This window comes from Roseivirga pacifica, from assembly GCF_900111145.1.
Classification (GTDB): domain Bacteria; phylum Bacteroidota; class Bacteroidia; order Cytophagales; family Cyclobacteriaceae; genus Roseivirga; species Roseivirga pacifica.
In genome coordinates, this window is sequence record NZ_FOIR01000002.1 from 634,387 (window position 1) to 692,057 (window position 57,671).

At 38.6% G+C, this 57,671-nt stretch carries 42 protein-coding genes (1 of these 42 running past the window's edge); 28 read left to right on the forward strand and 14 right to left on the reverse strand.

Going from position 1 to position 57,671, the window contains the following annotated elements:
- Positions 1 to 5: 5 nt before the first annotated feature.
- From BMW98_RS11560 to BMW98_RS11570, 3 genes are all read right to left on the reverse strand, one after another.
- Entirely contained in the window at positions 6 to 608 is a 603-nt protein-coding gene (locus BMW98_RS11560) for a tetratricopeptide repeat protein (protein WP_090258743.1), read from the reverse strand.
- A gap of 265 nt (positions 609 to 873) precedes the next feature.
- Positions 874 to 2,055, reverse strand: a complete 1,182-nt coding sequence (locus BMW98_RS11565; RefSeq protein WP_121505266.1) for an LVIVD repeat-containing protein — start codon at positions 2,053 to 2,055, stop codon at positions 874 to 876.
- A 111-nt stretch (positions 2,056 to 2,166) separates the two neighbouring features.
- Positions 2,167 to 2,979, reverse strand: a complete 813-nt coding sequence (locus BMW98_RS11570; RefSeq protein WP_090258745.1) for a 2,3,4,5-tetrahydropyridine-2,6-dicarboxylate N-succinyltransferase — start codon at positions 2,977 to 2,979, stop codon at positions 2,167 to 2,169.
- 39 nt (positions 2,980 to 3,018) lie between these two features.
- Between BMW98_RS11570 and BMW98_RS11575 the strand changes: the two genes are divergently transcribed.
- The 8 genes from BMW98_RS11575 (at position 3,019) to mnmE (ending at position 11,775) form a co-directional block, all read left to right on the forward strand.
- The gene (locus BMW98_RS11575) at positions 3,019 to 4,137 is read left to right on the forward strand and encodes a glycosyltransferase family protein (RefSeq protein WP_090258746.1); all 1,119 of its coding nucleotides are present in this window, start codon (positions 3,019 to 3,021) and stop codon (positions 4,135 to 4,137) included.
- Between the two features lie 141 nt (positions 4,138 to 4,278).
- The gene (locus tag BMW98_RS11580; RefSeq protein WP_090258747.1) at positions 4,279 to 4,938 is read left to right on the forward strand and encodes a metal-dependent transcriptional regulator; all 660 of its coding nucleotides are present in this window, start codon (positions 4,279 to 4,281) and stop codon (positions 4,936 to 4,938) included.
- Positions 4,935 to 5,852: a metal ABC transporter solute-binding protein, Zn/Mn family gene (locus tag BMW98_RS11585; protein ID WP_090258748.1), complete on the forward strand. Its 918-nt coding sequence runs from the start codon at positions 4,935 to 4,937 to the stop codon at positions 5,850 to 5,852. The genes BMW98_RS11580 and BMW98_RS11585 overlap by 4 nt, the downstream gene beginning before the upstream one ends.
- Positions 5,853 to 5,971: 119 nt before the next feature.
- Positions 5,972 to 6,763, forward strand: coding sequence for a metal ABC transporter ATP-binding protein (locus BMW98_RS11590; RefSeq protein ID WP_090258749.1), 792 nt, complete (start codon positions 5,972 to 5,974; stop codon positions 6,761 to 6,763).
- Position 6,764: 1 nt separating this feature from the next.
- Positions 6,765 to 8,051 (forward strand): metal ABC transporter permease, encoded by a 1,287-nt coding sequence (locus BMW98_RS11595; RefSeq protein WP_090258750.1) that lies wholly within the window; start codon positions 6,765 to 6,767, stop codon positions 8,049 to 8,051.
- Between the two features lie 145 nt (positions 8,052 to 8,196).
- Positions 8,197 to 9,063, forward strand: a complete 867-nt coding sequence (locus BMW98_RS11600) for a metal ABC transporter permease (RefSeq protein ID WP_090258751.1) — start codon at positions 8,197 to 8,199, stop codon at positions 9,061 to 9,063.
- A gap of 260 nt (positions 9,064 to 9,323) precedes the next feature.
- The gene (locus BMW98_RS11605; protein ID WP_139177524.1) at positions 9,324 to 9,959 is read left to right on the forward strand and encodes a hypothetical protein; all 636 of its coding nucleotides are present in this window, start codon (positions 9,324 to 9,326) and stop codon (positions 9,957 to 9,959) included.
- 436 nt (positions 9,960 to 10,395) lie between these two features.
- Positions 10,396 to 11,775, forward strand: coding sequence for a tRNA uridine-5-carboxymethylaminomethyl(34) synthesis GTPase MnmE (gene mnmE, locus BMW98_RS11610; protein WP_090258753.1), 1,380 nt, complete (start codon positions 10,396 to 10,398; stop codon positions 11,773 to 11,775).
- A gap of 80 nt (positions 11,776 to 11,855) precedes the next feature.
- On the opposite strand, the gene BMW98_RS11615 is transcribed toward mnmE, so the two are convergent.
- The 9 genes from BMW98_RS11615 to BMW98_RS11655 all read right to left on the reverse strand — a co-directional run bounded on the left by BMW98_RS11615 (position 11,856) and on the right by BMW98_RS11655 (position 27,054).
- Positions 11,856 to 12,755, reverse strand: a complete 900-nt coding sequence (locus BMW98_RS11615) for a glycerophosphodiester phosphodiesterase family protein (protein ID WP_090258754.1) — start codon at positions 12,753 to 12,755, stop codon at positions 11,856 to 11,858.
- A gap of 59 nt (positions 12,756 to 12,814) precedes the next feature.
- On the reverse strand, positions 12,815 to 14,560 hold the full coding sequence (locus tag BMW98_RS11620; protein WP_162844735.1) for an outer membrane protein assembly factor BamB family protein: 1,746 nt from the start codon (positions 14,558 to 14,560) through the stop codon (positions 12,815 to 12,817).
- Between the two features lie 45 nt (positions 14,561 to 14,605).
- On the reverse strand, positions 14,606 to 16,369 hold the full coding sequence (locus BMW98_RS11625; RefSeq protein ID WP_090258756.1) for a PKD domain-containing protein: 1,764 nt from the start codon (positions 16,367 to 16,369) through the stop codon (positions 14,606 to 14,608).
- Positions 16,370 to 16,372: 3 nt separating this feature from the next.
- Complete coding sequence (locus BMW98_RS11630; protein ID WP_162844734.1) at positions 16,373 to 17,959, reverse strand: RagB/SusD family nutrient uptake outer membrane protein; 1,587 nt, start codon at positions 17,957 to 17,959, stop codon at positions 16,373 to 16,375.
- Positions 17,960 to 17,967: 8 nt separating this feature from the next.
- Positions 17,968 to 21,240 carry a SusC/RagA family TonB-linked outer membrane protein gene (locus BMW98_RS11635; RefSeq protein ID WP_090258758.1) on the reverse strand — a complete coding sequence of 1,091 codons (3,273 nt, stop codon included), beginning with the start codon at positions 21,238 to 21,240 and terminating at the stop codon, positions 17,968 to 17,970.
- Positions 21,241 to 21,308: 68 nt separating this feature from the next.
- Positions 21,309 to 22,250, reverse strand: a complete 942-nt coding sequence (locus tag BMW98_RS11640; protein ID WP_090258759.1) for a FecR family protein — start codon at positions 22,248 to 22,250, stop codon at positions 21,309 to 21,311.
- Positions 22,251 to 22,367: 117 nt separating this feature from the next.
- Positions 22,368 to 22,967, reverse strand: coding sequence for an RNA polymerase sigma factor (locus tag BMW98_RS11645; protein WP_090258760.1), 600 nt, complete (start codon positions 22,965 to 22,967; stop codon positions 22,368 to 22,370).
- A gap of 126 nt (positions 22,968 to 23,093) precedes the next feature.
- On the reverse strand, positions 23,094 to 25,700 hold the full coding sequence (locus BMW98_RS11650; RefSeq protein WP_090258761.1) for a glycerophosphodiester phosphodiesterase family protein: 2,607 nt from the start codon (positions 25,698 to 25,700) through the stop codon (positions 23,094 to 23,096).
- Between the two features lie 7 nt (positions 25,701 to 25,707).
- Complete coding sequence (locus BMW98_RS11655) at positions 25,708 to 27,054, reverse strand: hypothetical protein (RefSeq protein ID WP_139177525.1); 1,347 nt, start codon at positions 27,052 to 27,054, stop codon at positions 25,708 to 25,710.
- A 1,253-nt stretch (positions 27,055 to 28,307) separates the two neighbouring features.
- Here BMW98_RS11655 and BMW98_RS11660 point away from each other — a divergent pair.
- The 7 genes from BMW98_RS11660 to BMW98_RS11690 all read left to right on the forward strand — a co-directional run bounded on the left by BMW98_RS11660 (position 28,308) and on the right by BMW98_RS11690 (position 33,055).
- Complete coding sequence (locus BMW98_RS11660) at positions 28,308 to 28,658, forward strand: helix-turn-helix domain-containing protein (RefSeq protein WP_090258763.1); 351 nt, start codon at positions 28,308 to 28,310, stop codon at positions 28,656 to 28,658.
- Complete coding sequence (locus tag BMW98_RS11665; protein ID WP_090258764.1) at positions 28,658 to 29,245, forward strand: phage integrase SAM-like domain-containing protein; 588 nt, start codon at positions 28,658 to 28,660, stop codon at positions 29,243 to 29,245. The genes BMW98_RS11660 and BMW98_RS11665 overlap by 1 nt, the downstream gene beginning before the upstream one ends.
- Positions 29,246 to 29,256: 11 nt before the next feature.
- Positions 29,257 to 29,748 (forward strand): site-specific integrase, encoded by a 492-nt coding sequence (locus tag BMW98_RS11670; protein WP_162844733.1) that lies wholly within the window; start codon positions 29,257 to 29,259, stop codon positions 29,746 to 29,748.
- On the forward strand, positions 29,745 to 30,023 hold the full coding sequence (locus BMW98_RS11675) for a hypothetical protein (protein ID WP_090258766.1): 279 nt from the start codon (positions 29,745 to 29,747) through the stop codon (positions 30,021 to 30,023). Before BMW98_RS11670 ends, BMW98_RS11675 begins: the two co-directional genes overlap by 4 nt.
- 29 nt (positions 30,024 to 30,052) lie before the next feature.
- Positions 30,053 to 30,961, forward strand: coding sequence for a hypothetical protein (locus BMW98_RS11680; protein WP_090258767.1), 909 nt, complete (start codon positions 30,053 to 30,055; stop codon positions 30,959 to 30,961).
- Between the two features lie 139 nt (positions 30,962 to 31,100).
- On the forward strand, positions 31,101 to 31,382 hold the full coding sequence (locus BMW98_RS20705) for a helix-turn-helix domain-containing protein (protein WP_090258768.1): 282 nt from the start codon (positions 31,101 to 31,103) through the stop codon (positions 31,380 to 31,382).
- Positions 31,383 to 31,702: 320 nt separating this feature from the next.
- Positions 31,703 to 33,055 (forward strand): DUF3987 domain-containing protein, encoded by a 1,353-nt coding sequence (locus BMW98_RS11690; RefSeq protein WP_090258769.1) that lies wholly within the window; start codon positions 31,703 to 31,705, stop codon positions 33,053 to 33,055.
- A 142-nt stretch (positions 33,056 to 33,197) separates the two neighbouring features.
- On the opposite strand, the gene BMW98_RS11695 is transcribed toward BMW98_RS11690, so the two are convergent.
- Positions 33,198 to 33,704 carry an Lrp/AsnC family transcriptional regulator gene (locus BMW98_RS11695; protein WP_090258770.1) on the reverse strand — a complete coding sequence of 169 codons (507 nt, stop codon included), beginning with the start codon at positions 33,702 to 33,704 and terminating at the stop codon, positions 33,198 to 33,200.
- Between the two features lie 950 nt (positions 33,705 to 34,654).
- Between BMW98_RS11695 and BMW98_RS11700 the strand changes: the two genes are divergently transcribed.
- The 13 genes from BMW98_RS11700 (at position 34,655) to BMW98_RS11760 (ending at position 56,068) form a co-directional block, all read left to right on the forward strand.
- Complete coding sequence (locus BMW98_RS11700; RefSeq protein WP_090258771.1) at positions 34,655 to 36,043, forward strand: phospholipase D-like domain-containing protein; 1,389 nt, start codon at positions 34,655 to 34,657, stop codon at positions 36,041 to 36,043.
- A complete protein-coding gene (locus BMW98_RS11705) occupies positions 36,036 to 36,848 on the forward strand; it encodes a vWA domain-containing protein (protein ID WP_090258772.1) in 813 nt (270 codons plus the stop codon). Before BMW98_RS11700 ends, BMW98_RS11705 begins: the two co-directional genes overlap by 8 nt.
- On the forward strand, positions 36,848 to 37,630 hold the full coding sequence (locus tag BMW98_RS11710; protein WP_090258773.1) for a hypothetical protein: 783 nt from the start codon (positions 36,848 to 36,850) through the stop codon (positions 37,628 to 37,630). The genes BMW98_RS11705 and BMW98_RS11710 overlap by 1 nt, the downstream gene beginning before the upstream one ends.
- A complete protein-coding gene (locus tag BMW98_RS11715; protein ID WP_090258774.1) occupies positions 37,623 to 39,695 on the forward strand; it encodes a protein kinase family protein in 2,073 nt (690 codons plus the stop codon). The genes BMW98_RS11710 and BMW98_RS11715 overlap by 8 nt, the downstream gene beginning before the upstream one ends.
- The gene (locus BMW98_RS11720; RefSeq protein WP_090258775.1) at positions 39,679 to 40,935 is read left to right on the forward strand and encodes a DUF4407 domain-containing protein; all 1,257 of its coding nucleotides are present in this window, start codon (positions 39,679 to 39,681) and stop codon (positions 40,933 to 40,935) included. Before BMW98_RS11715 ends, BMW98_RS11720 begins: the two co-directional genes overlap by 17 nt.
- A gap of 146 nt (positions 40,936 to 41,081) precedes the next feature.
- Complete coding sequence (locus BMW98_RS11725) at positions 41,082 to 43,034, forward strand: site-specific DNA-methyltransferase (RefSeq protein ID WP_090258776.1); 1,953 nt, start codon at positions 41,082 to 41,084, stop codon at positions 43,032 to 43,034.
- 1 nt (position 43,035) lies between these two features.
- The gene (locus tag BMW98_RS11730) at positions 43,036 to 45,813 is read left to right on the forward strand and encodes a helicase domain-containing protein (protein WP_090258777.1); all 2,778 of its coding nucleotides are present in this window, start codon (positions 43,036 to 43,038) and stop codon (positions 45,811 to 45,813) included.
- 23 nt (positions 45,814 to 45,836) lie between these two features.
- Positions 45,837 to 49,007: a type III restriction-modification system endonuclease gene (locus tag BMW98_RS11735; protein ID WP_090258778.1), complete on the forward strand. Its 3,171-nt coding sequence runs from the start codon at positions 45,837 to 45,839 to the stop codon at positions 49,005 to 49,007.
- Between the two features lie 9 nt (positions 49,008 to 49,016).
- Complete coding sequence (locus BMW98_RS11740) at positions 49,017 to 50,960, forward strand: DUF262 domain-containing protein (RefSeq protein WP_090258779.1); 1,944 nt, start codon at positions 49,017 to 49,019, stop codon at positions 50,958 to 50,960.
- A gap of 12 nt (positions 50,961 to 50,972) precedes the next feature.
- The gene (locus BMW98_RS11745; protein WP_090258780.1) at positions 50,973 to 54,200 is read left to right on the forward strand and encodes a helicase-related protein; all 3,228 of its coding nucleotides are present in this window, start codon (positions 50,973 to 50,975) and stop codon (positions 54,198 to 54,200) included.
- Entirely contained in the window at positions 54,200 to 54,847 is a 648-nt protein-coding gene (locus BMW98_RS11750) for a DUF4391 domain-containing protein (RefSeq protein ID WP_090258781.1), read from the forward strand. The genes BMW98_RS11745 and BMW98_RS11750 overlap by 1 nt, the downstream gene beginning before the upstream one ends.
- Positions 54,848 to 55,361: 514 nt before the next feature.
- Positions 55,362 to 55,616 (forward strand): hypothetical protein, encoded by a 255-nt coding sequence (locus BMW98_RS11755; protein ID WP_090258782.1) that lies wholly within the window; start codon positions 55,362 to 55,364, stop codon positions 55,614 to 55,616.
- A gap of 68 nt (positions 55,617 to 55,684) precedes the next feature.
- Positions 55,685 to 56,068, forward strand: a complete 384-nt coding sequence (locus tag BMW98_RS11760) for a hypothetical protein (RefSeq protein WP_090258783.1) — start codon at positions 55,685 to 55,687, stop codon at positions 56,066 to 56,068.
- 257 nt (positions 56,069 to 56,325) lie between these two features.
- Here BMW98_RS11760 and BMW98_RS11765 read toward each other — a convergent pair whose 3' ends face one another.
- Positions 56,326 to 57,671, reverse strand: the 3' portion of a protein-coding gene (locus BMW98_RS11765) for a M13 family metallopeptidase (protein WP_090258784.1). Its footprint extends 667 nt past the window's final position; only the last 1,346 of its 2,013 coding nucleotides appear in the window; its start codon lies beyond the right edge, outside the window — the gene reads right to left on this strand; the stop codon is at positions 56,326 to 56,328.

Consider the following 57,671-nt stretch of genomic DNA (forward strand, 5'->3'; position numbering starts at 1 on the left):
AAAAGTTACTGGCAGTATTTGCTAAAAGCACTTGCAGCCTCAGCAGAACCAAGTTCTTTTGCACGATTAAAGTCGTTGCAGGCACTTCTCTTCTGTCCCAAATTGATACGCAATGCTCCTCTGAACAAGTAAGCTTCCTCATTCTTATTGCTGATATCAATGGCCACATTGTAATTCTTAACAGCATCTTTAAACTCGCCCTGCTTATGCAAAGAGCGGCCTTTTAGCAAATAAGCTGTTCCTTGTTTGCTATCAACACGAATCACTTTATCGAAGAAGTTAATAGCCTGATCGTACTGCTCATTGTTGTACCAGTACTTACCCATGCTAAGGTTAGCATTCACATTATCAGCATCAATATTCAACACCGATTCAAAATCTGTTTTGGCTTTTTCAACTTGGCCAAGTTCCTCGTAAGCCCTACCTCTATTGTAAAGCGATTTAATATCTTTTGGCTTGGTTGAGAGATACTCATTGTAAGCGGCAATGGCTTCTTGGTACTTGCCGTCAATGTATAGTTTATCTGCTTCTCTGGTGGTATCGGCACCGCATCCTACTAGTGCCAACACAAGTAAGGCGAAAAACAGTTTAGAAATCTTATTAAGCATAGTTTTAATAGGTATAGGAATAGGCCGCAAAGGTATTGTTTAATTTGGTTTAAGGAAAAAAAGAAAGAGGCCTCCGCCTCTTTCCTCAGGGTAACGTGAAAGATGTTACCCATCAACACACACACGTGTCTTAAATATGGTCAAAAACTCAAAACAACAATTCTTATTATTCAAGCTACAGGCCAAAAACATTAACACCTGTAAATCAATAACTTAACTTAATTGACTATTCAAAAACGCTCCCATTTCGGGAATATCTCTCTCACTATTGCTTTTGTAGAATGATCAGGCCTCCGGTGCTACCGTTCGCAACAAAAACCAAATCTTTTTCAATTGCCACGTAATTACATGAGCCATCGTATTTGTAATTCTGCAGCATGCTAAGATCATTTTCGTCAAGAATAATTAGCCCATCGCTTCCATTGGCTAGGTAAACCAGGCCATCTAGTACTTTTACTGAATTCGCTAAACCATTACCTGTAGCCTTATAACTACCAACAATCGTTTTGTTTACGAGGTCTACTTTCACCAAACCATCGGCACCCATGGCCAAGTAAGCATAGTCACCAACTACCTCAACCCCGTTTTTACCCAATGGCGTTACATCGTAAGGAATCGTAAAGGTTTCAAAATCGAAAGAATCATCAAGCTTGTAAATATCTACACTGGAAGAACCATCTCCATTACCGCGTAAAAACACACCTCTATCATTGTCATAATCAAAGTGCTTGGCGTTGCTAACAGATCTGGTATGGAACACCTCGTCAACATCATTACCTCTAATTACCGAGATACCGCCTGCGCTACCAGATGTAACGAAAATTCTACCATTACTTGATCCTGCAGGTGGCGGAACCCTGGTAATCGAGCTAGCCGAATACGAAGCCAAAGGCGCTTCCCAAGCAGCACTGTTTCTTGGTAACTTGCCACCGTTTAAAGGAATTTTTAATGCTACAGCTCCATTGGTATTGTCGTAACCAGAAACACTCACGTCTCTAGCCCCAGCCACCCAAAGGTTTACTGTGCCCTGCCCCATCATTATGTCGTTAAAGTCGGCAGAAGGATCTACAATTGATTTTAAAAGTTGCGGTTGAGCGGAATTGCTTACATCGAATGTTAATATTTCACCACCATATTCCTCTCCTCTAATATGGTAAGTAACATACACTCTATCATCTAATTCGGTTACTGCCGTAGCACTTAGGTTGAAACCATTTACTTGGTTGGGGCTTACTTCAGCTATTTTATTAAACTGAATTACATTCCCGCCACTATTCAAGGAAAAGGCCTCACTGTTTGACGAAGTAACACGATTGGTTAAAGAAGCAGTAGATTCATCTGCTTCGAATTCCGGCATATAGGCTTCTTCCGGAATGGTTTCACTAAGGTCCTCCTTGCACGAGTACAAGAGGCTCATTGCTATCAGTATTAAGAGTAGTTTTTTCATTAGTTGAAAGTTTCCAACTCAATTAACCAACAACGTACCAAAAACAAAAAACACCCATTTCTGGATGTTTTAGATGTATTTTAATGTATTTCAAATCCCATTATGGGAATTTTATACCGCAACATTGTTCTCTCGCAAGGCATCGTTGAGCGAAGTTTTTAAATCTGTACTCGCTTTTCTTTTACCGATAATTAACGCTGTTGGCACCTGATATTCGCCTGCAGGGAATTTCTTAGTGTAGCTACCAGGAATCACTACTGAACGCTCTGGCACATAGCCTTTGTACTCAACAGGCTCGCTTCCGGTAACATCAATAATCTTAGTACTAGCCGTAAGGGTCACATTGGCACCAAGCACAGCTTCTTTACCAATTCTCACGCCTTCAACCACAATACATCTAGAACCGATAAAAGCATTATCCTCAACAATTACAGGCGCAGCTTGCAGCGGCTCAAGCACACCACCAATACCAACACCACCACTTAGGTGAACGTTTTTACCAATCTGTGCACAGCTACCTACGGTTGCCCAAGTGTCCACCATGGTTCCTTCATCTACATAAGCACCAATGTTTACGTAAGACGGCATCATAACTACACCCTTGCTAATGTAAGCACCATAGCGCGCCACAGCATGAGGCACAACTCTAATGCCCTTCTGAGCGTAACCAGTCTTTAACTTCATTTTGTCATGAAATTCGAAAGGTCCAACCTCAATAGACTTCATTTTCTGAATCGGGAAATACAGAATCACCGCCTTCTTCACCCATTCATTCACTTGCCAACCATCTGCCGTAGGTTCCGCAACTCTCTTATCCCCGCTATCCAAATCTTCAATGATGGTTTTCACGGCCAGCACTACTTCCTTGTCTTGGATAAGGCTGCGATCGTCCCACGCTTTTTCGATGATATCTCTTAACTCCATTTTTTAAAATCAGAAAATTTTTAACTTTAATTCCATTGAATGAAAAAGACCAAAGTTGTCATTGCCTCGGTACTCAAGCCTATTGACGATACTCGAATGCTCGAGAAGTTTGGTCTTTCGTTGGCTGAAACAAATAAATATGATATTAATATCATAGGCTTTGAATCAAAAAATACCAACGTTCATGACAACATACATTTTACGCCCCTCAAAAGCTTCAGCAGACTCAGCTTTTCTAGGCTTCTAAAACCGTGGCATATCCTTTCGCTTTATATTAAACAAAAGCCTCAAGTAATAATAGCTAGCACCCATGAATTACTGATAGTTACATTTTTGTACAAAATTTTATTTGGCGCCAAATTCTTGTACGATGTACAAGAAAATTACTCAAAAAGCATTCGCAGCACCAATATCTATCCCCGCCCTATCCGAGCCATTTTAGCCACATGGATAAGGCTCAAAGAATGGTGTCTTCGCCCAGCCGTAGACCACTACCTTTTGGCCGAAAGCATTTACGTAAGCCAACTCGCCTTCACCAAAAATAAATACACAGTACTCGAAAATAAGTATGCCCCACAGGCAGACGAAAAGCCAGCCTATAGAATACCTGAGCCAGATAAGATTAATTTGGTTTATACCGGCACCATTGCTGACTCTAATGGAGTTTTTGAAGCAATAAGCATTGCTAAGCAGCTCTACCAGCTAGACAGTAGCGTGCGTTTGCGCATAGTAGGCTATTGTGCGCTTAAACGTGACCTATTAAGGCTTAAGGAAGAGATTGCCGACTGCGATTTTATTGAACTGAATGGAGGCGACCACCTTGTTCCGCACAACGAGATAATAGAAGCTATTCAGAAAGCTGATTATGGCTTTGTTTTGAAAAAGCCTAACAATGGAATGAATGACGATAAGGTGCTTACGCGCCTGTTTGAATACACGGCCAATAAGCTCCCGATTATTCTTTTGAACAACCCTACCTGGGTCGAATTCTGTGAGCAGTTTAATGCCGCCATTGTAGTTGACCCCAATCACATAAACGCAACTGAATTGCTTAGCCAAATGCAACCTCAAAACTTCTACACCATAGGCGACACCAACACCAGTCTATGGGATTCCGAAAAGCCTAAACTGGTCAGCCTTATAGATCAACTTACCTAATTTAGATTAGGCTAAAAATTATTTTTAAAATAATTAACCAATTGACTAACAGCAATTAATTAATCATTTTAGCATAATTAGCACTGACGAACATTTTTTTTAGACAAACCAAAAACATACCTTTGGTCAAAATCTAAATGAATGTTTAGTTACGTAGAAGAAAACTACCTCAAAGCCATATACCACCTCTCCCAACACGGGGAGACCAGCGTGAGCACAAATGCCCTTGCCGAGGAGATGAAAACAACCCCTGCCTCAGTTAGCGACATGGTCAGAAAGCTCTCTAAAAAGAAAGCGGTGGACTACCAGAAATATCGTGGTGTTAACGTATCGAACAAAGGGAAAGAAATAGCCTTGAAGGTTATTCGAAAACACCGCCTTTGGGAAGTGTTCTTGGTTGATAAACTGAAATTCAAATGGGACGAAGTGCACGAGATTGCGGAGGAGCTGGAGCACATTAAATCTCCCCTACTCATTAAGCGTTTGGACGAGTTTTTGGGCTTTCCTAAACACGATCCGCATGGCGACCCAATACCTGATGAGGACGGTAACTTCTCATCTGTAAAAAAACAACCATTGCAAGACACAGAAGTTGGCGCCAAAGCCACGGTTATCGGTGTAGACGACTCTAGCCCGGCTTTCCTAAAGTACTTGGACAAAGTTGGCATTTCCATTGGCACCAAACTAAGCATTGAAGACAAAAACGAATTTGATGGCTCAATGGACATTGTGCTGGAAGAGAGCAAAGCCATCACTATTTCGCCCGCAGCAGCGGTAAACCTATTAGTTGTAATTGAATGAGCATAAAACACCTATTCCTTTCGCTTAGCCTTTTGATTGCTTTTGCAGCATGTAGCAGCAAGAGAGAAGACACTAATCAAAAACTAAATGTGGTTACCACCACGGGTATGATTGCCGATGTGGTGAAGAATATTGGCGGAGACTCCTTGCAAGTAACTGCGCTTATGGGGCCTGGTGTAGACCCACACCTCTACAAAGCCACACAGGGCGACCTAGGCCGTTTGCAACAGGCCGATGTAATCTTCTACAACGGCTTGCACCTAGAAGGTAAAATGGGAGAAGTATTTGAAAAACTGGAACGCATAAAAGATGTCATTCCTGTATCTAAAAGTATTGATTCAAATTTATTACTCGATAGTCCTATATATCAGGGTACTTACGACCCACATATTTGGTTTGATGTGAGCCTATGGAGCCAAACGATAGATGTAGTTTTAGAGGAGCTAATCAGACAATCCCCAAACAGCGAAAAGTACTTTATTCAAAGGGCAACAGCTTACCGTAACAAGCTAGAAGCACTGCATGAATGGTGCATTACTGAGATTGAAAAGATACCGGCAGACAAGCGGATTCTAATTACTGCACACGATGCATTCAGCTACTTTGGCCGCGCTTATGATATTGAAGTACGGGGGCTTCAGGGCATCTCTACCTTATCCGAATTTGGCCTAAAAGACCGCGTTGACTTGATCAACTTTATAGTGGACAGAAAGATAAAGGCGGTGTTTGTTGAAACCTCTGTTTCACAGAAAAACATTAACGCCATAGTGGAAGGTTGTAAGCAAAAAGGACACGATGTAGTAATTGGCGGAAGTCTCTTTTCCGATGCCATGGGAGCCGCAGGAACACCTGAAGGCACCTACGAAGGCATGGTAAGAGCCAATGTAAAAACGATAGTTGAATCGTTAAGATAAGTTCATGGTTCTAGGTTGCTAGTTCTTAGAACTGGGACTTAGGCATAACCTAAAACAAAGTCCCCTTTAGGGGATTTAGGGGCTAGGAACCCCAACCCTAAAGGGTGAAAATCTAAACAATGAAAATAGAAGCAAAAGACCCGGTAGTAGAAATACACGACTTGACGGTTTCATACCAAAAGAAGCCGGTATTGTGGAATATAGATGCAACGCTTCCCAAGGGTGCCTTAATCGGCATTATTGGCCCCAATGGCGCAGGCAAGTCAACGCTAATCAAATCAGCTATGGGGCTACTTCCCTTAGCTTCTGGCTACATGCGCATGTTCGATCAACCATTAGACAAAGTACGCGACAGGGTAAGTTATGTGCCGCAGCGCGAATCGGTAGACTGGGACTTCCCTACTTCCGTACTGGATGTTGTGCTCATGGGCCGCTACGCAAAACTTGGCCTTATTGCAAGGCCTCGCAAAGCCGATAAAGAGATGGCCATAAACTGCCTGCGCAAGGTTGGCATGGAAGCCTTTGTAAACAGACAAATTTCTCAGCTTTCAGGCGGTCAACAACAACGCGTTTTCCTAGCTAGGGCTCTGGCACAAGAGGCTGACTTATACTTTATGGATGAACCTTTTGCCGGTGTAGATGCAGCTACCGAAGCTGCTATTCTGGCCATTATGCAAGAGATGACAGCGCAAGGAAAAACAGTAATTGTCGTTCACCACGACTTACAGTCTGCAGCTGAGTTTTTCGATTGGATCATGCTACTTAACATGCGTTTAGTTGCCTCAGGGCCAATTGATAAAGTATTCAACAATCAACTATTGCAAGAAACCTATGGCGGCAAATTAACCGTTCTCGCTGAGGTGGGCGAATTGGTAAGAAAACGACAAATACCAAGTAGAGAAAAGTACTAAAATGGAAACGCTCAAGGAATTCTTTTCTTTTCAAGACCCGAGCATTATTGCCGTAACTGTTGGCGCCATTTTACTCAGCTCCTCTTCTGCCGTGGTTGGCACCTTTACCTTTCTAAAAAAGAAAGCCCTAGTTGGCGATGCCGTAGCACACTCGGTACTGCCTGGCATTTGTTTGGCCTTTATCCTTTCTGGAACTAAAAACCCGATCTACCTAATTATTGGTGCTTTTGTAACTGGCTGGTTATCGCTCGTGATTATCGATCACATCAGCAAAAAATCGAAACTGAAGGAAGACACCGCCATTGCCCTAATTCTTTCGGTCTTCTTTGGCATTGGCATTCTTATGCTCACCAATATTCAGCACTCTGGCAACGCAGCACAAACCGGCCTCGACTCCTTCCTATTCGGGAAAGCTGCCGCGCTAGTAGGGAATGACTTGATTGTTTTCGGTATTGTGGCTGTAGTACTCATCGCTACCGTGATTTTCTTCTTCAAAGAACTTAAACTAATGGCCTTCGATCAGGATTATGCCGAAGCCATTGGCCTGCCTGTAAAAGGCCTAGAACTCCTCCTCACCTCGCTTACGGTACTTGCCGTGGTTACCGGAATTCAAGCCGTTGGTGTGGTTTTGATGGCTGCCATGCTTATTACACCAGCTGCGGCTGCACGCTTCTGGACCAATGACACCAGGGTTATGACGCTACTTGCAGCCATTTTAGGTGGATTCTCCGGCCTAAGCGGTGCTTTTGTAAGCTATGCAGCGCCAGCAATGCCTACCGGCCCGTGGATCGTAATGATCATTTCTGCCATTGCGTTGATTTCCTTCTTTGTAGCACCTAAGCGTGGTATAATCTCGCGCGGTATGGAACAACGAAAGCTACAACGCATGATTATGGACGAGAACCTATTGAAAGAGCTTTTCCACCTGGGAGAAAAAGACCACGACTTGTATAAAGGCAGAAGCATAGAAGAAATAATTGAGGAACGTTACTTTCCTGAAAAAACACTGCGAAAGTCTTTGAATAGATTACGCAGACAAGGTTTTTTAACAAAAACCAATGGAGATTGGCGCTATACGGAAGCTGGTAAAATGAAAGGACAGCGCGTGGTAAAGCTGCACAGGCTTTGGGAGCTTTATTTATCTGAAAAAATGAAAATAGCCCCAGACCACGTGCATGAAGATGCCGAAACAATCGAGCATATTATTACGCCTGAGCTCGAAGAAAGGCTTGAAAAAATGTTTGACCGAAGAGCAACAGATCCACACGATGAGCAGATACCTTATTGAGATGTCAGATTTAAGACTTTAGATGTTAGAAAGATTACCAAAAGAAGCAAAACTCTTTTTCTACCCTGAGCAAGGCCGAAGGGTCGACCAAACAAAAAGGAAAATTGACCATTGACCATTGACAAATAAACCAATTGCCTAAAGCATGAGTGCATTCTACATCATATTAACCGCTAGCTTGTTTGCCATCTCCTGTGGCTTGCTGGGCAGCTTTCTCATTCTGCGCAAAATGGCCATGGTGGGCGATGCTATTTCACATGCTGTACTTCCGGGTATTGTCATTGCTTTTCTGCTTACCGGCACCCGCGACTCTTTCGAAATGATACTTGGTGCGGCTCTTTTGGGTATTTTCAGCACATTTCTTATCGAATACTTCCACAATAAAGCCCGGCTCCAAACTGATGCCGCCATTGGCGTTACGTTTACATGGCTTTTTGCTTTAGGCGTTATACTCATTTCCGTTTTTGCAGGCCAGGTTGATTTAGACCAAGAATGCGTGCTTTATGGCGAAATAGCCTACGTACCTATTGACCTTTGGATAACCGATTCTGGCGCTATTATGGGGCCGAGAGCCCTTTATATTGCTGCGCTTACACTGGTTGTGAACGTGCTATTCCTTCGCATTGGATTTAAGCAGCTTTACCTCACCACCTTCGACCCTTCATTTGCTGCTACAGTAGGCATTTCTGTAAGCCTTTGGAATTACCTTTTAATGGGAGCAGTATCAATGACCACGGTTTCCGCTTTCGATTCGGTTGGTGCCATCTTGGTGGTTGCCCTATTGGTCGCTCCACCGGCTACCGCCTACCTGCTCACCGAGAAATTCTCGCATATGCTGATTATCACCTGCATAATAGCAGTCGTTATCAGCATAGCAGGCTACTTCCTAGCCGTATGGCTTGACGGCTCCATTGCAGGCGCTATTGTAACCGTTGCCGGAATTCTATTCGCCATAACCTACCTGTTCGCTCCTAATACTGGGTTGATTACTAAACGATTGGCTAGTGCTTAGGGAGTTAGTTATCAGTATATCAGTTAATCCGAAAACAGTGGCATCCCTATAGGGACAGAGGGTTATTGGTTACTATTAGCTATCAGTAATCAGAAAAAAGGTTACAAAAACGAAAACCAACTTCTCCCCTAATTTAGGGGAGATACAGAGGGGTTAATAGCGAGTTATCAGTTCATCAGAGATCAGTGGTATTCCGAAAAGGCTTTATGCTTAAGGCTTTTAATTAGAAATAATCGCTATCCTTACTGTACTTAAGAAACATGAAGAATATTTTATCAATTATACTTTTGACTATAGTAGTCCAGAGTTACAGCCAAACAGTAATGCGAAATGTGAGCTGGGGAATGAGTAAATCAGAAGTAAGAGCTGTTGAAAAAGATGGCACCCTTGATGACACCAGATACTCAAACGGACTTCTATATCAAGGAGTCACCACATCAACAGGCCATACTGGGCGTTTAATCTATCTCTTCGATAATAATGATGAACTGAACCGAATATTACTAACGATATATGGAAAGGATACACCTGAAGAGTTAGGAACATGTAAAAACATTGTACCTACTTTCAATAAAATAAAAGCCACGAGAAGTTTATTCAATGACATAATGGACCAAGGCTATAGCTGTAAAGGATGGTTATTAAACGATTATGGGGCAGGCGACTTTAAATTTCCGTTGGGAGATGCTAACTGCACACTAGATAAAAGTTCCGCGGATAAGATGGACACTTATGACATTAAAGATTGGGATAGAAGAATAGACTATACCAACGAAACCACCAACCTGCTAATTTACTTCCACAAAATGGACAATTATTGGGATTTGGGCGAATTACCTTGTAATGAGAAAAAATACAACGAGCTTTTGGTCTTGAACTATAATCGAAAGAAGTAACTCAATACCCCAAAAGTTCTCCAACGATTATAAGTGAGAGCATCGATTACAAACCGATCATTCAATCACCCTTGCTACAAACGATGAGTGGTTATTAGTTATCAGCATATCAGTTAATCGGAAAACAGTGGCATCCCTTAAGGGACTGAGGGTAGGTTAGTTCAAAAGTTCGTGGTTCAAAATTTCGGTTACTGCAAAAGCCAATTACCCCGTCATTCTGATCCCGAGTATTCGGGAGAAAGAATCTCTCGCGGCCTTATATCTAACTGGGAAGTTGGGTAATCGGTAAATCAGTTAATCGAAGAACAGATTACGCAAACAAAAACCAACTTCTCCCCTAATTTAGGGGAGATTCAGAGGGGTAAGTAACAACAAACCAATCCAGCATAAACCGAAACCATAGCTCTAATTCCTGCCGAACCCCTATCTTTGCGCCATGCAAAGTTTGATGCAAAACAACGATACCATTATTGCCCTAGCTACTCCGCAGGGAGTTGGCGCCATTGGTGTTATCCGTCTTAGCGGACCAGAATCTATAAAGCTTACTAATCAGGTGTTTAAGGGGAAAAACCTTGAGGCTCAGGAAAGTCATACGATTCATTTTGGTACAATCCGTGATGGTGAAAAAATCTTAGATGAGGTACTGATATCGCTGTTTATTGCACCAAAATCCTTCACAAAAGAGAACGTAGTTGAGATATCTTGCCACGGTTCTAACTTCATTATCCGCCAGATCATCCAACTGCTGATTCGCAAAGGAGCACGGCCTGCCAAACCAGGAGAGTTTACCAAGCGCGCCTTTATGCATGGTCAGTTTGACTTGGCACAAGCCGAGGCTGTGGCCGACCTGATCAACGCTGATTCGGAAGCATCGCACCATACGGCACTGAACCAAATGCGTGGTGGCTTTTCTGGTGAGATCAAACGCCTGCGCGAAGAGCTGATTCACTTTGCCTCTATGATAGAATTGGAACTCGACTTTGGTGAAGAAGATGTGGAATTTGCCAGCCGTGATGACTTGAAAGACTTGGTGAACAAGTTGCTCAAAGTAGTGAACGCATTGATTCACTCTTTCGACTTGGGTAACGTAATTAAAAACGGTGTACCAACCGTGATTGCCGGTAAACCCAATGCGGGCAAGTCTACCCTACTGAATGCTTTGCTGAAGGAAGAAAAAGCCATTGTATCGGACATTGCCGGTACCACCCGCGATTTTATCGAAGATGAGATCATTATTGGTGGTGTGGCCTTCCGCTTTATCGATACGGCCGGATTGCGCGAAACCACTGATGCCATTGAAAAGATTGGCGTGGAGCGCACGCAAGCCAAAATGAAAACCGCTTCCATGATCATTTATCTCTTCGACCTATCGCAAGTTGATGTGGTTGAAATGAACAAGGAGATCAATGTTTTGGAGAACACCGGAGTGCCTTTCCTTAAGGTGGGCAATAAACTCGACAAGGTGAAGGAATCATTTGTGGAGCAGCTGCAAAAGCAGCATCCCGACATGCTCTTCCTTTCAGCTAATGAACCAGAGCAAGTAGAACTACTAAAAGACCGTATTCTAGAATTAGTAAACCTCGACAAGTTTAAACGTGGCGACACCGTGGTGACCAACATCCGCCACTACGATTCGCTACTCCAAACCAAAAACTCGCTAGACGCTGTAATTGAAGGCATAGACAATATGGTAAGCAACGACTTTGTGGCCATGGACATCCGCCAAGCCCTCCACTACCTCGGTGAGATTACAGGCGAAATCACAACGGATGATTTATTGGCAAATATTTTCAGTAAGTTTTGTATCGGAAAGTAAGACAAATCGACTTTAGAAAACTAAAGTGAACAAAAAAAGGCAACCATTTCTGGCTGCCCCAAAACCTAATCTAATCAACTTTATCTATGTAGATTTCTTTGTCTCAAATAATTAAGCAATAGCTGTGGTCTATCGGTTTGCATCATATTAACACCTCTCTCTATTAGCCAACCATAGCTTCCGTCCAAGTCAGTAACAGCTCTATCATCATGATGATTTGCACTCCTATTTGCCGTAATGGTATTCACCCAAATCCAACTACTATACTTATCTCCAACATTTAAGTATTCAACGGTAGCTGCTGTTTCTGATTCAAATCGCACCTGTAGTACACTAAAATTAAGGCTATCCTCAAACTGTTTTAGGTAAGCCGAGATGGCTCTGCTATTATCTTTAATTTTAGGCATGTAGTTAATCTTTTTCAAATAGTCTCCAGCCATTGATGACATCTCTTCATAAGCCTTGTAACTACCTAATGCTACTTGATCAATCATCCCTGTTTTTAAAAGAAGCGGGTATAAATCAGGAATTCGATTTTCTGCCTTGTCTAAATTCACTAAAATCCTACCCTTACACAGTACGAGTGCTTCTTCTAGTGTTGGAATTTCGTGCTCAGTTGGTCTTCCCAACCCATCTCTCAACCTTAGCATTTTGAGTTGTGCAAATGTTTTTGAGGAGACTGCCCCCTTACCTGTCGTGGTTCTATCTAAAGTTTTGTCGTGCATAAGCACCGGAACCCCATCTCTTGTAAAAGCCACATCAATCTCTACCATATCAACCCCCATATCTATACAGCTCTGTATTGCTGCAAGTGAATTTTCTGGGAAATTGCGCCAATCACCTCGATGGGCCACAACCATAACATAGTTTGGTTTTGGTTGCTTCATCATTGTTATTAACTCCGCAAATTCGGTAGTATTCTGTTGGCAGAAAGCAGGCAAAACCAACAAGTGCAATAGGAATGTTATCCTGTACTTCATGTGACTTTTAAAATAATAAGAGAAATTTGGGGAGACTTTCAAGCGTCTCCCCTTCTAGTTTATTTTCTATCTTGGTGCTTAGCATTGCCGCCAACTGTTGGCCAGCCTGCTACCGGTAAAGCTTCATTGTCAAAAACGCTTAGTGCATACAGAAATGAGCCACGGTTACCGAAATAAACGGTTCCATCTGTACCAATAACAGGAACAGTTGAATGATCTGCGTCTTCATATCGGAATTTCAGCATAGTTCCACCGGTTTCGCTATCTACTAAGTAAAAGTGATCGTCATTAGAGCCTATGTAAATTGTGCCCGTAGCTCCTAATGTTCCGCCAACCTTAAAATCATCTTCAGCGGGAGTCGACTCCCAAAGTTGGGCTCCAGATGCAGCATCTAGTTTGTACATTGCCATTGAAGCCTGGTCATCACCATCTTCCGTAGAAATGTATAGTCCTCCATCTTCGCCAAGTATTGGTGAATTAGCTCTAACTTCTCCAGGAACATCTCTCTGCCATATTTCGCTACCATCAGCAGTATTCAATGCGTATAAGTAACCGAAGTTTTCATCATTTTCTTCTGAGCCACCATACAGATATCCATTATCATCAATCACAAAATGCCCTTCGTATCGATCTCCATTCGTATCATAACCCCAAGTTTTCTCACCAGTTGATGCATTTACACCATAAACCATACTATCAATTGCCACAAAAACCATGTTGTTGTAATAAATTGGAGAAGACTGAATTCCGCCATCTTCATGCCCCCCATCAAAAGTCCAGTTCTCATTTCCTGAAGCATCAAAAGAGTAAAGAATACCATCGCCAGTCCCTACATACAAGTTGCCGTCAACATCTAATGCAGCACTGGATTTATCTATTTGCCCAGTTACATCAACACTCCACTTTTCGGCACCTGTTGCAGCATCTATGGCGTAGAATTTCTCCGCGTTTGAACCTACATAAACAGTTTGTCCGTCATCACTAATGGTTACACTGCTACGTACCCTTTCACCAGCTTCAAAAGTCCAAATAGCGGTTCCATTATCTTTATTTATTTTATATACATACCCGGCCCTATCACCGATATAAATATCCCCGTTATCATCAACTGAAGGAGAAGCTGTTTCCATACTATTGGTCAAGAATGTCCATTTAAGCCCTGCGATATACACCTTTTTAGTATAGGTGCCCACGGCTCCTTCATCATCTGTTACAGATAAGGTTACTTCGTATGTTTTTGCATCTTCACTATAAGTGTGTGTTGGGTTTGTTGCATCGGAAGTTGTTCCATCTCCAAAATCCCAGCTATAGCTAGTTATGGTACCATCGTCACTAGAGTTATCGGTAAAGTTCAATTCCATTCCCTTAAAGAAAATGGAATCAGTAGATGTTTCGCCATAAAGCAGTCCATCTGTAGTTTCAATAATATTTGATGTAGCAGCGATTCCAAAAGCAACATTAGGAATTTGGTTTCCATCAATAACATCTAACTCTTGTGTTTTAGTACCAACACCGCCTCGGTTGTCTGTTACAGTTAAGGAAATGGTGTATTTTCCAGGGTCAGTGTAAATTGTACTCGGGTTCTGTTCCGTAGAGCTACTCCCGTTTCCAAAGTCCCAGCTCCAAGATTCAATTTCTCCATCGCTATCAGTAGATAGATCTGTAAACGAAATTGTCTCCTCGGTTTCTGGTGCTGAAGAGCTAATGGAAAATGAAGCCGTTGGCAGAATATTTTCAGGATCTTCTTTTTTACAGGAGGCTACAATAATGAGCCCCAAAACAAGCAATAATAAGTGCTTTTTCATGATAAGGTTTGTTTTCATTGTTTTATAATTTGGTTGCATCTAATACTAATTGGTTGTGTATGGGCCAAAAGCTTTAATGGCCGGAAATTCTGGACTATTATCATTAAGTATGTAAACCATAAATTCATCTCCACTTGGGCTAACCCTAATGAGAACATGGCCTGAGGTTGATTTGAAATTGCTGGTTACAGAAGCATTACTTTCATAGAAATCACTCATGTTAGAAACAAAGAGGTCTGCTTTTCCATAAGCTCTTATCCTTCCTAAAACCTCTCCATTTACATGTGCATTATTATGAGCCTGTTGCACAATTACTCGAGGACTTAGCCCCCTCATTAAATTATTATTGGTAGCATCTTTATAGCCATGATGATTGAGCGCCATAGCACCAACTGGGTTCAAAACCTGAGCTATTTCGGATTCTATATCATAATCAGGAAAGTTATTCTCACCAGTTAAGTCACCTCCTGTGAAGTAAGAAAATGAACCATAATTAACAGTAAGAGCTATACTTAGTGCATTCCCGTTCCAGTCTCCATTCTTATCTACCAGAGGGGGATCAAAATTCAGGTGACGGGTTTCTGCATTACCTCCTGTCCAGATTTCACCATTGGCATAAACATTTTGCACATGAAATTGTGGGTAAGCAGAAGGGGTCTTAAGCAAAGGGAATTGATTGTTTGCCCCCACCTTAAATACCAAAGGAATCAAACCATTATTATCCCTCTGATACTTCAGAAAGTCAACATAGTTTTTAATGTCATCGCGATACTTTATAAGGTCAACTGGGAAGTTATAATCTGGGTAGCCTCGGTCGATCAAATACTCAATTGGTAGTAAATCTCCAACCTGAGTAATACCAGACAGCCTATATGGACCAACCTGAGAGCGCGGGGCACTATCATTGATCTTCCCCATATGATCAATATGAAAGTGGGATATTACGGCATAATCTATACTTGGTGATCTGTAATGTTCGGTAACACGAGTTATATAACTGGCAATCCACTGCCCGGGGCTTTTGCTATTGTTTGGATGAACAGAGAAGTCAGGTTCACTATCTCCAGGCATGTACTTATTGCCTGCATCGAATAACATATTAGTACCATCGGGAAAAACAAGGAAGGTAGCATCGCCACGACCGGTATTAATGTGATGTATATCGAGCCACCCGGGTTGCCAAGGCTCTAATTCCAAGCCAGAAAAGTTCAAAACGAAGCTCGTATCAGAAGTTAGCCCCTCATTATCCTCTACCGTTAGGGATACTTCCACCTCGCCCAATAGATTAAATGTTTTTTCAATCTTTGAACTCTCAATAGAATTCTCAGAAATTGTCCAAATTGATTTAGCTATTTCTCCATCCTCATCGGTTGATTGGTCTTCAAAAACCAATGTACTTCCTACATCATATTTATTGCCATCTATTACCCGCGCCCCAGTAATAGTAAAGGCTAGTGCAGGGGCGACATTCTCGTTTTCTACAGTTATGCTAGTGGAAGTTGAACCTGCCTCCCCATGGTTATCTACAACTGTAAGTGCTAATTCATAAACTCCTTCTTTGTTGTAAGCAACAGATGGTTCTTGCTCCTTTGAAGTTCTTCCATCTCCGTATTCCCATTGCCAGTCCAAAATATTACCATCTACATCGTAAGATGACTCCGTAAGCACTAATAGCTCGCCTGTTTTCACTATTTCAGAGCCAACTGTAAACTCCGCAATAGGTGGAATATTGGTTTGGTCCTTTTTACATGAGGCAATAGTTGCCAAGGCCACCAAAGTGGCAATAATTTTTAGACTATATTTTTTCATGATTTAGTAGCCTGGGTTCTGTGTGAAGTTATCAGAGTCTACAATATCAATTTCTGACTGAGGCAACGGCCTAAGCACATGGTGTACATCTATGTTTTCAGCCGCTATAACTGGATTGTATTGTCTCACACGTTCTACAAGTGCGTTTGACCGCACTAGATCGAACCAGCGCTTACCCTCTCCGGCCAATTCCCTTGCTCTTTCATCAAGAATGACATTAATATCAATACTTGTAAGTTCAGGTTGATTTGCTCTTCTTCTTACCGCATTTAGGTAATCCAAACCACCTCCATTCAGCCTATACTCGGCCTCGGCTGCAATCAGATATGTCTCTGCCAACCTGAATACTATAAAGTCTCGAGAGCCATCTCTATCCGATTGATCTACTCTATCTGGTTGATCAAACTTTCTTAAAGAAGGAAAGGTGCGTGAATCATATTCATCGGGATTAATTACTGTATAGGGTTTTACGTCTTTCTCTGCATCTGTTAGTGGAGTTCTTGGCAAATAAATGCACGTATCACCAATTGCTAAACTGCCATCATTAGGTAGTCTGGCCTCACTATTACAGTACCATACATTCTTGAATGACGCATTGAATCGAGGGTCGTTTTCTTCATACAATTCTAGCAAATAATTAGTTGGTCTAAATCTTTTAAAAGGTCTACCATTTTCTACATCGCGCTCCATGTGGTATTTGGCCAAATCATATTCCATCAAGAAAAATAAGTGTCCCCTATTACCATCGCCTCCATTATTAGACTCAATACTAGAAAACTGCACCGACCAGATAACTTCATTATTTTCCTGATTCTCTAACTTCCAGAGGTCTGCATAGTCAAAAAGCAATCTGTGTGGACTTCGATTGATAACTTCCTGAGCGTTACCAAATGCACGCTGATAATCAGAGGCGTCTCTACCTCTGGTTAAATACGCCAAGGCCAAAAAATTTCGTGCAGCCCAAGTACTTGGCCTACCAAATTGTACCGGGTTGGTGCTTAAATTTGCTGCCGCGAACTCTAAATCCTCGATAATACTCGTCAGTACTTCGTCAGTTGAGTTTCTTGAAAAACCAGTTTCTACCCCAACAGTTTCATCCAACTTAATAGGTACACTACCGTAATTCCTCACTAGCCAGAAATAGTAGTACGCCCTTAAAAACCGAGCTTGACCAAGCAGGTCGTTCTTCTCCGCTTCGGGCATATCTACCTCTTGCGATCTATTAATGGCAGTATTAGCATTATTAATGCCTCTATAGCACACCTCCCATAAAAGCTCAATTTTCTCTGAAAGAGGGTTCAAATCAGAGTTATATCGGTTAAACTGCTTACTAGACCAACTGGAGCTTTCATCGGCTGCCTCGGTAAAAGTATCTGTTCCGAATACCGTAAAGGTATAGTGCTCCTCTAACCCTATCCAATCCCTCATAGGTGCATATACTCCATCTACAGCATCTCTTAAACCAACCGGAGTCGTAAAAAAGTTATTCGCTGTAACTCTATTGGGGTCCACTTCTTCCAGAAAGCTCTCGCAAGCAAATAATGTTAGAAGAGCTGAAACTACGAGCAACAAAAGTTTTATTGATTTCATGTTGACCATTAAAATTTAATTGACAATCCTGTAATAAACTGTTTAGTGTTAGCGGCTTGTGCGAATTTTGTATCGCCAGAAAATGTTGGTTGTTCAGGGTCTAACCCTTCAAAATCTGTAAAAAGAAAAGGGTTCTGAGCCATTACATAAACCCGCACATGGTTGAGAAACAATTTTCTTGATATCCGCCTCGGAAATGTGTAGCCAAGCGTGATATTTCTGACTCTAACAAAAGAGCCATCTTCTATTGATAGTACCCTCAGATTATCAGGTTGGTCGTCACTATTTGGTCTAGGTGCCACATTCGAAGCATTTTCTGGTGTCCAGTAATTGATGGCAACATTTCCATCTCTCGACCTTAATGTATTGTACCTATCCTTAAACTCGTTTTTAGCCAAAAAACCTTGCCTTGTACTGACCGAGACACTTAAGTCAACCCCTTTAAAACTCCATTTTGAATACAGGCCGCCAGTCCATGAAGGCAATTGACTACCTAGGACCTGGCGATCATTATCATTAATTACACCATCATTATTTAAGTCAACCAGTTTAATATCTCCAGGATCGGCTCCGTATTCATTAGCCAGCTCTTCTTCATTTAATTGCCATATACCATTAAACACATTGTCGTAAAAAACCCGTACAGGACTGCCAATAAATAGATTATTACCAATATCATCGATAGAGGTATCTCCAAACAAATCAAGAATTCTGTTGGTATTCTTAGCAAAGTTTAAGTCCATTACCCATTCAAAATCCTGACCATCCAGCAAGTCTGCCCCAATTGTCACTTCTATACCTTTGTTTTGGGTAGATCCTATATTGGTTACTATGCTTTCAAAACCTGTAATTAAAGGAATCCTTCTTTCAAAAAGCAGATCGGTTGTTTTGGCACTGTAGTAATCTAGTGTAGTTCTCAGCCTTCCATTTAAAAACGAAACATCCACACCTATATCAAACTGTTTTGTGCGCTCCCAGTCCAAATCCATATTAGCAATGGACGATGATTCGAAGCCACTTCCGTCTTCATCACCAAAATAGTAATCGGTCCCCTTTAGTCCTGCTTGCGAATCGTACGGGTCTATGGCTTGATTACCCGTAATGCCATAACTGGCTCTTATTTTTAAATCACTTACAATTCGTTGGCTTTGAAAAAACGGTTCTGAATGAACATTCCAAGCCACTGCCATAGATGGGAAAAACGCCCATTTGTTACCATCGGCCAAAACGCTAGACCCATCTGCCCTACCAGTAAGCGTAGCCAAGTATTTACCTTTGTATTTATAGTTAAGCCTTAGCATAGATGAAACCAACTGCGAAGCAACTTTGGTATTGCTGACCACTGGGATTTGTGCAGCATCACCAATTCCAAAAAATGTAACTTCAGGTGCTTGGTTAAGCTGATTGGCACGCATAACGGATACTATCTGTTGCTTTTCTTGCAAACTGAATAGCATGGTTGAGGACAGCGAATGATCATTAAAAGTTTGATCGTACTGAAGTATGTTTTCAAAAGTATAGCCTAATGATTCCCGCTTTGTAATCTCTACATAGTTTACTTCCCCTTTTTGTGATGTGGCATATTGGCCTCTAAACTCATTTTGAGTTCTTAACCTAATATCGCCCCCTAGGTTGGCCTTATAATAAAGGTTATCATTAAGTTCTAATTGAAAATAAAAGGTTGGAAATATCCTTGTCCTTAAATCCTCATCAACTGAATTCTCTTTTAAGGTGTTGAATAACGGATTGAAACGGAGAGGATCTTCGGATGTCTGAAATAATAAATCTCCATTTTCGTCTCTTACCAAACTTAATGGATCGGTTCTATATACCTGATCCAAGCCATCTGTTCCACCAAAACCTCCACTATTACCTTTAGACTGCGATATAAATGTAGATGTACCAAACTCAAGCCCTTCGGAGGGGTTACTATCAAAATTAAAGCGCACATTATAGCGCGTAAAATCTACATTTTCAATTGGGTAGTCTTCCTTAAAATAGCCCGCAGAAAAGAAGTACTGCTTTTTGTCGTCAATAGTGCCACCAACTGAAACATTGATATTTTGAATTGCTCCTTGACCGTAAACTTGATCTTGCCAATCAGTAGATTCCCCTTTTTCAATTCTTTCTAATTCAAAGGGAGCAAATGAGTCTTCTATTGAAGGCAACTCATCCAACCTAAAGCGCGTTCTTTCGGCCTCTCTTCTAAATTGAATAAACTCTTCGGGGTTCATCATGTCCACCTTATTGGCAGCGGAAGTAACTCCATAGTAGGTGGATAAATCTATACTTAGTCCAGAAGTATTACTTCTCTTAGTTGTTATAATAATAACTCCGTTTGCCGCCCTAGAACCATAAATTGCTGTAGATGAAGCGTCTTTCAGTATCTCAACAGAAGAAACCTCATTAGAATTGATATCATTTAACGTTCCTTCGAAAGGAATTCCATCCAGCACAATCAAAGGGTCATTTGATGCAAGGATTGATCTTTCTCCTCTAATTCTTACGGTAGACTCTTGACCAGCCGCAAAGGACTGAGAAACAACATCTACACCTGCCACTCTGCCTTGTATAGCCTGTACGGGAGAAGCCTGCGGATTTGACCTGATTAACTCTCCATCAACCTTAGCAACAGCACCAGTTAAATCACTCTTAACTTGACTTCCGTAGCCCACAACAACCACTTCATCTAAATCCTCAACCTTTGGTTCTAAGTACACCTCATAGACATGGTTCGGCACAACTTTTCTAGTCTGCTCTTTATATCCCACATAGGAAAAGTTTAATTCTTGACCGATAAGGCTATCAGGTAAAGGAAAATGAAACTCACCATCACCATCAGTTATAACACCAATAGCAGAGTTAGTAACACGTACGGTTGCTCCTGCAAGTGGTTCATCAAACTCAGCATCCCAAACCTTACCGTTAATATCAATTGTTGAGCTTAATTGCTCCTTTACCCTCATATAAACGGTGTTCTTTGTTCGCTTAAAGGCTATCCCTTTCTGTTGAACTTCGTCAAGCACCACTTTTATAGGATATCGTTTTTCAGGAAAGTCCAATGGCACTCCTTTAATCGCACCTGGGTTATAAACAAACCTTAAAAAGGTCTGCCGTTCAATCTGTCCAATTAATTCTGTAAGGCTGTATTGGTTCTTTTCCAATACTAACTCTGACCCTTGCAATGCTGAGTCTAAGGTTGTTTGCCCATAGCCCCCCTTAATGGAAAGTAAGAGGAAAAAAATAAGGCAAAGCGATGCCATTAATGCATTAAAACGCATAGTTCTTATTCTAAAATCTTTAAACTTTTATCTTAGTGGGGCCTGTTTAACCAGACCATTAAAATCGGTTAATCACATGAAAATGAAGTGATTAAAATACTACCCTCAGTAAACTCATATTGTAAACCTGGGTAAGCAAACGAGAGTCCTTCCAAAATAGCATCCATTGACTCTGTTGCTTCAAAACTACCATGGAGCAAACATCCTTTATAATTGTTTGTAGAATGACCAAACCTAACCTGTACATCAAAATGACGCCCAATACGATTAAAAGCTTCATCTACAGGCAAATCCGGAATTATCAATCTGCCATCCTTCCAGCTCGAGAACATACTAGCATTTACATTTTTTTGCTTTGTAAGCCCTCCGTCAACTATTATGGCTTGCTCATTTGGGGTTAATACCAACTCTCTATCGGCATTTTTTACATTCACTTTGCCAGAAACCACCGTTACCTTAGCTACTTCTCCTCTATAGGCCATTACGTTAAATGATGTACCAAGAACAGTGGTTGTAAGCTCCCCAGATTTAATCTTAAAGGGTAGTTGTTCATTTCGTTCTACATTGAAGAAAGCCTCACCTTCTAATGAGAGGTTTCGATTGTCAAGCCCAAACCCATCTGAGTATGTTAGGCTACTACCTTCGTTCAAGACCACGCTGCTTCCATCAGGTAACTTCAACTCCAGTATTTCTTCTGCGTAAAAAGCTTCCCCTTCCACAAAGTGAGACTTATTATTGAGCACCTTGCTTATCACTAAACCAAAGGTTGCAATCAAAACCAATGCTGCTGCCACCCTATAGAGCTGGGCTGGCCACTTTACAACCTTTACTTTAGGTAGAGACATGGACTTTTGTATTCTGAACCAAATTATCTCTCGCTCTTTTTCGTCAACGGTATAATCCGTCTTCTGCAACTCTTCATAAAATGTCTCATAAATCTCTGACTCTTGTTTGGAGGCAGACTTGCTGACAACTCGATGAAGTATTCTATTAAATTCTTCAGATTTCATTCACTATAATTCTTTTGGCTTACGCCTTTCATGAATAGAGTGCAGATTAGCGGTGTTGGCACCTATGTTAATTTGATCAAAAAAGATGAATTAATGATTTCGTAACACAGATAACAATTAGCTATTAAATAGCATCAAAAACAGGCCTATTAACAACTCTTCGCTTTTGAGTAGACCTAACGCTTTGTTGATCTGGTTCTCCACGGTACTAACACTTATATTGAGTTTTTCAGCAATCTCTTTGTTCGACATGTTTTCGAACCTACTTAATTCAAAGACCTGTCTGCAACGTGTTGGTAGTTTCTGGAGACTACGTTGGAGGGCTTCATTTAACTGAGTCAGGTTTACAGTTTGCTCGGTATCTAAGTTATCTATACTTAGTTGATCAACTACAGCCAATTGAAGATCTGTAAGCCGCCTGTCTTTTAACTTTCTGGAGACCTGATACTTAACAGATTGATATAAGTAACCTCCCAAATTATGTATGTTGAGACTCTCTCTTCGATTCCAGAAATCTAGAAAGACCTCCTGAATAATATCTCTGGCACTTTCTTCATCACCTAGTACGTTTCGGGCAGAAACAAAAAGTGGTTCCCAGAATCTGTTGTAAACTTCTTCGAAACTTGATTCATTGCCAGCTTTTATGGCCAGCATGATTTTTTGATCCTCGGTCACTATTTTTTCATTAAAGTAGAATTTCTGGCGGATATAATTCAAAGGCTTTGAGTTGTATAATAATTACCTTTAAGTAAAATATTTTACCCGTTCTTTCATTTAACTTAGCACAGGATTAAACAAACAAAGGCCACTATTTATGTGGCCTTCGTTTGTTAAGTTGAACCTCTATTCGCATCCGCAGTCTATAATAAGCTTTTGGCTATATACCCTGCCCATACCGATAATTTTTAGCAAGTAAACGCCATTGGGTAGTTGTTCTCCTTCGCTATTAAAATCCCACTCAATTATTTCCCCTCCTCTTGACTTAATTCTTTTAGAGCTTACCAATTGTCCCTGAAGGTCAAACAAACTAAATTCATAAAGCCCTTCCTCAAACCCCGATTCTAGCTGCACATTGACAATACCTGAACTTGGATTAGGGTAAATATCATAAGTAGTCAAATCAGGCTCTTGTTTTTTATTTACCAAAGCCATCGTCTCATAATTTTGTGAAGACCCACCGCTTCCAAAACCAAGCATATCCTGATAATATGTACAACCTCCCAATCTATCCCGATCACTTTTATTGGTTGTACTGTCATTAGGAAAATCCGAAACATTTAGAAAGGGGTTTGTATGGTTAAGTAAGCTAAAAGCATCCTCTGGAGTAGGGTCAGGATCAAAGTAATCATCCATGGCCTTTTTAAAGGCATCAGTCCTGCAGAGAGCATTTCCTTGCCATGTGAGGTGGCTCATCACCGCACTATTATAAACAAAGTTTAAATCTGGGTTTGATGCTATATGATTAAGTACATAATCCTCTAATCCATAATCAGAGTACATACAATCGAATTTGCCATCGGGTGTTGCCACATGAAGCCTCATCTGCCCACTTTCCTGAACAATATTGAAATAAACCTCACTAGTCAAATGATTAAAAGGCGTATGTTCCGGCTCCCAGAATGTTGTATTCCAATAATAATCTTCAGTACCATTTTCAACAAACCTTGTTACATACAAATTACCTTCAGAATTAGCACCTAGTCGCCAGTAAACCGTTTTATCAAGCCCCATTAGTTCTACCAACACTTTGTTCTTGATATTAGCTGGAATAGCCTTGAAATTGACTGAGAAACCATTTTCTAAAGAACTCTTATCCAAACCGTTAGCAATAGGCGTATAATTTGGAAAACTAGTAGGAACGGTGCTTCCCGAGTTTCTGTCCCGAAATTCAATCAGGTTTTTCGGAAAATCTGTAATGATGTAATCATACCCCTTGCCTATAAGCCATTCAAAGTTATTTCGCTTCTCCTCATCGAAGTTGATATATCTCTCTTTAGCTCCTTTTGTCCAGTAACCTTCACAAGTAGAAGGTGCTTCTGAGAACACTCCTACTTTAAGTCCATGGGATTGGGCAGTAGAAATAGCCATGAGCAGGAAACTCTTTACAGAATCCCCATTGGGCTCATTTTTTAATCTGATTTCTATCCCCTCAACCGAAATACCAGGAACAGATTTGACACCATCCTTCACAGCCATCCAATCATAAAAATAAGTTGTTAAAGAAGGTATTTCCTCTCCAAGTTTTGGTGTATACGCTATTTTCGGACTTATCAACTTCTCACCTTGACGAACGCTATGGTGCACCAAAACACTATCTACCCTTCTCCAAATGGGGTCATCATAAGCGTATTTACCCTTAAAGACAATCCTATCTAGGATGTTTTTCTCTATAGCCAGTCCTATCGCTTTGAGAAATACAGCATCGAAAAATGGCTGTCCATTCACTTTGCCACTTCCTTGAGGAACCTGAGCAGGTATCCCAATATCCATATTGATCGGCAGGGTAATATTTTCATTAGCAATGTGTGTAAAGGCCCCATTTAGATCCAAAAGTTTTTCAGATGACTGTTGATTGAAACGATCATATAAGTAATAGTTTTTAATCTCATTCCAAGTAAGGTCATAAACAGAAGAGGTTGGATAAGTGCTCGAAATATCGCGAAGTATTTTCTGTGGCTGATCATCATGAAACAAAATGGGATGTTTATCCTTAGTACTTCTAATATCCAATTCAATCCAATCCATGCCTGTAATATTGGCTGCGGCATCTATGGCGTTGATAGAGTTTTGTACTACCCCAGCCTCTTCCCAGTACCCGCGATGAGAGGCAACAGTAATATCATGGTTTGAATTAAATAGCCCAGAATAGTCACCATTAAACTCTATAAAATCATTCAGTTGCAGAGTCTGGACTCCTGGTAGTTTAATTTTCTGGATATCCACTGGCAAAGCTTCATTAAAAAACTCCACCACTATTTTAACATCCAGTTTACTGGCTCTCCAAGTAACAAACTCCTGTAATTGAGCCCCCCTTTGCGCATAACGCGGTATTACTTTAGGATACCATTGGTTAGACCAGATAGTATAACTGGTACCTCCACAAAACCAAGGTATCCCCCAAAAACCGCCACAATAGAAAGGTGCTTCATTATCTACCTCCCAATTGGTCATTGTGCTTTGCCCGTTTAAATGGACCAACTCAGTACCATAAATTAGCCCTGCTGAAACATTGCCTTGAGAATAATCTGGCTTATTGAACATGGTAACCTTAATATTACCGGATTTTGCGTCTCCAAATATTCCAAATTCATTACTGTCTCTGTTTGACAATGACAGTGCCTGACTTACATCAAGCTGGCGCTCAAAAACGAAAGTTCTCGTTTGGGCATTTAATTGATTGAGACAGATCAGACCAATCAGGCTCATTGTTAGAATCCCTGTAAACTTCATATGAAACTTATTTGGTCCTTTTTACCAATGCTTCCAAAGCCTCCAGTCTGGATTTCAATTCTTGAATTTCCTCATTTTGAGTCTCAAGCTGTTCTTCTTGTTCAATGGTATGAAGGACTAGCTCTTCAATATTCTTCAATTGGCCCATTAACATATCATGGATTTGATAGTGGTTCTTTTTCTTAAGCTCAGCTATACCTGGTATTCCTGGCAGATGTTTATGTTCAGCTACATATTGTTTCAATTCAATAAGAGAGCTCAACTGATAATCTTCTTCGAATACATAATCCGGAGTATCATCCCATGCATCGGGGTCAGATATGGCATAATCAACACTTACCACTCCTTTTTCAACCCATAGCAAGTATTCAGAAAGGTATTCTCCGGTGTTAAAAGGAATAGGAGTTGTATTCTCTGGGGAAATATGAACCGCCCCATCAACTGTAAGCACCGTACCATTCACCAAAACATCAGTACCCAACTTCATGGTATTGGCTTTTAGGCTTCCGGCCACAGCCAGCTTTTCCTGAGGATTAAGGTCGCCAATGCCCACATTACCGTTGGTTGCGATAGTCATCTTCACATATCCTCCGGCAGCAATATTGGTTTTGTCGTTCAAAGCACCTATAAATGCTCCACCACTCACAGCACTACCATTCGCTACTTTAACACCATTACTCTCGGCAATAATCCCTCCCATTACATGAAGTTTCTTTTCAGGATTACTAGTACCAATGCCAACTTTACCGTTTCCATTAATTCGCATTACTTCCTGAGTATTAGACAGTAAAGTCCCTGAATTTACCCCTTTAGTAAAAAACTGAATGGGTCTTGCATTAGCGGCCATCAATTGTAATCCCCCATTGTTAGTGCCTCCTAAATCCCTATCAGCCTGAATGCCAGCAGTAAAATCGCCCCCATCACTATAATTAAAGTAAAGTCCACCTGCATAATTAACACCAGGCCTTGTTATGACAATACCGTCTTGATCGTCCAACACTTTAACATGAAGTTTAGCCTGTGGAGTATAGGTGCCTATACCAACTCGCAACGTAGGATACGAAGTCAACGTCATAATACCATAGGTACCAAATGCACTATGATTGGAGCTTGGGTCATAAGCGAAATTCAGAATAGGACCATCATTATAAATACTAAAGGCAGTACTTCCCGTCTGCATCCGCAAATTGGAAATATTGTTAGAGTTATCGCTATTAATAGTGTAACGATCCAGATTCGTCCCAGTCCCATAGCCTGAATACGTTTGTGACCATAGAACAGTGCTTGAAAAGAGTATAAATGCGACCGCCATTGAAAAGCGAGAAGCTGAGAAAAAGAAGTTTTGTGTTTTCATTTTTACGAGGTTTTATAAGGATAGTGCATCATTAAGTATTGAGCACCCACGGAGGCATGTTACCATATGGTTAAGGATTCGGATGGGCTTAGAATAAGGGTTGATTAGTGGTTTAAGCGAAAGGTTTTAAAGTAATGCAATCTTGTAACCCGATATTTTGTAGAAGTCCCTCAGATATCTCTACCTGCACCAATGGCTCAGATAGTATTTAGTCGTTCTTATTAACAGGGTATAAACTGTCATTAACAACTCTACCAATTCTCTACGGGTAAGATCAAACCAACGGTTGTCTTCACCAATTACGTTCATCCAAAACAGCATTATCAAACTCTTAATCGACTTCTGAAAAAGTTAGTCCGTTTCAGGGCGGGAAACGGAGCCTCATCCCCTTTAGACCAGATGGTTCGACCGGTTCGCCACCATATGACTGAACAGTTCAGGCTGTTCAGCTAAGCTCAGAATAGTTTGTTCGGGTGAATGTACTTCGTTGTTGGTCTCGAAGAAGTTTTTGAGGAAAACGGAGTAATGTGATTCCTTAATAGCTGTCATTTAGTGCCCTATTTACAGTTTACCAGCTAGCTTTAGGTTGGAAAATACGGTTTTAACCGCTTTAAACAAGATTGTTCAGCCGGTTAGGTTTCCATATAACCGCACGGTTCGACCGGTTTGCTACCATGTGACCGTAAGGTTCGCGGGCTGTTAAGCCGATATTGATGTAGCTAGTTCGGGCGAACGTACTTCGTTGTTCGGTTGGATTGAGGTTATAGGGGAAAAGGGTTAGTGCCCACCTTAATAGCCTCGATTTAGTACTGTGTTAGTGGTTTGTCAGCCGAACATAGATCGGAATGTTTTGACTTTAACCGCTTATACCTATTGGGAGTTTCTGAAGTTGAAATAATTACCTTTGTTTTCCTTTATTTGGAATATGGTGTAGGAAAATAATTAGCCCCTCGTTGCTATTTGGTTGCTAAAATTTTACAACTAACTGATAATCAATATATTCATTTTTCTGTATCGGGAAGTAATGCTTTTTCCGTTTGTTTCAAATTTGGCATTATAACTACCCTGAGACCTATATTCTTTCTAATTGAGAAAATTTATTTTCCCATTTCGACCAAATCACTGTACCTAATTTGTACCTATTTTTGATATCTACACCCAAGGTTGAGATTAGTCAGACTCATGGGGAGAGATTATGATACATCCTGATACACTGTGGTACACAATGATACTTTCAATTCATAACAATTGATATGAGCAGTAATATAAGAGTCAGTAAAGTATGTCAGCACTGTGGTAAACAGTTTATTGCGAAAACTACGGTGACGAAATATTGTGGAGATAACTGTGCTAAAAAAGCTTATAAGAAAAGAAAGAGAGAGGAGAAAATCCAGATGGCAGACAAAGCTCCTAGTGATTTAAAGACATACTATGAAAATGAAATAGGCACTAAAGAATACTTAAGTATTAAAGAAGTTTGCGGCTTACTAGGAATGAGTCGAATGACAGTTTACAGAAACATTAAGTATGGTAGAATACCTGCTTTAAAATTTAAAGGGAGGGTAATTATATCTAAAAAACGTCTAGAAAGAATTTTTATTTAATGAGTATAATATTAAGACAAAAAGACCAAGGGACAGGTAAAATTTATATCCATCTCGAATTCAACCTTCCAGGTGAAAAACGTAGAAGAAAATCTACGGGGCTTTATCTTTTCAGTAAACCCAAAAATCCTACCGAAAGAAAGCATAACAGAGAAATCAAAGAGCTTGCAGAGGCAATAAAATCTCAATATCTAATTAAAGTCAAAAACAAAGAATTCGGCTTCAATGATGACACTCATCAAAAGCTTGATTTTTACAAATACCTTGATCTGCTTCTAAGGAAAAAAAGTGATAGTTTGGGGAACTTGGGTAACTGGAAGAGCATGAAGAAACACCTTCAAAATTTCCACAATGGAGAGCTTCTTTTTAGAGATGTGAACCAAACCTTTGTTTTAAACTTCAAAGAATACTTAGACAAAGAATTAGTTACAAAAAACAAGCAACGCCTCTCTCAAAACAGTAAGCAGTCTTATTTTGCTAAGTTCAAAGCAGCTTTAAAGGAAGCAGTTAGACAAGGTATATTAACGAAAGATCCTTCCTTGAATATTCAAGGGTTCAAAGACGGTGATTCCCAAAGGGAGTTTTAAGGATTGAAGAGTTGAAAAAATTAAAGCAGCAAGGTTGCTCCATCCCATTACTGAAAGAGGCATTTCTTTTCTCATGTTTTACGGGTTTAAGGTGGTCAGATATTCAAAACCTTAAATGGAGCGACATCAAGTATTTGAAAGAAGGAAATCCAGAGCTGAAACTCAGAATTAAAAAAACCAATCGATTTCAAGTTATTCCCTTGGCTAGTGGAGCAATAAGCCTACTCATGAGCATACCTCAGAAAAGCAGTAGGGTCTTTCACTCCCTGAGTTATTCACACGTAGTGAATAATCTGCAAAACTGGATATCTGAAGCAAATATTGATAAGAAGATTACTTTTCATTGTGCAAGACATACTAATGCTACATGGCAAATCACAACAGGAACCGACTTATATACGGTTAAAAGTAACCTCGGTCACAAGCATATAAAAACCACAGAGCTTTACTCTAAGGTAATCGATGACAAGAAAAAGAAAGCAATCGAAAAGCTTGAACTATGAGACACTTAAATGAACTAAACAATTTTTTTGAACTAGCTATTTCGAATGAAGATTGCGAGCAAGAAGTTCTAAAAAGTCTCCAAATAAACGATATATGCTCTATTCAATTGACAGACAATGTTACTGACAATTTTCATCAAGTTATTGAAGATTGGGAATACCATCTTTATTTGAGTAGTAGAGATACAGAAATAGGCTTTAAAGAGTTCTCGGCTTTGCAAGAACGAAAACTACCTATCACTGCTACCAATAGAATGATCCCCCCAGATCAATAGAGGAACTGAAGTTAATTCAAAAACTATACTTGCTCGAAGAATTGATAGTTTCAGACTATCAAGAAATACTCAATACCGAAAGAAATCGCGATTTGAACTGCAAGATTTTTCTAATTGGTTTAGAAGAAAAGCTTAGAAAAATCAATGAATACAGGCTAGAGCACTATGAATTATTTAGATGTCATAGTGAGCCTTATTTCGCAAAAAATAATCATTTCAACATCTTTCTATTAAGTCAACTGGATTCTTATTTCTATAGAATCCATAATCTATTCCTAAGAGACTTAATTGAAACTATAATTACAAAGAACACTGGGATTCATAATCCCGAGACAATATTAAATGCCCTTATCAAAAGATATGGACTAGATACAAAATATGTAAACTGGGATTCTATAATTCTCATGAATATTCCTCAAGCTAAAATGAACAAATCAAAACGTCAAGTAATAGCACAGGAAGCTTCAGTGATTAAAATCTCCGAACAAAACCAGAAAGAACTAATGCTATTGATAGATGAGCATATAAATAAACTTATCAATTCAATCACCAAAGAAGGGTCAGGTGTAATAGAACAAGAGCAAGCAGAAGTATTAAAAAATAACCTCAAAACCTTCTTTACAACTTATAATACCGGACTTCACTCATTTTTGAAAGCAGAAGCAAATTCAGAAAGTTGGTCTGACAATATTGAGCTGTCTGAAGAAAAAAAAGAGTATTTGAAAAACGACCCGATAATAAACAGTTTTATAAAAGTCGAACTACTAGATAACCCCGGTGCAAAATCGGTATTCAATACCTGGAGAACCACCTTATATAAGGAGATAAAAGGAATATTAAAGTCCAAATTTATGAGAAAGTATTGGACTGCATTTTTTAGAAAAATAATGCCAACAGGGAACTCATTCTATAGTGACTATAACCATATAGCTAGGTAATTGATAGAGGAATAAAAATGGTTAATCGATTAGCGTTAACCATTAACCATTTTTAAGAGAAATTTTGTTTTGTATTTCGCATCAGAATAAAGCCAAAACAAGGCTTAAAAGAAATATTTTATTGTTTAATACAAAACTTATGTTAAATCAATTAGAAGAGCTCGTAAAACGTTCGACAATTAACACCAAAAATGTGTTAACCGTAGAAGAGGCAGTAGAATACACAGGACTAGCGAAAAGTAGTTTATATAAACTAACTGCCAACAAATCTATCCCTCATTATAAGCCTATTGGCAAAAGGATCTATTTTCGAAGAACTGAGCTTGAAGAATGGATGTTAAAAAATCCGATTCAACCTCTAAGCTCTATAGACCGAAGAGTTAGTGACATATTGTACGAACTAGAGCAAACAAGAAATTAATCATTGGGCACTATTGGTGTCTTAAGCCCATCTAATATTGAGTGCAAAGAAATTCCTAGGCTGCACTAATATTCGATGTTTCCTAGGCGTAAATCAGCTCTAACCTCCTTCATATTTACTATTAGTCAAATACCAGAATCATTATACCAAATGATAGAGGTATTTCTAGTGTTCATCTAGGGAGAAAAACAGATTAAGAAATAACCTCTGGTAAATTCAGCCTGATTTAAAATACAAGATCACCACAGGAAAATAGTGCAAATGTGACACCCAATTGTCACCAAAAACATTTTAAAAGTAGCGCTTAAAAAGAAACTGCAATGACTGACAACAATGTCAACCCATCTAATAATCAAGAGGTTAAAGAATTACTAAAACAAGAGTTTAACAGTTCTGAACTTCTATTTCCGATAAATGCATTCCCAGATAGAATTAGTAAAGTAATTCATCATACAAAAGAGTCACTACTATTCCCAGTCGACTACACTGGTTGTAGTATCCTTGTTGCAGCCTCAATTGCTCTTGGAAACAAATATCGCATCCAAGTTAAGGAAGGATATACTCAAAGCGCTTCACTTTACTGCGCTATAGTTGGAGACCCTGGAGTGAACAAATCTGCTCCACTAAAATTCATTTTCGATCCACTAATGAATATTCACCATGAATTACACAATCAGTTTTCGAGAGAGAAAAAAGAGTATAATCGTTTGAATGATGAAGACAAACAGAAGGTAGCCGAACCAAAGGTTAAAGGATTGCTTTTAAGCGATAGTACATTCGAATCCGTGATAAAATACTTAGAAAACAATTCGCATGGGCTTGGTATTTACAATGACGAATTAGCCAGCTGGTTAAAAAACTTTAACCGATACAATGGAGGGTCTGATATAGAGTATTGGTTGAGCATATGGAGTAATACACCTTTAAACAAGAGTAGAGCAGCCGATGACCCAATATTAGTCGGTAACCCCTTTGTAAGCGTGATTGGAACTATTCAGGTCGATATTATAAGAAATGCGATTGAAAAAATGGGAGAAAATGGTTTTTACGATCGATTCATTTATGCTTACCCAAAAGATCTAAAAAAGGAATCATGGAAAAGCATTAAATATAGCCTCTCTCCTGAGATTACTAGCTTGTGGAAAGAAACTATATACAATCTATACTCCCAACAAAAAACCGATTTTGCTACTTCCAAAACAGATTCACGATCTATATTAATTTCTGAAGAAGGTATGGAGTTTTTAACCTGGTATCAGGATATGCTTACCTCCTATTTGAATCAAAGTACGAACAAAAAAGCTAAAGGTATCTTAGCCAAACTAGAATTGATAACGCTCAGAATATGCCTAATCCTCGAAGCACTGGAATGTTCAATCAATAATAAACAGCTACATCAAATTTCAATAACCTCAGTTAAAAGAGCTCTACATCTTAGCTGTTACTTCAAATCTTCAGCATTCTCTATTAGCTTCCCAGAAGGAACATCAACCAAAAGATTAAATGGGCAGGCTAAACGTTTGTATGAAGGGCTTAACGAATCCTTTAATATACAAGAGGCAGTAGAAGTATCTAAAGAAATAGGTTTATCTGAAAGGGGTGTTTATCGGTACCTTAAAAACGAAGACTACTATGATAAAATTAAACAAGGAGAGTATGTCAAAAAAGCGTAAATAATAATTACTGCTTCAATTCAGTCACTCTTGTCATTAAATACCATTGTTAGTATGAAAACTAATAATTGGTGTCAATTTTCTGATAATTCTGACATGTATTGAAGCAGTTTACTCTTTTACAGATTAGTACTTGTTCAAGCTAGGCATCCAACTCCCAATTCAAATTAATAAACGGATTGAGGTTTGGTTTTAATGGTACTTCCAAATCAACAAGTTCTTTGTGAGCTGAAACATGAAGGTATTCTATTCTAGAAACCGCATCTAATACTGTATTCTCCTTCACTTTCAAACTACTTGAACACAGTAAGTAATAGACGTTATAGCTCCCATAAAAATCTACTGAGGAACCGAAAACGGTAAGCACATATGGCAATTCGGACAAAGATTGAAAAACAAAATCTTTCTTCTTTTCATCCAGCAAAACAAACTGAATTAATTCTTGAAACAGACCTAATTTTTCAAAGCCTAGCTCGATGGTATATTTCTTAATAAACCCTTTCTCTTTTAGTTTCTGAACTCTCTTTAAGGTAGGGGCTGAACTTAGTTTAATTCTCCTAGCTAACTCATTATTATTAAGAGACCCATCATTGAGCAATTCATTCAATAGTTGAATGTCGAGGTAATCTAAATCTTTCTTTCTTGGCATTATTAAATTGGTTAAAAATTCGGTTGAATTGATTAAAACATGTATAAAAACTGACAATGAACGCTGCACATTTCATGAACTACTACCACCAATAATCTCTCAAAAGGGCTATATATTTGATCAAGCATGGATCAGAACGAATCTATACACTGGAAAACAGTGTATATGGTGGAGGCAAAGGCTCGCGCGTATTTCTTCTTACAAAAAATGGAAATTTGACTTCTACTCTTTGGTCAATGGTTAATTCAAATGATTAACCATAGTCTTTTGAGAGTTCAATAAGAAATTAAATACTGCTACCCATCTCCCCTTCTACGGGAATTAATAGAAACTTCTTATGTGGCACGGGGTATTTGGATTGCCAGACTTACCGGGGGGTATTTGAACAAGGTGGTATGGAAAAGTGAGACATTGGTCACTATTTTTTTTAAAAAAAAATTTAGTCTACGCTACCTCATAAGTCCATAAGGTCTATATAATAAAGGTATCGAAGGAAAATTTAATCAGCTCTTTCATATATGCCTGACAGCTCATTCATGAAAAACATTAACTGTTTAGTATTTCACATCTCTTCTTACGCCATTTATCATCATCAAAAGTATATTCAAAAAAATTTAGTGCCTGAGTCAAGTTTAAATAAACATATTGAATATCAATTATGATTTTTTCACTTGCCTTAATTGAGATTAAGAAGTAACCTTTTGCATCCAATCATATTTTTTATAATGGAAAAACAATAAGTATGCATCAGAAGAAAAAGCTATTGAAATATTCAAATAAACAAGAACAGTTAAATCTGGTGCTCTATTGAATAATCTCTTTGTTAAATAATTGGTTAACCCTAACTGAATCTTAAGAAATGCACACCTAACTCACCTATTCTCTTACCCTATAAAACCTAGTAATCAATAACTTCTGTAGAGTGAAATAGCTATATAAACCCACAACCAATGATTAAAACATACTTCACTAAACAAACAGATGTAAAATCTCTCATCTTAAAAGAATTAAATACCGCAAACAATAGAGTAGTTATAGCAGTAGCTTGGTTTACGGAAGTGGAGTTATTCCAAAAGCTATTAACCCTTCAAAAACGTGGTGTAGATGTCGAAGTCATCATTACCAAACACCAGTTTAATGAGCAATCAAAAAACCACTATGAAACCATAAATGAAAATGGAGGCTATTTCGCGGAAGTAGGCTCTGATGATCAATTAATGCATATGAAATTTTGCATAATTGATTCTAGAATTGTCATTAGTGGCTCTGCTAATTGGACCAATAGAGCCTTTACTGAAAATAACGAAGAGGTAACATTTGTCGAAGGTTATGGGGAGAGAGTCCTTTCATTTGAAGAAGAGTTCCTTCGACTAAAAAAAGTAGCCGGCTACGTCCACGAAACGTCCCCTTTCGCTTTAAACACAACAATTAAAAAGCTCAATATTATAAAGGCTTTAATTCAAGGAGAGGATTACAGCTTAATCAATCAGTACATACTACAAATTCAAGATTTTGCCGAAACTCAGAAGATAACGGACTTTCTAAAAGCTGGAGATTACTATCAAGCATCAATTGAGATAGATACTTTCATAAAAACTAACTCACAGGTTTTCAATCTTTCCGAAATTGAAAAACAACAACTAAACAGTGAAATCAGGCTTTTAACAGCCCAAATAGAAAGTATTGAGCTACAGAAACTTGAAGCCGAGACGTTAATTGATCAATGGAATCATTATTTCGTGATTGAACTGAATCCACTGATCATCGAAGTGGTAAAATACAAAAAGAAGGTTTACGAGAAATATGCCAAAAGAGGAAAAAATGATACAACCTTCCATGATCTTGAGAAGGAGTTGAATGATGCACAATCTGAGTTCAAAGAAGAGAAAGCAAAGAACTATGAACACCTAAATGTAGAGGATCAAAACTCACTCAAAGAGACATTTAGAGAAGCTGTTAAACTTTGCCATTGGGACCTACCTAAAGCTAAAGAAATCTTTGAATCGGAAGAAGAAGCAAACAGGGTTTTCAATAGCTTACATGAGGCATACTCAAGGAAAAATAAAGCTAAGGTTGAAGAAATATTAAGTGACTTAAAAGCCGGAGCTTTAAAATCAAATTACATCCAAGAGAGTGAGCTTGTCATGCTCAGAGCGAAAAAACAGCACTTAATATTGAAGTACGAGAACACCATTCAAGAACTCTCTGAAGTCTTGAGTTCGGACGTGTATAAACTATTAAGTGCTCTAGATGATTGGAGCAAGTATTTCGAAGAGCAGAAAAAAGCTTTAGAAATAGAATTAACTGAGATAAAACAGAAATATTACCATTATGTCTGATCTAATAAAGCATCAAGGAAAAGATTTAGAAAGGAAAATATCCGACAAAATAAATTTGAGTAGCTCTAAACTAGCAACACTCAGTAAAGCATTAAGTAAAAAGCGTCCTAGAATTTTTTATCAGCTAATAATCTTCGTGATTGATGGTTCAAATTCTATGAATGCGAAAACAAAAGAACGGATATCTAGGGCTCAAGCGGTTCATAATTCCGTTACTGAAACACTGGATAGAATAAACAGGAGTAAAAACAGAGAGTGCTTCGATCTATGCTTTATCTATTTTTCTGATGATTTCACAGTCGACATTGAATGTCAAAACATAACAACTCTAGATCAGAATAATGACTACAATCCATTGAGGAAAATAACTCCAAGGGGCACTTTTGCCGAAGGTGCACTAAAGGAAGCCTTCTCAATAGGACGACAATACTGTATCGATAATGAATCAAATGATCACCAAGTTTTAATAAACCTCCTATCCGATGGCAGCTTTGATGATAGAGCACTATCTAAAAAAGTTATAGACCAAATTCATAAGGAGGATAAATTCGAAATGTCTTGTCAATATTTTGAAAGAGAGATTGATTTTTCTACTACCTATTATGCCTGGGATGAGGCAAATGATGAAATTGATAAATCTAGCCCATGTACACCTGAAGAAGCTCAAGCTTACGATAAGAAACATGCAGAGAAGTTTAAAAAATTCGTGACCCAACCTGAGTTATTTCTCTCATCAACAAATACAGAAATAATTAGGAATCATATGATCAAAAGTATTTCAGTTGTATCAAAACTCCTTGATTAATGTACTACTTAGCAGCAGGGACACTGAATATAAAACTGAAGCAGGATGCTAGCGATTTCTCAACTGAAAATCATAAAGTGATTGCTATTTGTGATGGAATCGGGGGAATAGATGGTTCGGAGAGTATTGCAAAATACATTGCCGAACATATTATCCCTTCAGAGAAACCATATTTCCCAATCTATAACAGCGAAATATTTCAAAAGATTAAACAACAGGATATTACTGGTGGAACCACACTAATTCATCTTGAAGTTTTAAAAAATGAAGCATGCATTAATTATTTGGGCAATGGAGGAATAATACATCTACAAGGTGATTACCAGTCAAAAAAGTATGCTGAAAACATCTATCAATATACCCAACTACTAAACCCTCATGTATCCAAAAAAGGGGAACTAGTAAGATATATCTCTAAACACTCTACACCTGGAACACTTCAGTCATCAAGCATACAGGTGTCCCTAAATAATCCTACTGGAGATATTATTCTTCTTTTTAGCGATGGTATAAATAGTCTTGAGGTTAACCCAATAATTACAGATGATGACGGCAGGTACTGGCGCAACGAATCTGACTGTATCCATTTTATTTTGAACGAGTTAGACAAGCATCTGAAAGCAAACTGTGACTCCTCAATATTTCAAGAAAATTTACCCCAATTCATTGATAACACATTAAACAATTTAAACACGCAAAACATGATTGAAGATGATGCCAGTTTGGGAGTTCTTATTTCTGATAAAGTAATACAGCATTACAGAAGTCTGAAAAATGATTGAATCTATAATCAATATCACTCACGTGTCATCATTGGATGGTTTTATCTCCTCAGACGTTTCGCAATTACATTCTATCAATTTTAAAGGAGAACCAGAATTTAATGGTGGATTCGGTAACATTTATAGGGTTACACAAACAAATTTAGGATCCGATGATGAATTGTTACTAAAGTTATTCAAAGATGAAGGACACAGTTACCATGGTTTAGAATCCATTAAGAGTTTACATGATAAATTGAAAAGGCGTGAAAAAAAGACAAACATCCACTGCCTGAATGAAGTGCCGGAACTTTTAGGCTTGCCATTCTTGGTTTTTGAAGGATATAATGAAATTAGTCAAGAATTTGTAAAAGGGTTATTGATACTTGACCTTAACAACTTAGGCTATCTCGATTTTGGACTTGACGATACCGACCACCCTTTTTCGGACATTCCATTAGAAGAGAGATTTATTTACGCTTATCAATTAGCTCGAATTGTTAGATTCTTAGAAGAATTAAAATTCGTTCATTCAGACCTTAAAGAAGATGCTATCTGGATAAACACAACTAGTAAGCATTTAGCCTTAATAGACTTTGATAGTGGCTACCACCACGATCTACAATTGAAGCCTAACACAATTGGAGCTCTAAATCAATGGGCATCTAAACAATGGAGGCGTATCATAAAGGACCATGCGCTAAGCGATGAACTTAAAACTAGAGATCGTATTTTAAATGAGCATTGGGTACTCTCCAACGCTCTATTTCAATTACTCTATTCAACTGTTCCCTATTTCTTTCTAAAAGATGCTAATACCGAAACCAAAGAAGCATATTTAGAAAGTAATAAGTGGCCAAATATTGACCCTCAAAGCCCTCTAGCTAGGAACGATATTCACGAAGATTACTTAAACGTCTTAGAAATTTTTGAAGGAATAACAGATGCACTTGGACCTAGACTTTACAAAACTTTTGAGCAAACTTTTAATGAAGGGTTTGCAAAGAAAATTTCGCAAAGATCATCTCCAGATAATTGGCAGAAGCTACTTTTAGATATAAATCAAAGATTAGAAAACACTCCTAACGTCAATCATTTTACTATTCTCCAAAATGAAATTGAATCAGAGTTTGATGTTGTAGAAGCAAAATTCAGCCTGCAGAACTACAACCAATTGCTAATCAATGGTATTGCACAAGATTACAGAAACTCTAACAGTAAATTCTCATTGAAAGAAGATGGACGTATTAATCTCACACTGATTAATGACGTCTCAACAATTAGGCAAGAATTAAAACTTAAAGTGGTCAAGAAACCACCTCAAATTTTATCGTTTAGAGCTAGTACACCGGAAAGAAACTCTCTTGAACCAGTTACTCTTTATTGGACGACTGAAAACTGCTACAAGGTTCAGATTCATGATTTGGACGAAAAAGAACTTCCTGCTCAACACAGTATTCAAGTTTACCCAAAAAAAACAACAGAATACGAACTAATAGCATGTGGAAGCTTTGGTCAAAAAGTAACTAAAAAGGTCAGAATTGTAGTTCCACAGCCTAAAATCATTGATTTCAAATATGAGATAAATATCGAAAAAGGAATACAAAACATTGATGTCAGTTGGCTAACAGAAAATGCTCAACACTGTAAGATTACTCCCTTTATAGGTAAACAAGCCCCAGAAGGCTGTAAGTCTTTAGATATAATTGAAAAGACAAATTTTAAACTAACGGCTTATGGGTTCTTCGGAGAAACTTCTGCTGAACTTTTAGCCGCCCCCTTTCCTAAACCTATTATAGACAAACTTTTAGTGCCAACCCCAAAGATTGAAATAGGAGCAACATTAAAGGGAACAAAACTACAGTTAGGCATTAATAATTCAGTGAACCTCATTCCTCCTTTTAAGGATTTTGCGGAGCTAGAGATTAAAGAGACCTCTTTGATTGAGCCTACTCAACTGAACACATTTATTGAATTAAATAATGATGTAATTCCAACAGCTAGTGACCAACCAGATGAGTCATGGTTTCAAAGTACTTTCAACTTAATGAAGAAAAAATTAAAAAAAGATGAGCAAGCCGTCTAAGACAATCAACCGATTCTTCGAGCCGTTATTTAACCTCTTTATTTGGTCTTCTGGTGCAGATGCCAAAATATTAGACCAAGTACCAACAGAAAAAAACAAATACTATGGAATTGGCGGCACTATAGTTTTTACAGCCCTTATGGCAAGCTTTGCCGGGGGCTATGCTTTCAATACAGCATTTAAAAACCCAATGCTTTCTGTATTTTTCGGTCTCTTCTGGGGAGCACTAATTTTTAATCTCGACAGATACATAGTATCAACTTTTGGCGTAGGTGATGGTAAAAGAACCATCTCCAGACAAGAGCTAGTAGAAGCTGCACCAAGGCTTGCTATGGCAATGATACTAGGGTTTGTTATTGCCACCCCATTAGAACTAAAGCTATTCGAAAAAGAGATCAATGCAGAGATTAGCAATCAAATATCTATTGCCAATAACAAAATCATCGAGTCTGGAGAAAACGACCCAATACTAACTCGACTAAGAACAGAGCGAACTGAGCTAAACACCAACATTCAAAATCGTACTCGCATTATTGAAGAAAAAAGATTGGCTTGGGTTCAGGCAGACAAAGACAAAAACGATGAATGGAACCTAGGCAAGTTTAGTGGGAAAAGAGGTAAAGGTGGTTATTATGAAGACCTCAAGAAAAAAGCGGAAGATGCAGAAGCTGACTACAATAAGGTAAAAGCAGAGTATGGTGCTCTTAACTCTTCAGACTATGATAGAATAGATAACATAGACGAAAGAATAGAAGAGAGAAGGCAGTACACAAATGTGGAAACGCAAAAGCAAAAGACGGTGCAAGATCAAAACGATGGACTCATGGCGCGTTTGAAAGCATTAGATAGTCTTACATCCGAAAACAGCTCCCTAGCTACAGCCAAATGGTTAATAACCATCATGTTTATATTTATAGAAATTGCTCCAATTCTATTTAAAATGATGACTGAACGTGGTCCATATGATGACATTCTGGACAGAATCAAATACGAGACTAAAGTTAAACAGATGCTTATTCAGTCTAACCTCAATGAAGAAATCAATACTCAGGTAAAGATAAATTCTGAAAAAAACGAACAGAAAATACAGGCTGAAATGGCTGCTAACAACGAGTTAATGCAACAAGTTTTGAAAGCTCAAACTGAAGTAGTAGAGGTAGCTATTGAAAATTGGAAAAAAGAACAAAAGAAGATTGTAAAACTCAACCCAGAATTGGTGATTAAAACTAATAACAACTAAAAGCTAATCTTAAAATAGGTTTGGATGCAAATAAAAAAGACATCATCATGTCAACTTTTCCTAACAACCCATTATGCCTTAGAGCAGATAAGTATAATATTGCATTTTGCCTAAATTAAGCATAACCTCTCAAGCACAATTCACTTATGAGTATAGATAAACTAGACCTCTCCTCCCCTGACCTCGCAAACCAAAACTTTGAAAAGTTAGCAGCCCTCTTCCCCAACTGCGTAACGGAAGGTGCAGAAGGCAAAGCCATAGACTTTGACCTACTCAAACAAGAGCTGAGCCATGCCGTGGTAGAAGGCAATAAAGAACGTTACCGTTTAGAGTGGCCAGGGAAACGAGAAGCCATAGTTACCGCTAACCTACCCACTACTAAAACCCTACGCCCTGTAAGGGAAGACTCTGTAGATTTTGACAATACCGAAAACCTCTACATAGAAGGCGACAACTTAGAAGTGCTCAAGCTACTGCAAGAAAGCTACTTGGGCAAGATTAAGATGATTTACATAGACCCACCTTACAACACAGGTAAAGACTTTGTGTACAAAGACAACTTTAGCAAAGATGCCCAGGAAGAACTCATAGAGAGTGGACAAAAAGACGAGTACAACCAACGCTTGGTAGCCAACCCAGAAACGGCAGGACGCTATCATTCCGATTGGTTAAGCATGATGTACCCAAGATTGAAGTTAGCGAGAAATCTATTGAAAGGTGATGGTGCAATATTCGTTTCTTGTGATGAATCAGAGCACCCCAGACTTAGGCAAATGCTTGATGACATATTTGGACAAGGCAACCTTGTTGGCGACTTAGTTTGGGCAGCAGGTAAGAAAAATGACTCACGTTTAGTTTCTATCTCACACGAGTATATAGTTTGTTACGCAAAGAATGTGGACGTTCTCAAAGAAAAGAAAATTATTTGGCGTCAAAGAAAGAAAGGCTTAGAAGAAATTTACGCTCAATATAATCGACTACAAAAGCATTATAAAGATGATTATGAAACTATGACTTCTCAACTGAAAGATTGGTTTAAGAATCTTTCAGATGGACACCCTTCAAAAGCACATAAACATTATTCACACATTGATAAGCGAGGAATTTACTTTCCAGATAATATTTCTTGGCCAGGCGGAGGCGGACCAAAGTATGAAGTGCTTCACCCTAAGACGAATAAACCAGTAAAAGTCCCTTCGAGAGGTTGGATGACAAGTGATCCTAAAAAACTACAAAAATGGATAGACGATGATAGAGTTCACTTTGGATCAGATGAAAACAAAGTGCCTTGTATCAAATCATATTTGAGTGATAGGGAGAATGAAACACCATATAGCGTATTCTATCAAGATGGAAGAGCTGCCTCAAAGAGATTACGAACCTTAATGGAAGGTGATTATTTTGATTTTCCGAAGGATGAAATGGTCATAGAAGAAATTGTCGAAATGCTAACAGATGCGGACGATATAATACTAGACTTCTTTGCAGGTTCTTCGACTTCAGCTCACTCTATTTTAGCTCTAAATGGCAGAGAAAAGAAAAATAGAAAGTTCATACAAGTTCAACTCCCAGAAAAAATAGACGAAAAAAGTGGAGCCTACAAAGCAGGTTACAAAAACATTTGCGAAATAGGTAAAGAACGAATTCGTAGAGCAGCCAAGAAAATCAAAGAAGAAACCAATGCAGATATTGATTATGGCTTCCGTGTGTATCGCTTAGATAGCAGCAACATGCAAGATGTCTATTACAAGCCACAAGACTATGATCAAGGCAACTTAGACCTCTTTGCAGACAATGTAAAGTCAGACCGCACCGCAGACGACTTGTTAGCACAAGTCATGTTAGATTGGGGCTTACCCCTATCGCTCAAAATTGAGCAAGTAGATGTATCAGGCAGGAAGGTCTTTAAAGTAGCCGAAAACTCGCTCTATGCATGTTTTGATAGTGGTATTGATGAAGACTTTGCCAAAGCCATTACCCAAGATGAACCATTACGCATTGTGTTCAAAGACAGTGGCTTCAAGAACGACACAGCTAAAGTGAATGTAAAACAATTGCTGAAGCAGTTGAGCCCAGAAACTGAAATGAAAGTAATCTAATATGGCTGACCTCAATGAGAAAATAAAAGAGCTTGCTCAGAGAATAGATAAGCACCGCAAACTAGAAACTAAAGAGCTTCAAAGACCAGATAAAAACCTAGCTGTTGCTCTCGCGGAAGTCAACTACTTTGGCATGGATAGAAAAATTTGGCTTACTTCAAGTTCAAATCTTGGTGGTCATAAATTTGTACGGGATATAACGGGACACACCATTAATACTACCGATGGAGACCCGACAACTCTTAATTCTGATGGTCTGGTAATTTATAAGCGCAGTCCTGCCGGTGAAGTAATAATTCAAAATGTACATGGCTCAGGTAAAATAGAGACTCCGCAAGGTATCAAAGAGATATCTGTTTCTACGCTAAGTCAGTATATCCCAAATCCAAATTCAGCCGATGCCAGAGACTTGGAAATAAAGATTGATAAGTCCACCAAAAGAAATTATTCTACCCTCAGGGAGCTTCTGGAGATATTCAGAAAGTCCGAAAGTTCAATTCAGAAACTTGAACTAGAAGAGCAGCTTTTAAAAGAGCAAGCCAAAGAAGCAGACGAAAATGAACTTGATCGAATAGTTAGAGAAAAAGAAAAAGCCTTAGCAGAAAGAGAAAGCATATTATCAAAAGCCAGAAGCTTTATAAGAAGAAGCGCAGAGCTTAGATATCAACCAATTATGGATCCTTGGCAAGATGAAGTCATGAGATCCTTAATCTTCAACGGCACCTTGGCAATAGATGGAGGACCGGGAACTGGTAAAACTACTGCCCTTATTCAAAGGATTAGATTCTTGTTAGATAAAGAAGCCATGTTGGGCTCAAATGAAGCTGACCCAGAATTCATTAATAAGGGATATATGCCCGGTATGTCTCTAGCTCAACAAAACAAAATCTTTAACAACGATAGAAATTGGGTCTTCTTCACTCCAAACGAATTACTCAAACTATTCTTGAGGAATAATATGATTCAAGAGGGGTTGAATGCAGATGACCAAAGAGTCAAGGTTTGGAAAGACTATTTGATTCCGCTGATTAAAGATTACGAATTGGTTAAAACAGACACCCAAAACCTTTTTTTATTTTTAAGAAAGAACCTTGAGGAAAGTCTACTCCCTAACAGTGGTAATGAGATTGAGGCACTCATAAAGTCCTTCGAAAGGCATTTTCTTGATCTTCTCAATAAAAAGCTGGAAACCCTTATTAATTTAAAATTAGAGCGTTTTGAATGGAAGGCAAAAGGTATTTCAATTCAGAATTACATTAAACAATCGGATCAGAAAAATAAAATAGAGAGTATCGTTCGTCTTTATTTCAATCTCCAGGAAACATATAAGGAAGAAGTAGTTGAACTTAGAAATAAATTCAATGAACAACTAGCCAAGGCTGCCGCACGAATTGAAAGAGAATCCAATAGAAATGACACCTTTAAAAATGAGGTATATCAATTTGCGGAAACCTGGAAAAAGCAATCTAATACCAACTTGGATTCCGAATTAGAAGAAGAAGACGAAGAGCTTGAAGATACTACAGGAGAACTTGAAGGTTTTCTTTTTGGCAAGTATAAGCTTCTGATAAAAAATAGCGCTTTAGCTAAATTTGATCCTTCAGTTCGCTTGAGCAAAAAGTATCAAGAGCTCAACCTGATTGTTGAAAAGTACATTTCGTTCAATGAGTTCGACACATTCGATCAAATTGGTCAACTAGCCTATTTTGTTAAATATTTCGTGAGTTGTATAAAGGGTGTTTCAAGAAATGTATTCTCAGAAATACCCAAAACCTATAAAGAATTCCGAAAGTCAGAAGCCTCAAACCCAAACTCCAACTGGAATATTGAGCTTCTGAATACATTAATTTCAGACGAAAAAAGTCGCAATAAGCGATTACATCCGGAGGAACAATCTTTCCTAATTTATTTCATCAACCGAACCATCAAAAAATCTTATAAAGTCTCAAAAGTCAATTCAGACCAAATTAATCACAGTTACTTCGAGGGATATAGAAACAATTCTGTACCGGTTATCGGAATAGACGAAGCAACAGATTTTCATCTGGTCGATCTTTTGGCAATGCATAGTCTTTCTGATATGGAAATCTCTTCCGTCACCTTCTCCGGAGACCTAATGCAAAGATTAACCACCGGAGGTATAAGAGATTGGAAAGAGTTAAAGAATCTGATAAGCCCCGTTGAGATTAAAGAGTTACTTGTCTCCTACCGTCAAAGCCCTACTCTATTAAGTCTAGCAGGTGATATTTTCAAAAAGGCTACCGGAAAAGAGGCTGAATACATTAGCCACATGGAAAAAGACGCCAGTGAGCCCAAACCATTAATATTCAGATCTGATAATGAGGAAGAGAAAATCGATTGGATCAGTAATCGCATACTGGAAATTTACAATGCCTATGGTCGGGAGTTAATACCTTCAATCGCTGTATTTCTACCCAATAAAGAGGGAATTGAAGAATTTACTGAATTATTAAGTGAGAAGGATGAATTAGCTGATGTCGGAATTAAGGTAAGAGCAAGCAAGGAAGGTGAAGTATTAGGAGATAAAAATGTGGTGAGAATTTTCCCTGTTGAATACATCAAGGGTATGGAATTCGAAGCAGTCTTCTTTCATAACATTCATGGTATTCAAGATTCATTTGAATCAGAAGAAATGATCATGAAGCATTTATATGTAGGGCTTTCCAGAGCCTCTTTTTACATAGGAGTTACAACCAATAAAGATGGAAAATTTGAATTCCTTGATGACCACTTTGATAGAAATAGAGACTGGAAATAAATGCTTATTTCAAGAATTGATTAATGAAACTACAGTTTAAAGAACAAGAATTTCAAATTGAAGCAGTGAATGCTGTAGTCAATTGCTTCGCTGGTCAACCACTTAAGACCAATCGATTTACATTAGAGCGCAGCAAGGAAATACTTCGAAAAGCAAAGGAATCAGCTGGTGCTACATTGCAAATAGGATATTCCGTTGAAGAAGAGATAGGCTATCGCAACTCTGCAATCCAACTCATGGAAACGCAGATGCTCAAGAATATTCAGGAAGTTCAAAAGAAGAACGACCTGCATGAAAGTCAACAAATAGAACGTCCTCGTGGTGTAAAGTTAGGCTACAACCTAACCATAGAAATGGAGACAGGAACAGGTAAAACCTATACCTATATCCGCACCATGTATGAATTGCATAAGAAGTACGGTTGGAGCAAGTTTATTGTAATTGTACCCAGCATTGCTATTCGTGAAGGCGTTTACAAATCTTTTCAGGTAACGCAAGACCATTTTCAAGAACTCTACGGGCACAAAATCAATCCATTTATTTACAACTCAGGTCGCCCACAGGATATTGAGAATTTCGCTTCCGATAGTCGAATCAGTGTTATGATTATTAATACTCAGGCATTCTCTTCACCTAAGGTTGATAAGAAAACAGGTGAATTAAAAAATCAGGTTGGTAATAGAATTTACAGGGAGCTTGATCAGTTCGGAACACGAAGACCAATTGATATTATTGCTTCAACAAATCCTATCCTAATTATTGATGAGCCTCAGTCAGTAGGTAAGCAAGGTTCAAAGACTTTAGACAGTATGCAAAGTTTCAATCCACTTTGCACAATACGTTACTCAGCCACCCATGCTAAAGGTGAAGAGTACAATAAAGTCTATCGTTTAGATGCCTTAGATGCCTACAACAAGCGTTTGGTCAAGAAAATACAGGTAAAAGGTATAAACCTAAAAGGCTCAACAGGGACTGAAGGCTACTTCTATCTGCAAGAAGTGAAAAAAATGCCTAGTGGGCAGAACCCCAAAGCCGTAATTGAAATTGAATGTAGGCAAAGCCAAGGCATAAAAAGAATGGTATTTCAAGTTTCTGATGGGGCTAGGCTGTCTGAATTATCAAACGGATTACCAGTTTACAAAAATTTAATCGTAAGCAATATAAACGCAGGCACCAATACCATACAGCTCAATAATCAGGTTATAGCTGCAGGTGATTTGCTCAACGACAAAGACGAGCACGCTTTCCGTAGAGTGCAAATACGAGAGTGTATTCTGTCACACTTGGAAAAAGAAAAGCAGCTCTTTGGTCAAGGCATTAAAGTTCTTTCATTATTCTTTATTGATACGGTAGAGAAATACCGTGTTTATGATGAATTAGGAGACCAGCAATTGGGTGAATATGCCCAGATATTTGAAGAGGAATATAATAAGCTCAGAAGTAAGTTTTTGAACCTATTCGATCAAGAATACAACGATTATTTGAAAGAGACGGATCCGGGCAAGGTGCATAAAGGCTATATGCCTACCAACTTTGGAGAATACCTTAAGAGAGATTCAGCAGACCAGGTACACAACGGCTATTTCTCAATAGATAAGAAAGGCAAAACGGTTGATCCTACAGTTAAACGTGGCAAGGAAGAGTCTGAAGATGTTTCAGCCTATGACTTGATAATGAAAGACAAGGAAAGGTTGCTGAGCTTTGAAGAACCTACACGATTTATCTTCTCGCACTCTGCACTTAAAGAAGGTTGGGATAACCCGAATGTATTCCAAATATGTGCTTTAAAACATGCTGAAAGTGGTAGTTTAACTAGACGCAGACAAGAAGTAGGGCGTGGTATGCGTTTGTGTGTTGATAAACGTGGAGTCCGTCAAGATTTTGAGTTGGTTGGCGACCAGGTACATGAATTGAATAAGCTTACTGTAATTGCTTCAGAGAGCTATGAAGCCTTTGCCAAAGGATTACAGAAAGAAATAGCCGAAACGCTCAAAGAGCGCCCACAAAAAGCAGAAGTAAAATACTTTGTGAGTAAGCTTGTTACCAACGAGCAAGGGGATGAATTACGCCTTTCAGAGGATGATGCTAAGAAGCTACAGTTCAAACTTATTGTAAGTGAAATAATTGACGAAGATTACAAGATTACCCCTAAAGGGAAAGAACTGATTGAGCAAGGCAAAGTTCCTTTACCCGAAAAGCTTGCCCCCTTCAAAGAATCTGTTTGCAAACTACTACAGACCATTTATACAGGTACTGAGTTCAAGCCCGAAGATGAACGTGAAACAGTAAGTCTAAACACCAATAAGAATTTTGCTAAGAAAGAGTTTCAGGCACTTTGGGAAAAGATTAACCTAAAGACCATTTATGAAGTACAGTTTGATACTGAGCAGCTTATTCAGGATGCTAAAGTCAAAATAGATGCTCAGCTCAACATTGGCGACCGTGTATATGAAGTAAAGACAGGAGAATTAGAAGATGGTACTGCGGAGCAGATGAAGGAAGGTAGTTTGGTACGTGAGTCCAAACGCCAATACATGAAGCTCAAGAATGATTTGTATTCCAATACGGTTTATGATGTTGTTGGTGAAATAGAAGTACAAACCAACCTCACTCGCAGAACCATTGTAGAGGTACTCAAGAAGATTAAGCAAGAGAAGTTCTTGCTTATACGTAAGAACCCGGAAGAGTTTATTGGCATATGCAGCAAGCTGATTAATGAAGTAAAAGCAAGTCTAATTATTGATCACATTACCTATCATAAAACCGAAGAAAGGCATGATGCCAAAACCGTGTTTACCAATGATAAGTTTGCATTGCGCAAGTCCGAATTACTCAAAAAGCACATTTACGACTTCCTTACTTCCGACTCTAAGATTGAATCAGACTTTGCTACTGCATTAGAAAACAGCACCGAAGTTGTGGTCTATGCCAAGCTTCCCAAAAGCTTTTATGTGTCCACACCAGTAGCCAACTACAGTCCTGATTGGGCAATTGTATTCGATAAAGACAAAGTGCGCCATATCTACTTTGTAGCTGAGACCAAAGGATCTGATTCGGATATGGACTTGCGAGAAATAGAGAAACTAAAAATCCATTGTGCCACAGAACACTTCAAAGAAATAAGCGGAGCAGAAGTGAAATTTGAGAAAGTAAGTAGCTACGAGAAACTAATGAACATTGTACAACTGAATTAAATAAACCACATGGCAAAGCTGATTGAAGTAGAAGAAAGAGACATTGACTTTATTTTTGGCAAGAATAAGCCCTATCGCTTAGATGTTTACCAGCGTGACTACCGTTGGAGTGATGATAAGGACTATAAAATAGTATCACAGTTATTGTGGGATATTGAACTTCGTTTTGAGAATAACCTGAAAGTCAATAAAAGAAGTAGCACTATGGACTTGGCAGCTATTCTAAATGATGTCAGAACCAATTTCAAAGCCTACTTTTTGAATACCATTATGCTCAACGAGCAAGATGGAGATATTTTTATTGTTGATGGTCAACAAAGGCTAACCACAATACTTCTCATTCTTATTAAGCTTCTGCACCTTGGCAAAGCCAATGACACCAACGGAATGAACATTGATAAACTGTTGGGAGAGAAAATTTATGAAGAAGACAAAGCAGGCAAGAAGCACTTTAAAATATCGAATAAGGATAGAAACAAGATCATTCAAAAGATTTTTGAGTCCACCCCTATCCAGGACGATGACATAAAGAATATTACTCAGTTCAACTTGGTTGCCAATTATGATATCATTTCAAAATACTTTGATAAATACTTTAGCAAGAAGGATGGTGGTTTCGATATAATCAAATACAACTATTACATGTACAACCTCACTGAGAAGGTTTTAATCATTGAACAGGTCATAAAGCATAAAGAAGACGTGGCTATGATTTTTGAAACTGCCAATGACCGTGGGAAGGAATTGGAGCCACATGAAGTTCTAAAGGGGATGCTTCTCGGAGTTTTAGATACCTCTGCCAAAGAAGAATGTAATGCTATTTGGAATGATGCACTTTCTACCTTTTTCAACTTAGATGAAAACTACAAGAGTGTAGATGAGTTCTTCAGAACCTACTTCCGCGCTAAATACGCTGATAAAAAGAGCCAATACGACTCATTCGCAGGGAAATACCACAAAAACCTTTTGTCAAACGATAAGATTATTAACGACCTTGATAGAACAACACCATCTAAGATTGAAAATTTTATTAAAAATGAATTTGTTTACTTCTACAAGACTTTCTTAGAGATCATTAAAACAGCAAAAGACGAATCAAATATTTACTTAGCGTCAAACTATGCAAATGAACGTGGACAACAGGTCCTTTTGATGTTATCAGCACTCAACTATAATGATGATGAGAAAGAACAGAAAATAGAGTTAATAGCTAAAAAAGTTGATCAGTTCTATACCATTGCACGACTTATCGGTGTCTATGACTCTAATGAGCAACAAAAGGAATATCATAATATTAATCGAGAAATACGTGGTAAAAGCATGGTTGAAATTGAAACAATATTCAATCAAATTATCGTTCGTCATTTAAATGAAAGGGATATTCCAATAAAGTCATTGGAAGAAGTTTTCCAATACAAATATTTCAGTTCTGCAGGAAATGACGGAAGGTTTACAAAGTATGTTTTAGCTCGTATTGACTACTTCTTAGCAGAGCTTCTTAATGAACAATCATTTGCTAAACAGGAAAAACTCTTTGTAATTACCCATAGTGGAAGTAAGCCTGTCAATGGATTTCATACGGAGCACATGTTTTCGTACAACGAGATAATCATGGCTCAATTCACGAATGATGAAGGTGAATATGATGAAAAGCTTTTCCTTGACCAAAGAAACAGACTTGGTGGATTATTACTTCTAAAAGGCAATGAAAATATCAGGACAAGCAATTGGGTTTATAAGAAGAAGAAAAACTCATATCAGAATAGCGGCTTTATCTGGAACAGGATTTTGACCAATTCTATAAATCCAGCTTCAATAAACAGTTGTAATCACCCCATAAAAAATAAATTCAAAAGCTACGAACCTGATGATCAAGGATTATTAGATATGACTGCCATTGACGAGCGTCAGGAGCTAATATTTGAGATTATTAAAGAGATTTATAACGATTAAACACTAGAGTGCATGAAGCTAATCGATAATGTAAGCACTCGTTTAGGAGAAGACTTAAAAGAGAATATTCATAAGGGAGATAAACTCAGTATTGCAGCGTCTTCCTTTTCTATCTACGCCTTTGAAGAACTTCGAAAAGAACTGGGAAAGATTGATGAGCTGAGGTTTGTCTTCAGCTCCCCTACTCTAATTGAAGAAAAGTTTCAAAAGGTAAGTCGGCAATTTTACATACCTCATATTTACAAAGAAGAAGAGCTATGTGGTGGTGAATTTGAACTTCGGTTGCGTAACAAACTCAATCAAAGAGCTATTGCAAAGGAGTGTTCAAAATGGGTCTCAGAAAAAGTTACCTTTAAAAGTAACAAGCATTCAAACCGCCCTATTACTGGTTTAATACATGTTAATAAGGCAGACAACACCGATGTGGCTTATGCCAACATTGATGGCTTTACTACTTCAGATCTTGGTTCTACACCAAAAGGTGGATTTCCAGTTCTTGTCCAAAAGAATGCATATCCAAATAGTGAAGCTTTTCTCGAATGGTTCAACCAAATATGGGAGAACCAGCAAGATCTAGTTGATGTAACAGAAAAAGTTCAGAGCTACTTTGAGAACGCCTTTAAAGAAAATAGCCCGGAGTTTATTTATTTCATTACGCTATACAACATCTTCAATGATTTTCTTGAAGATATGTCTCTAGACAACCTCCCTGACGATCAGATAGGCTTTAAAGACACAGTTGTTTGGGACAAGCTGTTTAATTTCCAGAAGGACGCTGTTATTGGAGCAATCAATAAACTAGAGAAGTATGGTGGTTGCGTTCTAGCAGACAGCGTGGGACTTGGTAAAACATTCTCCGCATTAGGAGTTATCAAGTACTATGAAATGAGGAATAAGGATGTCCTAGTTCTATGTCCAAAAAAACTTGAAGCCAACTGGAATACGTTCAGACACAATGACAAGGACAATATCCTAGCAGCGGACAGGTTTAGGTTTGATGTGCTTTTTCATACAGATATGTCGCGCAATTCCGGGACAAGTAATGGCAGAAATTTAGCCAATGTTAATTGGGGTAATTATGGACTAATTGTAATAGACGAATCACATAATTTTAGAAACAATAATGCCGCAGAAGGGAAGGAAAATAGATACCAAGCTCTGATGAGAAAAGTGGTTAAAGAGGGTATTAAAACAAAAGTCTTAATGCTTTCGGCAACCCCCGTGAATAATCGTTTCAATGACTTGAAGAATCAACTTGCTTTGGCTTACGAAGGTGAGCCAGAAGAAATGGATAAGAAGCTTGATACCCAAATTGGTATTGAAAATATATTCAGAAGAGCACAAAGATCCTTTAATGAATGGAGCAGATATGAACCGGAACGAAGAACGACCGATGTCCTTTTGGATATGCTTGATTTCGATTTCTTTGAGATACTGGACTCCTTAACAATTGCACGATCAAGAAAGCACATTACAACCTATTACGATACAAAAGACATAGGTAAGTTTCCGGATAGAAACCCTCCTCAGTCAATAAGATCTAAGCTGACACTAGATGGTTCGATTACATACACTGAAATAGCTGAAAACCTCAATTTCCTAAATTTATCAATTTACTCACCTCTACATTATGTACTTGACAGCAAGCGACAGTTTTATGCTAATTTATATGATAAGGATGTGAGATCTGGTGGAGGAAGGTTAAAGCAGACCGATAGAGAATCAAGCTTACTGATTCTCATGAGAATTAACCTACTCAAAAGGCTAGAGAGCAGTGTTGACTCTTTCAGGATTACTCTTGAAGGTATCCTTGAGCAAGTTGAAAGTGCCTTAAAAGCCATTGATGATGGAGTAGAGCATTATAAAGGAACGCACATTGATATCGATGATGAGAACTTAGACTGGGAGCCAAACCTAGGCGATGAAGGAGTATTCGGAAAGAAAATCAAAGTCCATGTAGCTCATATGGACACTGTAAGATGGCGCGAAGATTTAGTAAATGATCAAGAGATTTTAACTTCTCTTTGGAATAAAGTAATAGATGTTAGAGGTGATCATGACGCTAAGTTGCAAGATCTTATTTCTCTCCTTCTAGGGAAGGTTGATTCCCCGTTTAATATAGACAATAAAAAGGCAATAATATTCACAGCCTTTGCCGATACAGCCAATTATCTATATGAACAACTTCAGCCACTTTTAAAGAACAGGTATGGTTTTCATTCAGCACTTGTTACCGGATCAAAGAAAATATCAAGTTCAAGCGCCATACCTAAAGACTTAAATACAATCCTCACCTGCTTCTCTCCAATCTCCAAAAGTAAAGAACTCCTTTTCCCTCATATTAAGGATAGTATTGAGTTGCTAATAGGAACGGATTGTATCTCAGAAGGACAAAATTTGCAAGACTGCGATTTCCTCATCAATTATGATATTCATTGGAATCCGGTGAGGATAATACAACGCTTCGGAAGAGTTGATAGAATTGGATCTAAGAATGATTCAATTACCATGGTCAATTTCTGGCCTGATATGGAATTGGACTCTTACATCAACTTGAAACAACGCGTGGAAAGCCGAATGGCAATTACTGATATGACTGCCACTGGTGACGATAATATTTTAGATAGTAATTCTAGAGACCTTGATTACCGAAAGTCACAACTAAAGAAATTACAAACCGAAGTTATTGACTTAGAAGACTTAAGGGAAGGTGTTAGTATTACCGACTTGGGTTTAAATGATTTCAGAATTGACTTATCGAATTATATCAAAGAATACGGAGAACTTAAACATATTCCAGAAGGGTTGCATGCTGTTGTCCCTTCAACTCCTATTCTAGAACCTGGTGTTGCTTACGTTTTGAAAAATGTGAATACAACAGTAAATATTGACAAACTGAATCGACTACATCCATATTACTTAGTGTATTTAACGAATGAGGGTCAAGTATTCTTAAACCATGTAGAATCCAAAAAGACTCTTGATGCTATGCGTATGTTATGCAAAGGGGTTCATGAACCAATACAAGAACTATGCGCTCAATTGTCAAAAGAAACAGATGATTATTATGACATGAGTTTCTATTCTAAACTCTTGAAAAAGAGCATTTCGACCATTCTTAAAACTGAAGAAGACAAGGAAGTACTTAGCTTATTCAAAACAGGCGGTACAACCGCACTTCAAGACAAGTTCAAAGGAATTGAAGACTTTAAATTGATATCTTTCTTGATCATTAAGTAATGCACACATTTGATCTACCCAAAAGGACTTATGTAGATAGAGTAATACCAAAGAACTCTTTCGACTCCTATTGTACTAATAAGCAAAAGCAAGATTTCACAAAACTGATATCTAAGATTACTTGGCTCAACAAGATCTCAAAGCAAACCACCAATTTAGGAAGTGAGGATATTGAGGAAATTCAGGTTTTCAATGTTGAGCTCAAAGTGAATGAAGGAGTTCAACATCTTCTAGATGTAATTGACAAAGCTATTCCCTACCCCATAATTTTCATTGTTGAGCACCCGGAAAAGCTATTTGTCTCAACGAGTCAAAAACATTTACATCCGACAAAACCAGATACTAGCGTTATCGATCATACGATAGCTAAAACTATTCAAACTATAAGTGAAATCACTATTCAGTTGACGGGTTCTCTTGATCAAGTATATAAGTCCATCTACAACTCACTGAGTTCTATCTCATCAGTTGGCAAAAATATTGAGACTGTCATTGATTTTGAGCAAAAAAAAGCGAGGCTAGAAAAGGAAATCAGTACACTCAAAGGCAAGATATCGAGAGAGAAGCAATTCAACCGCAGATTAGAGTATAATCAGCTACTCAATACTGCAAAGCAAGAACTCGAAATCCTATTGGGGTCTCAATAAGACCTGCCATTATACAAAGAGTTAAATGATATTCTGGATGTATACATTCTATTCTGATGATAGGCGAAAAAAAATCAGAGGATATTAGCTGATACGCTAATGGATTTGAAGTCTTGTACGATGCCCCAGCACCTGTTTAGTAAGAACACATCCTAGTGTCTTAAAAGGCAATGTATTTTATTCTATAATATTCACAAATATATTCTCAAACGTGTTTAACAGTATATTATCCAAAATAAGGATAATGAAATGTATGGGTTTATAAATCATGACTACACATGACCAGAGCATATGATACATTATTAAGACTAAATAACAATAATTATTTCCTTATCATCCCATGGTTGCGAGCCTATTCAAAACTAAATTTCATTTAAATCACCTCGGTAACACTATTACTATCATATACAGAATAAAATTTCATCAAACAATTTATAATCAATTACTTACAAAGTAATAATGATTTGCATAAGTCATTCCACAGTTCTAGGTTTATAACAAAAACAATTTAATCATGAACCTAGAAACAATAGAAAGTCAGGACTATTTACAAACGATTCTTTCATTACAAAATGAATCCGTCATATTATCAATTAGAGACTTAAGATTTGATTCAGAATGGATATGTTTTACAAAACAACTTAGTCTTCAAAACGCTCTACTAAACAAGAAACACTTAAGCAATCACTCAGATCTAGATAATAAAGATCTTTTAAAACTAATGAGTGCCGATGAGGTGGCTTTCGTTTTAATGATGAAAACCAGCTAAATGATGCAGTATATTATGCACAAAACCTGTATCTCGAACCATGCATAGAAGATGTAAAGTTCTATTTTATGAACGAACGTGAAGTCATTTCTGGTATAGACTTTTATGATTATGAACTAAGTAGAAAAATCATAATCGAAAAATACAAAACACCCGAAAAGAAAGATTTAATCAATACATTTTTCACTTTTTTCAAAAGATTCGCAATCTCACAATACGAAGAGCTCTCACTTAACTTCTTCGACAAAGAACAACTATGGCACTTCTTATCTTTTATTGAGCAAAATACCAGAATAACTGATCAAAGCTCTGAAGATTACTTTTGGGCATTCAAAGTAGGTGTTAAGGAGCTTTTGAAAGCTCTTGATCTGGATGATGATTATGCTGAAGAATTAAAGGAGATTTTATCCGCAACAAACTTGAAATCTTTCACTAAAAGCTCAACCATCTAGACATTGACCATGTCTATGTGATACATAATTGTACCTATTACCTTAAATATACTTTATTATTAGATAGTTACACTTTTTCTATCGGGAAGTAATCCTTTTTCTATTACGCTAGCTTTAGCATCGCGCTAAGACCTCCAATGCAATCTGGCATTATTAACATTTATCTAATCAACCCAAGCGTGACGCTTGGACCAGTTTTAATTATGAAAAGCCCAACAAAAAAGGATTGAGTCCCCTCAATCCTTTTTCCCTTTCCTTTACCAAATGGTGATGCGATCTTCTTTTGGTAGGTACATCTTGTCGCCTGGTTGAATATCGAAGGCAGAGTAAAACGCATCGGTATTCATTAGCGGACCATTTACACGCCAAATCGGTGGCGCATGCGAGTTATTATTGATCCATAGCCTCAGATATTCGTCCTTCATTTTTACACGCCAAATACGCGCTACTGATAGGAAGAAACGCTGGTCGGGCGTAAAGCCATCAATTTTGACGGTGTCCTGCCCCTGCTTGGTCATTTTAAATGCATCGTAGGCTACGGCTACTCCGCTTATGTCTGCCGTATTTTCACCCACGGTCATCGCGCCTTTTACATGTACGCTGTCCAGTACGGTAAATGAGCTATACAGATCAATTACCTGCTGAGTTCTGGCCCTAAACTTCTCAAAGTCCTCTTCCGTCCACCAGTTCTCTACGTTGCCATCCTTATCGAACTGCGCTCCTTGATCGTCAAACGTATGGGTGATCTCGTGGCCAATCACCATTCCTATCCCGCCATAATTCAAAGCATCGTCCGCTTCATAATCGAAGTACGGGGGCTGCAGAATACCGGCCGGAAACACAATTTCGTTACCCGAAGGATTGTTGTAGGCCGTAACCGTAGAAGGCGTGGTAAACCACTCTGTTTTGTCGACCTTATTACCCAGTTTACTCAACTGATCTTGGTATCGTGCCTTTGTTGCCGAAACTACATTTTCGAAAAATTTATCTTCCTGAATATTTACATCGCTGTAATCTTCCCATGAATTAGGATAGCCAATTTTCTTTCTCATGGCGGCTAGCTTTTCTTTCGCTTGCACCTTGGTGCTGTCGCTCATCCATTCCAAGTTGTCAATTCGTTTGGCATATGCCTTTTGGAAATTGTTCACCAGCTCCAGCATGCGCTTTTTGGCCGACTCAGGGAAATACTTCTTCACATAAAGTTGGCCCAAAGCTTCACCAAGCAAGTTATCCACCATACTGGCCATTACTTCTCCGCGTGTTCTTTGCACCGACTGACCCGAAAGCACTTTAGAAAGCTCAAATTCCGCATCAACAAAAGGTTTGCTCAAGATGTCCGCATAATTACTGATGGACTTCGCTTTTAGATAAACCTTCCAGTCGGCTAGCGGAATGGACTTTAGCAACTGGTTCAGCTTTTCGTAGTAAGCCGGTTGGCCAATATCGATTGAGTCAGTTTCGGCACCCAAGTTGGCCAGCAAACTAGACCATGCAATGTTGGGCTGCTGCTTGTCCAAATTGGCAACGGCCATTTTATTGTAATTCGCTCTTACATCGCGCAGCTCTACCCTCGTTCTGTGCGAAGCAGCAATCTGCTTTTCGA

Excerpts from the sequence above, each read along its gene's own strand:
- BMW98_RS11560 (WP_090258743.1), bottom strand. The coding sequence starts at position 608 with ATGCTTAATAAGATTTCTAAACTGTTTTTCGCCTTACTTGTGTTGGCA.
- BMW98_RS11565 (WP_121505266.1), bottom strand. The coding sequence starts at position 2,055 with ATGAAAAAACTACTCTTAATACTGATAGCAATGAGCCTCTTGTACTCG.
- BMW98_RS11570 (WP_090258745.1), bottom strand. The coding sequence starts at position 2,979 with ATGGAGTTAAGAGATATCATCGAAAAAGCGTGGGACGATCGCAGCCTT.
- BMW98_RS11575 (WP_090258746.1), top strand. The coding sequence starts at position 3,019 with ATGAAAAAGACCAAAGTTGTCATTGCCTCGGTACTCAAGCCTATTGAC.
- BMW98_RS11580 (WP_090258747.1), top strand. The coding sequence starts at position 4,279 with ATGTTTAGTTACGTAGAAGAAAACTACCTCAAAGCCATATACCACCTC.
- BMW98_RS11585 (WP_090258748.1), top strand. The coding sequence starts at position 4,935 with ATGAGCATAAAACACCTATTCCTTTCGCTTAGCCTTTTGATTGCTTTT.
- BMW98_RS11590 (WP_090258749.1), top strand. The coding sequence starts at position 5,972 with ATGAAAATAGAAGCAAAAGACCCGGTAGTAGAAATACACGACTTGACG.
- BMW98_RS11595 (WP_090258750.1), top strand. The coding sequence starts at position 6,765 with ATGGAAACGCTCAAGGAATTCTTTTCTTTTCAAGACCCGAGCATTATT.
- BMW98_RS11600 (WP_090258751.1), top strand. The coding sequence starts at position 8,197 with ATGAGTGCATTCTACATCATATTAACCGCTAGCTTGTTTGCCATCTCC.
- BMW98_RS11605 (WP_139177524.1), top strand. The coding sequence starts at position 9,324 with ATGAAGAATATTTTATCAATTATACTTTTGACTATAGTAGTCCAGAGT.
- mnmE (WP_090258753.1), top strand. The coding sequence starts at position 10,396 with ATGCAAAGTTTGATGCAAAACAACGATACCATTATTGCCCTAGCTACT.
- BMW98_RS11615 (WP_090258754.1), bottom strand. The coding sequence starts at position 12,755 with ATGAAGTACAGGATAACATTCCTATTGCACTTGTTGGTTTTGCCTGCT.
- BMW98_RS11620 (WP_162844735.1), bottom strand. The coding sequence starts at position 14,560 with ATGAAAAAGCACTTATTATTGCTTGTTTTGGGGCTCATTATTGTAGCC.
- BMW98_RS11625 (WP_090258756.1), bottom strand. The coding sequence starts at position 16,369 with ATGAAAAAATATAGTCTAAAAATTATTGCCACTTTGGTGGCCTTGGCA.
- BMW98_RS11630 (WP_162844734.1), bottom strand. The coding sequence starts at position 17,959 with ATGAAATCAATAAAACTTTTGTTGCTCGTAGTTTCAGCTCTTCTAACA.
- BMW98_RS11635 (WP_090258758.1), bottom strand. The coding sequence starts at position 21,240 with ATGCGTTTTAATGCATTAATGGCATCGCTTTGCCTTATTTTTTTCCTC.
- BMW98_RS11640 (WP_090258759.1), bottom strand. The coding sequence starts at position 22,250 with ATGAAATCTGAAGAATTTAATAGAATACTTCATCGAGTTGTCAGCAAG.
- BMW98_RS11650 (WP_090258761.1), bottom strand. The coding sequence starts at position 25,700 with ATGAAGTTTACAGGGATTCTAACAATGAGCCTGATTGGTCTGATCTGT.
- BMW98_RS11655 (WP_139177525.1), bottom strand. The coding sequence starts at position 27,054 with ATGAAAACACAAAACTTCTTTTTCTCAGCTTCTCGCTTTTCAATGGCG.
- BMW98_RS11660 (WP_090258763.1), top strand. The coding sequence starts at position 28,308 with ATGAGCAGTAATATAAGAGTCAGTAAAGTATGTCAGCACTGTGGTAAA.
- BMW98_RS11665 (WP_090258764.1), top strand. The coding sequence starts at position 28,658 with ATGAGTATAATATTAAGACAAAAAGACCAAGGGACAGGTAAAATTTAT.
- BMW98_RS11675 (WP_090258766.1), top strand. The coding sequence starts at position 29,745 with ATGAGACACTTAAATGAACTAAACAATTTTTTTGAACTAGCTATTTCG.
- BMW98_RS20705 (WP_090258768.1), top strand. The coding sequence starts at position 31,101 with ATGTTAAATCAATTAGAAGAGCTCGTAAAACGTTCGACAATTAACACC.
- BMW98_RS11690 (WP_090258769.1), top strand. The coding sequence starts at position 31,703 with ATGACTGACAACAATGTCAACCCATCTAATAATCAAGAGGTTAAAGAA.
- BMW98_RS11695 (WP_090258770.1), bottom strand. The coding sequence starts at position 33,704 with ATGCCAAGAAAGAAAGATTTAGATTACCTCGACATTCAACTATTGAAT.
- BMW98_RS11700 (WP_090258771.1), top strand. The coding sequence starts at position 34,655 with ATGATTAAAACATACTTCACTAAACAAACAGATGTAAAATCTCTCATC.
- BMW98_RS11705 (WP_090258772.1), top strand. The coding sequence starts at position 36,036 with ATGTCTGATCTAATAAAGCATCAAGGAAAAGATTTAGAAAGGAAAATA.
- BMW98_RS11710 (WP_090258773.1), top strand. The coding sequence starts at position 36,848 with ATGTACTACTTAGCAGCAGGGACACTGAATATAAAACTGAAGCAGGAT.
- BMW98_RS11715 (WP_090258774.1), top strand. The coding sequence starts at position 37,623 with ATGATTGAATCTATAATCAATATCACTCACGTGTCATCATTGGATGGT.
- BMW98_RS11720 (WP_090258775.1), top strand. The coding sequence starts at position 39,679 with ATGAGCAAGCCGTCTAAGACAATCAACCGATTCTTCGAGCCGTTATTT.
- BMW98_RS11725 (WP_090258776.1), top strand. The coding sequence starts at position 41,082 with ATGAGTATAGATAAACTAGACCTCTCCTCCCCTGACCTCGCAAACCAA.
- BMW98_RS11730 (WP_090258777.1), top strand. The coding sequence starts at position 43,036 with ATGGCTGACCTCAATGAGAAAATAAAAGAGCTTGCTCAGAGAATAGAT.
- BMW98_RS11735 (WP_090258778.1), top strand. The coding sequence starts at position 45,837 with ATGAAACTACAGTTTAAAGAACAAGAATTTCAAATTGAAGCAGTGAAT.
- BMW98_RS11740 (WP_090258779.1), top strand. The coding sequence starts at position 49,017 with ATGGCAAAGCTGATTGAAGTAGAAGAAAGAGACATTGACTTTATTTTT.
- BMW98_RS11745 (WP_090258780.1), top strand. The coding sequence starts at position 50,973 with ATGAAGCTAATCGATAATGTAAGCACTCGTTTAGGAGAAGACTTAAAA.
- BMW98_RS11750 (WP_090258781.1), top strand. The coding sequence starts at position 54,200 with ATGCACACATTTGATCTACCCAAAAGGACTTATGTAGATAGAGTAATA.
- BMW98_RS11755 (WP_090258782.1), top strand. The coding sequence starts at position 55,362 with ATGAACCTAGAAACAATAGAAAGTCAGGACTATTTACAAACGATTCTT.
- BMW98_RS11760 (WP_090258783.1), top strand. The coding sequence starts at position 55,685 with ATGAACGAACGTGAAGTCATTTCTGGTATAGACTTTTATGATTATGAA.